Annotated in this window: 70 protein-coding genes (1 of these 70 running past the window's edge); 46 read left to right on the top strand and 24 right to left on the bottom strand. The window is 60.8% G+C overall.

All coding sequences use genetic code 11. The features are described 5' to 3' along the window. Positions 1 to 1,669, bottom strand: the 5' portion of a protein-coding gene (gene ilvD, locus HKK80_RS10110) for a dihydroxy-acid dehydratase (RefSeq protein ID WP_411799475.1). Its footprint begins 77 nt before the window's first position; 1,669 of the gene's 1,746 nt are visible here — the first part of the coding sequence; it begins with the start codon at positions 1,667 to 1,669; its stop codon lies beyond the left edge, outside the window. Positions 1,670 to 1,761: 92 nt separating this feature from the next. On the opposite strand from ilvD, the gene HKK80_RS10105 reads away from it, so the two are divergent. The 4 genes from HKK80_RS10105 (at position 1,762) to HKK80_RS10090 (ending at position 4,103) form a co-directional block, all read left to right on the top strand. Continuing rightward, positions 1,762 to 2,106, top strand: coding sequence for a hypothetical protein (locus tag HKK80_RS10105; RefSeq protein WP_411799474.1), 345 nt, complete (start codon positions 1,762 to 1,764; stop codon positions 2,104 to 2,106). Between the two features lie 94 nt (positions 2,107 to 2,200). After that, positions 2,201 to 2,689: a hypothetical protein gene (locus HKK80_RS10100; protein ID WP_411799473.1), complete on the top strand. Its 489-nt coding sequence runs from the start codon at positions 2,201 to 2,203 to the stop codon at positions 2,687 to 2,689. Positions 2,690 to 2,745: 56 nt separating this feature from the next. Next, positions 2,746 to 3,702, top strand: a complete 957-nt coding sequence (locus HKK80_RS10095) for an alpha/beta fold hydrolase (RefSeq protein ID WP_411799472.1) — start codon at positions 2,746 to 2,748, stop codon at positions 3,700 to 3,702. Between the two features lie 62 nt (positions 3,703 to 3,764). After that, complete coding sequence (locus HKK80_RS10090) at positions 3,765 to 4,103, top strand: hypothetical protein (protein WP_411799471.1); 339 nt, start codon at positions 3,765 to 3,767, stop codon at positions 4,101 to 4,103. Here HKK80_RS10090 and HKK80_RS10085 read toward each other — a convergent pair. Continuing rightward, complete coding sequence (locus HKK80_RS10085; RefSeq protein WP_411799470.1) at positions 4,100 to 5,383, bottom strand: DNA double-strand break repair nuclease NurA; 1,284 nt, start codon at positions 5,381 to 5,383, stop codon at positions 4,100 to 4,102. The genes HKK80_RS10090 and HKK80_RS10085 overlap by 4 nt on opposite strands. A gap of 87 nt (positions 5,384 to 5,470) precedes the next feature. Between HKK80_RS10085 and HKK80_RS10080 the strand changes: the two genes are divergently transcribed. Further along, positions 5,471 to 6,130, top strand: coding sequence for an HAD family hydrolase (locus HKK80_RS10080; protein WP_411799469.1), 660 nt, complete (start codon positions 5,471 to 5,473; stop codon positions 6,128 to 6,130). A 206-nt stretch (positions 6,131 to 6,336) separates the two neighbouring features. Here the strand turns inward: HKK80_RS10080 and HKK80_RS10075 are convergent, their stop codons facing one another. From HKK80_RS10075 to HKK80_RS10065, 3 genes are all read right to left on the bottom strand, one after another. After that, entirely contained in the window at positions 6,337 to 6,561 is a 225-nt protein-coding gene (locus HKK80_RS10075) for a hypothetical protein (RefSeq protein ID WP_411799468.1), read from the bottom strand. A 95-nt stretch (positions 6,562 to 6,656) separates the two neighbouring features. Then, positions 6,657 to 7,121, bottom strand: a complete 465-nt coding sequence (locus HKK80_RS10070) for a hypothetical protein (RefSeq protein ID WP_411799467.1) — start codon at positions 7,119 to 7,121, stop codon at positions 6,657 to 6,659. A 54-nt stretch (positions 7,122 to 7,175) separates the two neighbouring features. Further along, a complete protein-coding gene (locus tag HKK80_RS10065) occupies positions 7,176 to 7,631 on the bottom strand; it encodes a DUF2240 family protein (protein ID WP_411799466.1) in 456 nt (151 codons plus the stop codon). A gap of 89 nt (positions 7,632 to 7,720) precedes the next feature. Here HKK80_RS10065 and HKK80_RS10060 point away from each other — a divergent pair, with 89 nt between their 5' ends. The 7 genes from HKK80_RS10060 to HKK80_RS10030 all read left to right on the top strand — a co-directional run bounded on the left by HKK80_RS10060 (position 7,721) and on the right by HKK80_RS10030 (position 12,234). Then, on the top strand, positions 7,721 to 8,092 hold the full coding sequence (locus HKK80_RS10060) for a 30S ribosomal protein S8e (RefSeq protein ID WP_411799465.1): 372 nt from the start codon (positions 7,721 to 7,723) through the stop codon (positions 8,090 to 8,092). Between the two features lie 55 nt (positions 8,093 to 8,147). Further along, complete coding sequence (locus HKK80_RS10055) at positions 8,148 to 8,909, top strand: Nif3-like dinuclear metal center hexameric protein (RefSeq protein WP_411799464.1); 762 nt, start codon at positions 8,148 to 8,150, stop codon at positions 8,907 to 8,909. A 5-nt stretch (positions 8,910 to 8,914) separates the two neighbouring features. Further along, positions 8,915 to 9,340 carry a hypothetical protein gene (locus HKK80_RS10050; protein ID WP_411799463.1) on the top strand — a complete coding sequence of 142 codons (426 nt, stop codon included), beginning with the start codon at positions 8,915 to 8,917 and terminating at the stop codon, positions 9,338 to 9,340. A gap of 214 nt (positions 9,341 to 9,554) precedes the next feature. Then, on the top strand, positions 9,555 to 10,052 hold the full coding sequence (locus tag HKK80_RS10045) for a hypothetical protein (RefSeq protein WP_411799462.1): 498 nt from the start codon (positions 9,555 to 9,557) through the stop codon (positions 10,050 to 10,052). Positions 10,053 to 10,150: 98 nt separating this feature from the next. After that, a complete protein-coding gene (locus HKK80_RS10040) occupies positions 10,151 to 10,567 on the top strand; it encodes a universal stress protein (RefSeq protein WP_411799461.1) in 417 nt (138 codons plus the stop codon). A 294-nt stretch (positions 10,568 to 10,861) separates the two neighbouring features. Beyond that, the gene (locus HKK80_RS10035) at positions 10,862 to 11,536 is read left to right on the top strand and encodes a helix-turn-helix domain-containing protein (RefSeq protein ID WP_411799460.1); all 675 of its coding nucleotides are present in this window, start codon (positions 10,862 to 10,864) and stop codon (positions 11,534 to 11,536) included. After that, positions 11,533 to 12,234 carry a hypothetical protein gene (locus tag HKK80_RS10030; RefSeq protein WP_411799459.1) on the top strand — a complete coding sequence of 234 codons (702 nt, stop codon included), beginning with the start codon at positions 11,533 to 11,535 and terminating at the stop codon, positions 12,232 to 12,234. The genes HKK80_RS10035 and HKK80_RS10030 overlap by 4 nt, the downstream gene beginning before the upstream one ends. Before the next feature lie 501 nt (positions 12,235 to 12,735). Here HKK80_RS10030 and HKK80_RS10025 read toward each other — a convergent pair. Continuing rightward, positions 12,736 to 13,413 carry an HAD family hydrolase gene (locus HKK80_RS10025; RefSeq protein ID WP_411799458.1) on the bottom strand — a complete coding sequence of 226 codons (678 nt, stop codon included), beginning with the start codon at positions 13,411 to 13,413 and terminating at the stop codon, positions 12,736 to 12,738. A gap of 109 nt (positions 13,414 to 13,522) precedes the next feature. Between HKK80_RS10025 and HKK80_RS10020 the strand changes: the two genes are divergently transcribed. Continuing rightward, complete coding sequence (locus HKK80_RS10020; protein ID WP_411799457.1) at positions 13,523 to 14,053, top strand: type 1 glutamine amidotransferase domain-containing protein; 531 nt, start codon at positions 13,523 to 13,525, stop codon at positions 14,051 to 14,053. Positions 14,054 to 14,143: 90 nt separating this feature from the next. On the opposite strand, the gene lwrS is transcribed toward HKK80_RS10020, so the two are convergent. The 5 genes from lwrS to HKK80_RS09995 all read right to left on the bottom strand — a co-directional run bounded on the left by lwrS (position 14,144) and on the right by HKK80_RS09995 (position 18,536). After that, positions 14,144 to 14,533, bottom strand: a complete 390-nt coding sequence (lwrS, locus tag HKK80_RS10015) for an LWR-salt protein (protein WP_411799456.1) — start codon at positions 14,531 to 14,533, stop codon at positions 14,144 to 14,146. A gap of 12 nt (positions 14,534 to 14,545) precedes the next feature. Further along, positions 14,546 to 15,991: a glutamyl-tRNA reductase gene (hemA, locus tag HKK80_RS10010; protein WP_411799455.1), complete on the bottom strand. Its 1,446-nt coding sequence runs from the start codon at positions 15,989 to 15,991 to the stop codon at positions 14,546 to 14,548. Continuing rightward, on the bottom strand, positions 15,988 to 16,647 hold the full coding sequence (locus HKK80_RS10005; protein WP_411799536.1) for a bifunctional precorrin-2 dehydrogenase/sirohydrochlorin ferrochelatase: 660 nt from the start codon (positions 16,645 to 16,647) through the stop codon (positions 15,988 to 15,990). Before HKK80_RS10005 ends, hemA begins: the two co-directional genes overlap by 4 nt. A gap of 139 nt (positions 16,648 to 16,786) precedes the next feature. Continuing rightward, complete coding sequence (locus HKK80_RS10000) at positions 16,787 to 17,710, bottom strand: manganese-dependent inorganic pyrophosphatase (protein WP_411799454.1); 924 nt, start codon at positions 17,708 to 17,710, stop codon at positions 16,787 to 16,789. Between the two features lie 115 nt (positions 17,711 to 17,825). Further along, positions 17,826 to 18,536 carry a DUF47 domain-containing protein gene (locus HKK80_RS09995; RefSeq protein WP_411799453.1) on the bottom strand — a complete coding sequence of 237 codons (711 nt, stop codon included), beginning with the start codon at positions 18,534 to 18,536 and terminating at the stop codon, positions 17,826 to 17,828. Between the two features lie 265 nt (positions 18,537 to 18,801). Here HKK80_RS09995 and HKK80_RS09990 point away from each other — a divergent pair, with 265 nt between their 5' ends. The 6 genes from HKK80_RS09990 (at position 18,802) to HKK80_RS09965 (ending at position 24,097) form a co-directional block, all read left to right on the top strand. After that, positions 18,802 to 20,070: a TIGR00341 family protein gene (locus HKK80_RS09990; RefSeq protein WP_411799452.1), complete on the top strand. Its 1,269-nt coding sequence runs from the start codon at positions 18,802 to 18,804 to the stop codon at positions 20,068 to 20,070. A 51-nt stretch (positions 20,071 to 20,121) separates the two neighbouring features. Continuing rightward, the gene (locus tag HKK80_RS09985) at positions 20,122 to 22,068 is read left to right on the top strand and encodes a DEAD/DEAH box helicase (protein ID WP_411799451.1); all 1,947 of its coding nucleotides are present in this window, start codon (positions 20,122 to 20,124) and stop codon (positions 22,066 to 22,068) included. Between the two features lie 137 nt (positions 22,069 to 22,205). Continuing rightward, the gene (locus tag HKK80_RS09980; RefSeq protein ID WP_411799450.1) at positions 22,206 to 22,721 is read left to right on the top strand and encodes a hypothetical protein; all 516 of its coding nucleotides are present in this window, start codon (positions 22,206 to 22,208) and stop codon (positions 22,719 to 22,721) included. A gap of 112 nt (positions 22,722 to 22,833) precedes the next feature. Continuing rightward, positions 22,834 to 23,331, top strand: a complete 498-nt coding sequence (locus tag HKK80_RS09975) for an NYN domain-containing protein (RefSeq protein WP_411799449.1) — start codon at positions 22,834 to 22,836, stop codon at positions 23,329 to 23,331. 1 nt (position 23,332) lies between these two features. Then, a complete protein-coding gene (locus HKK80_RS09970; RefSeq protein ID WP_411799448.1) occupies positions 23,333 to 23,500 on the top strand; it encodes a hypothetical protein in 168 nt (55 codons plus the stop codon). Between the two features lie 63 nt (positions 23,501 to 23,563). After that, complete coding sequence (locus tag HKK80_RS09965; protein ID WP_411799447.1) at positions 23,564 to 24,097, top strand: PUA domain-containing protein; 534 nt, start codon at positions 23,564 to 23,566, stop codon at positions 24,095 to 24,097. A gap of 23 nt (positions 24,098 to 24,120) precedes the next feature. Here HKK80_RS09965 and HKK80_RS09960 read toward each other — a convergent pair whose 3' ends face one another. Further along, positions 24,121 to 25,149 (bottom strand): presenilin family intramembrane aspartyl protease PSH, encoded by a 1,029-nt coding sequence (locus tag HKK80_RS09960; RefSeq protein ID WP_411799535.1) that lies wholly within the window; start codon positions 25,147 to 25,149, stop codon positions 24,121 to 24,123. A gap of 124 nt (positions 25,150 to 25,273) precedes the next feature. On the opposite strand from HKK80_RS09960, the gene HKK80_RS09955 reads away from it, so the two are divergent. Then, positions 25,274 to 25,642, top strand: a complete 369-nt coding sequence (locus tag HKK80_RS09955; RefSeq protein ID WP_411799446.1) for a MarR family transcriptional regulator — start codon at positions 25,274 to 25,276, stop codon at positions 25,640 to 25,642. Between the two features lies 1 nt (position 25,643). After that, complete coding sequence (locus HKK80_RS09950) at positions 25,644 to 25,970, top strand: hypothetical protein (protein WP_411799445.1); 327 nt, start codon at positions 25,644 to 25,646, stop codon at positions 25,968 to 25,970. A 29-nt stretch (positions 25,971 to 25,999) separates the two neighbouring features. Here the strand turns inward: HKK80_RS09950 and HKK80_RS09945 are convergent, their stop codons facing one another. The 4 genes from HKK80_RS09945 to HKK80_RS09930 form a co-directional block, all read right to left on the bottom strand. Then, positions 26,000 to 26,227, bottom strand: a complete 228-nt coding sequence (locus tag HKK80_RS09945; RefSeq protein ID WP_411799444.1) for an H/ACA ribonucleoprotein complex subunit GAR1 — start codon at positions 26,225 to 26,227, stop codon at positions 26,000 to 26,002. Between the two features lies 1 nt (position 26,228). After that, positions 26,229 to 26,504, bottom strand: a complete 276-nt coding sequence (gene srp19, locus HKK80_RS09940; protein WP_411799443.1) for a signal recognition particle subunit SRP19 — start codon at positions 26,502 to 26,504, stop codon at positions 26,229 to 26,231. Between the two features lie 168 nt (positions 26,505 to 26,672). Then, positions 26,673 to 26,840, bottom strand: a complete 168-nt coding sequence (locus tag HKK80_RS09935; RefSeq protein ID WP_411799442.1) for a hypothetical protein — start codon at positions 26,838 to 26,840, stop codon at positions 26,673 to 26,675. A 100-nt stretch (positions 26,841 to 26,940) separates the two neighbouring features. Next, on the bottom strand, positions 26,941 to 27,387 hold the full coding sequence (locus tag HKK80_RS09930; RefSeq protein WP_411799441.1) for a CBS domain-containing protein: 447 nt from the start codon (positions 27,385 to 27,387) through the stop codon (positions 26,941 to 26,943). Positions 27,388 to 27,513: 126 nt separating this feature from the next. Between HKK80_RS09930 and HKK80_RS09925 the strand changes: the two genes are divergently transcribed. From HKK80_RS09925 to HKK80_RS09915, 3 genes are all read left to right on the top strand, one after another. Next, entirely contained in the window at positions 27,514 to 28,473 is a 960-nt protein-coding gene (locus HKK80_RS09925) for an acyltransferase (RefSeq protein ID WP_411799440.1), read from the top strand. A 5-nt stretch (positions 28,474 to 28,478) separates the two neighbouring features. Beyond that, positions 28,479 to 29,252, top strand: a complete 774-nt coding sequence (locus tag HKK80_RS09920; protein WP_411799439.1) for a hypothetical protein — start codon at positions 28,479 to 28,481, stop codon at positions 29,250 to 29,252. Between the two features lie 82 nt (positions 29,253 to 29,334). After that, complete coding sequence (locus tag HKK80_RS09915; protein ID WP_411799438.1) at positions 29,335 to 30,300, top strand: NDP-sugar synthase; 966 nt, start codon at positions 29,335 to 29,337, stop codon at positions 30,298 to 30,300. A gap of 98 nt (positions 30,301 to 30,398) precedes the next feature. Here HKK80_RS09915 and HKK80_RS09910 read toward each other — a convergent pair whose 3' ends face one another. Continuing rightward, positions 30,399 to 31,550, bottom strand: a complete 1,152-nt coding sequence (locus HKK80_RS09910; protein ID WP_411799437.1) for a pyridoxal phosphate-dependent aminotransferase — start codon at positions 31,548 to 31,550, stop codon at positions 30,399 to 30,401. After that, positions 31,547 to 31,951 carry a 6,7-dimethyl-8-ribityllumazine synthase gene (gene ribH, locus HKK80_RS09905; protein WP_411799436.1) on the bottom strand — a complete coding sequence of 135 codons (405 nt, stop codon included), beginning with the start codon at positions 31,949 to 31,951 and terminating at the stop codon, positions 31,547 to 31,549. The genes HKK80_RS09910 and ribH overlap by 4 nt, the downstream gene beginning before the upstream one ends. A 150-nt stretch (positions 31,952 to 32,101) precedes the next feature. Between ribH and HKK80_RS09900 the strand changes: the two genes are divergently transcribed. Then, the gene (locus tag HKK80_RS09900; RefSeq protein ID WP_411799534.1) at positions 32,102 to 33,238 is read left to right on the top strand and encodes an MFS transporter; all 1,137 of its coding nucleotides are present in this window, start codon (positions 32,102 to 32,104) and stop codon (positions 33,236 to 33,238) included. Here the strand turns inward: HKK80_RS09900 and HKK80_RS09895 are convergent. Beyond that, positions 33,231 to 33,488, bottom strand: coding sequence for a DUF4870 domain-containing protein (locus HKK80_RS09895; protein ID WP_411799435.1), 258 nt, complete (start codon positions 33,486 to 33,488; stop codon positions 33,231 to 33,233). The genes HKK80_RS09900 and HKK80_RS09895 overlap by 8 nt on opposite strands. A gap of 137 nt (positions 33,489 to 33,625) precedes the next feature. Between HKK80_RS09895 and HKK80_RS09890 the strand changes: the two genes are divergently transcribed. The 4 genes from HKK80_RS09890 (at position 33,626) to HKK80_RS09875 (ending at position 35,608) form a co-directional block, all read left to right on the top strand. Then, the gene (locus tag HKK80_RS09890; RefSeq protein ID WP_411799434.1) at positions 33,626 to 33,859 is read left to right on the top strand and encodes a HalOD1 output domain-containing protein; all 234 of its coding nucleotides are present in this window, start codon (positions 33,626 to 33,628) and stop codon (positions 33,857 to 33,859) included. A 173-nt stretch (positions 33,860 to 34,032) separates the two neighbouring features. After that, positions 34,033 to 34,329, top strand: coding sequence for a hypothetical protein (locus tag HKK80_RS09885; RefSeq protein WP_411799433.1), 297 nt, complete (start codon positions 34,033 to 34,035; stop codon positions 34,327 to 34,329). Positions 34,330 to 34,467: 138 nt separating this feature from the next. After that, positions 34,468 to 34,914 carry a hypothetical protein gene (locus tag HKK80_RS09880; RefSeq protein ID WP_411799432.1) on the top strand — a complete coding sequence of 149 codons (447 nt, stop codon included), beginning with the start codon at positions 34,468 to 34,470 and terminating at the stop codon, positions 34,912 to 34,914. Positions 34,915 to 34,924: 10 nt separating this feature from the next. Beyond that, the gene (locus tag HKK80_RS09875) at positions 34,925 to 35,608 is read left to right on the top strand and encodes a hypothetical protein (RefSeq protein ID WP_411799431.1); all 684 of its coding nucleotides are present in this window, start codon (positions 34,925 to 34,927) and stop codon (positions 35,606 to 35,608) included. A gap of 170 nt (positions 35,609 to 35,778) precedes the next feature. Here the strand turns inward: HKK80_RS09875 and HKK80_RS09870 are convergent, their stop codons facing one another. Continuing rightward, on the bottom strand, positions 35,779 to 36,933 hold the full coding sequence (locus HKK80_RS09870) for a DoxX family protein (RefSeq protein ID WP_411799430.1): 1,155 nt from the start codon (positions 36,931 to 36,933) through the stop codon (positions 35,779 to 35,781). A 239-nt stretch (positions 36,934 to 37,172) separates the two neighbouring features. Between HKK80_RS09870 and HKK80_RS09865 the strand changes: the two genes are divergently transcribed. The 9 genes from HKK80_RS09865 to HKK80_RS09825 all read left to right on the top strand — a co-directional run bounded on the left by HKK80_RS09865 (position 37,173) and on the right by HKK80_RS09825 (position 43,744). Beyond that, the gene (locus HKK80_RS09865; protein WP_411799429.1) at positions 37,173 to 37,649 is read left to right on the top strand and encodes a GNAT family N-acetyltransferase; all 477 of its coding nucleotides are present in this window, start codon (positions 37,173 to 37,175) and stop codon (positions 37,647 to 37,649) included. A 115-nt stretch (positions 37,650 to 37,764) separates the two neighbouring features. After that, complete coding sequence (locus HKK80_RS09860) at positions 37,765 to 38,058, top strand: 50S ribosomal protein L21e (protein WP_411799428.1); 294 nt, start codon at positions 37,765 to 37,767, stop codon at positions 38,056 to 38,058. Then, the gene (locus HKK80_RS09855; RefSeq protein WP_411799427.1) at positions 38,055 to 38,411 is read left to right on the top strand and encodes an RNA polymerase Rpb4 family protein; all 357 of its coding nucleotides are present in this window, start codon (positions 38,055 to 38,057) and stop codon (positions 38,409 to 38,411) included. The genes HKK80_RS09860 and HKK80_RS09855 overlap by 4 nt, the downstream gene beginning before the upstream one ends. Positions 38,412 to 38,482: 71 nt before the next feature. Beyond that, entirely contained in the window at positions 38,483 to 39,079 is a 597-nt protein-coding gene (locus HKK80_RS09850; protein WP_411799426.1) for a DUF655 domain-containing protein, read from the top strand. Positions 39,080 to 39,181: 102 nt separating this feature from the next. After that, on the top strand, positions 39,182 to 40,051 hold the full coding sequence (locus HKK80_RS09845) for a 16S ribosomal RNA methyltransferase A (RefSeq protein WP_411799425.1): 870 nt from the start codon (positions 39,182 to 39,184) through the stop codon (positions 40,049 to 40,051). Continuing rightward, positions 40,032 to 40,673, top strand: a complete 642-nt coding sequence (locus HKK80_RS09840; protein WP_411799424.1) for a HemK2/MTQ2 family protein methyltransferase — start codon at positions 40,032 to 40,034, stop codon at positions 40,671 to 40,673. Before HKK80_RS09845 ends, HKK80_RS09840 begins: the two co-directional genes overlap by 20 nt. A 74-nt stretch (positions 40,674 to 40,747) precedes the next feature. After that, positions 40,748 to 41,764 carry a 5-methyltetrahydropteroyltriglutamate--homocysteine methyltransferase gene (locus HKK80_RS09835; protein ID WP_411799423.1) on the top strand — a complete coding sequence of 339 codons (1,017 nt, stop codon included), beginning with the start codon at positions 40,748 to 40,750 and terminating at the stop codon, positions 41,762 to 41,764. Then, a complete protein-coding gene (locus tag HKK80_RS09830) occupies positions 41,761 to 42,834 on the top strand; it encodes a methionine synthase (protein ID WP_411799422.1) in 1,074 nt (357 codons plus the stop codon). The genes HKK80_RS09835 and HKK80_RS09830 overlap by 4 nt, the downstream gene beginning before the upstream one ends. Before the next feature lie 256 nt (positions 42,835 to 43,090). Further along, the gene (locus HKK80_RS09825; RefSeq protein WP_411799421.1) at positions 43,091 to 43,744 is read left to right on the top strand and encodes a potassium channel family protein; all 654 of its coding nucleotides are present in this window, start codon (positions 43,091 to 43,093) and stop codon (positions 43,742 to 43,744) included. A 446-nt stretch (positions 43,745 to 44,190) separates the two neighbouring features. Here HKK80_RS09825 and HKK80_RS09820 read toward each other — a convergent pair whose 3' ends face one another. Together HKK80_RS09820 and HKK80_RS09815 are read right to left on the bottom strand one after the other, a co-directional pair. Then, positions 44,191 to 44,625 (bottom strand): low molecular weight phosphatase family protein, encoded by a 435-nt coding sequence (locus tag HKK80_RS09820; protein ID WP_411799420.1) that lies wholly within the window; start codon positions 44,623 to 44,625, stop codon positions 44,191 to 44,193. Between the two features lie 116 nt (positions 44,626 to 44,741). Beyond that, positions 44,742 to 45,140: an ArsR/SmtB family transcription factor gene (locus HKK80_RS09815; RefSeq protein ID WP_411799419.1), complete on the bottom strand. Its 399-nt coding sequence runs from the start codon at positions 45,138 to 45,140 to the stop codon at positions 44,742 to 44,744. A 689-nt stretch (positions 45,141 to 45,829) separates the two neighbouring features. On the opposite strand from HKK80_RS09815, the gene arsD reads away from it, so the two are divergent. The 5 genes from arsD to HKK80_RS09790 are packed head-to-tail and all read left to right on the top strand — an operon-like array spanning position 45,830 to position 48,999. Next, positions 45,830 to 46,156: an arsenite efflux transporter metallochaperone ArsD gene (arsD, locus tag HKK80_RS09810; protein ID WP_411799418.1), complete on the top strand. Its 327-nt coding sequence runs from the start codon at positions 45,830 to 45,832 to the stop codon at positions 46,154 to 46,156. A 3-nt stretch (positions 46,157 to 46,159) separates the two neighbouring features. Beyond that, entirely contained in the window at positions 46,160 to 48,100 is a 1,941-nt protein-coding gene (gene arsA, locus HKK80_RS09805; RefSeq protein ID WP_411799417.1) for an arsenical pump-driving ATPase, read from the top strand. Beyond that, entirely contained in the window at positions 48,097 to 48,462 is a 366-nt protein-coding gene (gene hcsL / locus HKK80_RS09800) for a halo-CC-star protein HcsL (protein ID WP_411799416.1), read from the top strand. The genes arsA and hcsL overlap by 4 nt, the downstream gene beginning before the upstream one ends. Then, positions 48,453 to 48,644 carry a halo-CC-star protein HcsS gene (hcsS, locus tag HKK80_RS09795; protein ID WP_411799415.1) on the top strand — a complete coding sequence of 64 codons (192 nt, stop codon included), beginning with the start codon at positions 48,453 to 48,455 and terminating at the stop codon, positions 48,642 to 48,644. The genes hcsL and hcsS overlap by 10 nt, the downstream gene beginning before the upstream one ends. 52 nt (positions 48,645 to 48,696) lie before the next feature. Then, positions 48,697 to 48,999: a hypothetical protein gene (locus HKK80_RS09790; RefSeq protein WP_411799414.1), complete on the top strand. Its 303-nt coding sequence runs from the start codon at positions 48,697 to 48,699 to the stop codon at positions 48,997 to 48,999. A gap of 162 nt (positions 49,000 to 49,161) precedes the next feature. Here the strand turns inward: HKK80_RS09790 and HKK80_RS09785 are convergent, their stop codons facing one another. Together HKK80_RS09785 and HKK80_RS09780 are read right to left on the bottom strand one after the other, a co-directional pair. Then, positions 49,162 to 49,413, bottom strand: a complete 252-nt coding sequence (locus HKK80_RS09785; RefSeq protein ID WP_411799413.1) for a hypothetical protein — start codon at positions 49,411 to 49,413, stop codon at positions 49,162 to 49,164. 513 nt (positions 49,414 to 49,926) lie between these two features. Further along, on the bottom strand, positions 49,927 to 50,220 hold the full coding sequence (locus tag HKK80_RS09780) for a CDGSH iron-sulfur domain-containing protein (RefSeq protein ID WP_411799412.1): 294 nt from the start codon (positions 50,218 to 50,220) through the stop codon (positions 49,927 to 49,929). 478 nt (positions 50,221 to 50,698) lie between these two features. On the opposite strand from HKK80_RS09780, the gene HKK80_RS09775 reads away from it, so the two are divergent. The 3 genes from HKK80_RS09775 (at position 50,699) to HKK80_RS09765 (ending at position 52,350) form a co-directional block, all read left to right on the top strand. After that, positions 50,699 to 50,941, top strand: coding sequence for a thioredoxin family protein (locus HKK80_RS09775; RefSeq protein WP_411799411.1), 243 nt, complete (start codon positions 50,699 to 50,701; stop codon positions 50,939 to 50,941). 6 nt (positions 50,942 to 50,947) lie between these two features. After that, positions 50,948 to 51,877: a permease gene (locus HKK80_RS09770; RefSeq protein ID WP_411799410.1), complete on the top strand. Its 930-nt coding sequence runs from the start codon at positions 50,948 to 50,950 to the stop codon at positions 51,875 to 51,877. A 101-nt stretch (positions 51,878 to 51,978) separates the two neighbouring features. Then, positions 51,979 to 52,350, top strand: a complete 372-nt coding sequence (locus HKK80_RS09765; RefSeq protein WP_411799409.1) for an ArsR/SmtB family transcription factor — start codon at positions 51,979 to 51,981, stop codon at positions 52,348 to 52,350. Positions 52,351 to 52,742: the final 392 nt, after the last annotated feature.

The raw sequence follows: 52,742 nt of genomic DNA, 5'->3' as shown, positions 1-52,742 counted from the left end.
GGACACCGCTGGTGTAGTTCGGCTCGCGCGGTTCCCACGCCTCGCGGCGGGCGTCAAGTTCGTCATCCGAGAGATCAACCGACAGTTCGCGTGCAGGGATGTCGACGGTGACGGTATCGCCGTCTTCGAGCAGCCCGATCGGGCCGCCAGCCTTGGCCTCGGGGGCGACATGGCCGATCATCGGGCCGCGCGTGGCTCCCGAGAAGCGACCGTCGGTCAGCAGTGCCACGTCGTCCTCGTGGCCCGCGCCGACGACCGCGGCGGTGACGCCAAGCATCTCCCGCATGCCGGGGCCGCCGCGTGGCCCCTCGTTGCGGATGACGAGCACGTCGCCGGATTCGATGTGGCCCTCCTGGACGTAGGCCATCGCGTCCTCCTCGTTTTCGAAGACGCGGGCGGGGCCCTCGTGGTGGAACTTGTCGTCGCCGGTCACCTTGAGGACGCCGCCGTCGGGCGCGAGGTTGCCGGTGAGGATCTTGATCGCCCCCTCCGCCTGGTAGGGGTCGTCGACCGTATAGAAGTAGTCGGCATCGACCGCCTCGTCGTCGGGGAGCAGCCCCTCGCGTTCGAGGTGGTCGAGTTCCTCGGCGATGGTGCGGCCGGTGACGGTCATCGCGTCGCCGTGGATCAGATCGGCTTCAAGCAGCCGTCGGAGGACGACCGGGACACCGCCGATCTCGAAGAGGTCGTTCATCACGCGGGTGCCGCCGGGCTGGAGGTTGGCGATCTTCGGGGTACGGCGGGAGATCTCGTCGAACTCCTCGATATCGAGGTCGATCCCGGCTTCGGCGGCCATCGCAAGCAGGTGGAGCACGGCGTTGGTCGAGCCGCCGGTGGCGACCTGCATGGCGATGGCGTTCTCGAAGGATTTCTTCGAGAGGATATCCGAGGGCCGGCGGTCGTTTGCGATCACGTCGACGGCGATCTCGCCGGATCGCTCGGCGATCTCGTAGCGTTCCTCGTGTTCGGCGGGCGCGGCAGCCGAGCCCAGCGGCGCGAGGCCGAGCGTCTCGGCGATCGACGCCATCGTGTTGGCGGTGAACATCCCGCCACAGGAGCCCGCGCCGGGACAGGCGTGGCGTTCCATCTCGTCGAGTTCCTCCTCGTCCATCTCGCCCTGTGCGACCGCACCGACACCCTCGAAAACGTTCTGGATCGTGATCTCCCGGCCGTCGTGCTCGCCGGGCATGATCGAGCCGCCGTAGAGGAAGACACTCGGCAGATCCGTCCGGATCATCGCCATCATCATCCCCGGCATGTTCTTGTCGCAGCCGCCGATCGTCACGAGGCCGTCCATCCGCTCGCCGAAGGAGACGAGTTCGACGCTGTCGGCGATGACCTCCCGGCTGATCAGTGAGGCCTTCATCCCCTCGGTACCCATCGAGATCGCATCCGAGATCGTGATCGTGTTGAACTCGATCGGCATTCCGCCGTTGGCGTCGACACCCTCGTAGGCGGCCTCGGCGACATCGTCGAGGTGGACGTTACACGGGGTGATATCCGCGGCACAATTGGCGATACCGACCATCGGCGACGAGAGATCCTCGTCGTCGTACCCCATCGCGCGGAACATCGCCCGCGAGGGGGCCTGATCGGTTCCTTCGGTGACCTCGTTGCTCCGTAGCTCCGGGTCTTTCCCCGACTTCGCTTGGGGTTCCTGTTTGCTCATGTGCTCTCGTAGCCACCGGATGCGTTAAAACTGCTCGCATGCGGTGTCTTCGAACCGTGAGTGCTTTGCCACGCCAGCGGGAACTGTTACCAGTGAGTTCCGACCGAACAAAAAGCGAGGGTACGGGTGACGACAACTACGTCCACGAGCCCGGCGGTCTCGACAGCGATGATGCCGCTGCGGGTGGTGACGCCGACATCGCCGCCGGAGCTTCGACCGACAACGACGCTGCCGACGAGGGGTTCGGTCAACAGGGGTGGCTGCTCGTCGCCGGCGTCGTCGGCTGTTTTCTGGTGATCCCGGGCGTGATCTACCTCCGGCCGGCCGTGCCTGCGGCCGCCGGGCTTCCGTTTTTTGCGACGTTTCTGGTGTTGCCGCTGATCCCCGCGGTCATTCTCGGGGCCTTGGCTGTCTGGTCGATGCGAGCGGCTGCCTGAAGACGCCGTCTGAGCCGCGGGAAACGAGAGGACGGTCAGGTGATCCACACTCGGATACCGAATAACATATACAACGACCCGCAGAGTACGTCACATGGACAGCAACGAGTATCGTGATCACGTCGAAACGCAGGTGTTGGATCACGAGTACGACCCACTGCCGCCGGAAGAAGCGAACCCGTTCGATCCGGTGTGGTATAAGGAAGACGAGGATCCGACGATCGGCCGGACGAAGGTCTTTATCACGATCAACGACGACCTCGATCTCGACACCGAGACGCTAAAGACAACGACCGAATCCTTCCGGACGCTTGTCGGATCGGCCTCGCCGCCAACCGATGGCTCCTTCCAGAATCTCTTTGGCTACATCGTCTACCCGCGGGCAGGATTCGACGAGGCGTTGATCGAGTTTGCGACCGAGGAGTTCACCGTCGCCAACCGGCGCACAAACGTGTTTCCGCTGCTGTATGATCTTGACGCCGAGACGCTCCACACCCACACCATCCCGCGGCTGAAGGGTCGAGGGTTCTATGAGAAACAGAAGTTCGACGCCGAGGAGCTGTTGACGCCGCACTCGGAGTGAGGTCGCCGACCGTCCGTCGGCAGCAGCTATTACGCCGTCCAGCCCGTTGGTATCGTATGAACGCTTCTGGCTCGCCGAACGCAGCATCCGCCACAGCTGACGATCGGCCGGGCGAATCCGGTGACGATCGATCAACCGAATCGGATGACGACCGGCCGGGCGAATCGCTCGTCGTCGAAACAAACGGGATCAGCCTCCACACACGACAGGCTGGCCCCGAGGATGGCCCACTCGTGATCTTACTGCATGGGTTTCCGGAGTTTTGGGACGGCTGGCACCGCCAGATCGAGCCGCTGGCGGCGGCCGGCTACCGCGTCGTTGTTCCCGACCAGCGCGGCTACAACCGCAGCGACAAACCCGACGGTGTCGCCAGCTACCACATCGAGGAGCTGGTCGCCGACGTGGTCGGCCTCATCGACGCCGCCGATCGGGAGACCGCGGCGGTCGCGGGCCACGACTGGGGGGCGGTTGTCGCGTGGTGGCTCGCGCTCAGCCATCCCGACCGGGTCAAGTCACTGACCGCGGTCAACGTGCCGCATCCGACGGTGATGGAGGACACACTTCGGCGCAGTCTCTCGCAACTGCGGAAAAGCTGGTATATGTTTGCGTTTCAGGTACCGGCCCTGCCGGAGGCGATCTCGACGGCCAACAACTGTCGGGTGTTGTCGCGGGGATTGACGAACAGCAGTCGCCCCGGAACGTTCTCGGCGGCTGATCTCCGGCGATACCGCGCGGCGTGGACACAGCCGGGGGCGGTGACCGCGATGATCAACTGGTATCGGGCGATGGGTCGGTATCGACCGCGACCGCCACAGCAACAGGTGTCGGTGCCGACGCTCGTTATGTGGGGCCAGCAAGACGAGTTTCTGGAATCGACGATGGCCGAGGAGAGTCTGGACTACTGCGACGATGGGCGGTTGGTGACGTTTCCGTCGGCGACGCATTGGGTGCTGCATGAGCGGCCCGAGGAGACGGCCGAGGAGTTGCTGGCGCATCTCGACGCGACGGTGTAGCGGCCGGTGTGAACACAGTCGCCGACGGCCTGCTTTTTACAGTTGAGCCCCTACCACCGCGTATGCTACTCGTGCGCGGTCACGGCGGCGGGACGGATCTCACGGGCACGGTCTTCGAGCGCGGCGAGGAGCCACCGAGCTACAAGGGCACCCCCGACGCGGACGCCCCCTACGTCTGGGTTTGTGATTCCTTCTATGCGGTCGAAAGCGGCGGCTCGCCGATCGAGGTCGACGGCGAGGAGGTGCGCATCGCCTTCGAGTCGCCGATGCCGCAGGGCTTCGAGACAAAAAAACAGGCCGTCGAGGCAGCCAAGGAACACGTCGTCACGCAGTTTGTCCGCATCGGCGTCGACAGCGACACCGTCGATGTCGAGGTCGAATCAGCCGAACCGACCGCTTAGCCGTCCTCCCAGCGAATCACGTCGTAGGTTTTCTGTCGCTCACTGTGGAGTTCACCCTCGAACTTTCGGCGGAGGGCCGCCTTTTCGGCCGCGCTGATCTTGGCGAGTTCGTCGGCTTTGTCGACCGCCCGTGGCGGCCCGCGTTCGGCGGCGACCTCCGAGAGAATCTGCGTTTGGAGTTGCTCGCGCATGGCCGGATCGCGGGTGATCGCATACGGGGCTTCGACCTTGTAGCAGAGGTCGTTTCGCGGATCGTAGATGACGAAAAACGTGACCTCATAACAGTCGGGATCGAGCTTGCGATCGACGCCAAGCGCGTCGCCGTCGGCCGCCATCGCGCCATCCGGCCCCCCACGAGAGATGAACCACGAGGTGACGGTGAGTTCGTCGGTGCGGCGATTTTCACCCGGTGCGGCCGCGACACCGGCTCCGGTGTCGCCGTCGTCGGACTGCTGTTCAAGCAGTCGCGTAAAAAAGCCGGTGTCGTCGGGCCACGGCGCGTCGAAGCCGGTGTCGCTGTCGGCGAGCGCGCCGGTGATCACCCGCGCCGAGGGGTTTTTCACGAAGCCGGCGATCGGCGTCTCCTCCTCAACGAAGCGTTCGACCAGCCGGACGTAGTTTTCGAGAACATTCGTCGGCCGCGCCTCGTAGGTCAGCGCGTCGAGTTCGGGGTTGCGATCCCGCCATGTCAGGATCTCCTTCGGATAGAGTGGCCCATCAAGCAGGAGTAGATCCTCGACCGTGTGGGCGTGCTCGCGGGCGTGGTGGCCCTCCGCGAGATACAGCGACAGCGCGTGGACGACGGCCTCGGCGTACCGGTTGACCGGCGGCGAGCTGATGACGCGGTGTTGGCTGTGGCCCTCGTCGTGGCGCACCCAATCAGTCTCCAGCGACCGGGTGCGATCGGTGGCGTGCACCGTCGCCACGATCGTCCGGGCGCGATGGACTGAGAGCTCGGAGGGATCGACCGCCATCGCGGCGTGGGCAAGATCGAGGACGACCCCATTTTTGAACGAGGTGGGGTTGATCGTCCCCGAGTCGATGCCGTGGACGGTCGGAAACGGTCGCTCCGCCAGTGCGATATCGTCGATATCGACACGGGCACGCGCTTGCTCGCCGAGCGGTTCGACGACAGTGCGGCCACGACCGTCGGTCAGTGGATCAAGCCACTCCGCCCAGACGGTCTCGGCGAAGTCGTCATGATCGCTGTCGTCGACCGAGTCGGCGACCGATCCCGCAAGCCGGGCGATGGCGTCAACGTGGATCGGATCGAGTGTCATACCCCTACCGGAGGCACCGATCGTAAAAAGAACCGTGGTGCCCGCGGTGTCGCTAGCCTCATACCGCTGGAGCCTGAATGGTCATCTATGTCGATACGCGGGGTCGCCTTCGACCTCGATTATACGCTTGCCGTTCCCGACCGCGACCGGGAAACCCTTCTGGCGGAGGCTGTCGACCAGGCCGATGCCCCACCGATCTCCCGCAGCGAGTACATCCAGGCCCACCGGAACCATCTCACAACCGAGAGCCGCGCGCCGATCTTCGCCGAACTGCTCGACGACGACACCACCGACACTGACCCCGACCAGCTAGCGACGGCCTACCGCGAAGCTGTCACCACCGCCCTCGTGCCGATCCCCGATGCCGAACAGCTGCTGCGAGAGCTGCGTGCCGACTACCGCGTCGGTCTCCTGACGAACGGCCCGGTTCGTGCCCAGCGGTCGAAGATCGAGTATCTCGGCTGGGAACCGCTGTTCGATACGACACTGGTGACCGGCGAACTCGCTGCTGGCAAACCTGACGCCGCCGCCTTCGACGCGCTGTTGACCGCGCTTGGCACAGCCCCCGAGGAGACGGTCTTTATCGGCGATACACCCGACGAAGATATCTCCGGTGCCGATGCGGCCGGTATCCATACCATCCAGGTGGTGTTTGATGGTGGCCCCGGGAAGGATCCGCGTGCGGATGCCTACATCGAGCGTGATCGGCTTGCGACCGACCTTGCAGGGCGTCTCGCCGCCTTCTGAGCGACGCTAGCGGTGTGGCGAGCGGGGTCAACGGTGGCAATTTGTGTCGTGGTCGACGAGAACTATATATTCGTTTAGTATTACTTCGAGTGTCGTCCTCCGCGCCCGAGGGACGACCCACCATCGGCACCGCCGAGGGAACCATAATCCATTTCCGGGCGATTTCATCCGGTGAACAGACGCGTCCGAAACACCCAGCACCGCCGCTAGGCGTCAACGAATACCTTGCCAATGGTCTCGGATTCGATCCCCCAGCCATCCTCTGGCTCGGCGGCTTCCGGCTTGTAGTAGCGGATCGCCTTGTGGCCGTCTGGAGCGGCATCGCTGAGATACGCTAGCTCGCTGATCTCGATCCAGTCGTCGCCGTCCGGTTGTTCTGCGCGAACCTCGGTGATACGACCGTCCTCGTCGGTGCGAATGTATCGTGTCATAACTCACACTCGTGGGCAAGCCACTGCGCTATCGATGCGACGCATCGATCTTGTATGTGCTGCGGTTGGGGGCGAAACGCGCACAGCCGTCGACCTTACGCGGTGGCCACCGGTAGCTCGTCGACAACGGCCTCGAAGACCGGCAGGACGCGCTTTGCCTCGACGCCGTCTGTGACGAGGAGCGTGGCGGCGTCTGTGTCTGTCGAACGCGTCCGAACGTCCGTCTCGGCGGCGGCCTCGACAGCGCGAGCCGACGCGACAGAAAATGTCACATGGGCGCGGTCGGGCCGGACGGAGACGGTGGCGATCTCGGTCGTCGCTGCGTCGACATCGCCTGCGGAGTCGGCGGCAAGCGTCGGTCGGCCGCGGTCGTCGGTCGTGAGGGCGTCGCTGTCGGCGACGTGAACCACCCGATAGGCGAACGCGCCATCGGCGGTCGGCTCGACATCAGGGTCGGCGTCGGCGACAACGACGTGGGCGAGGGCGGCCTGATCGCCGGTGAGTTCGCTGGCCAGCAGCTGGGCGATCCGTTTCCCATCGCTGAGTCGATCCTGTACCATACCTTGGTTCCCGGTTCCCAGACGCAAATCGGTTCGTGTTTGCCAGCCGATCGCTCACTCGCCGTCGCCGGCCAGCTCCCCCCGAACCGCATCGGCTGCGGTGTCGACAGCGATGCCTTCACGGGTGGCAACGAGGACGGCCGCCGCCTCCAGGGTGATCCCGAGTCGTCGCTGGGTTTCGTTGGCGGCGGCGACGGCCGCCTGTTTTTCCATCCCGGCGTCGGTCATCCGATCTAACAGCTGCTCGAAGGTCGACTGTTCGCGGAGGATGTCAGTGTCAGGCGTGTAGTTCGATGGAATGTCGACGGCATCGAGGTCGAAGGCCGCCACGAGGTCACCATCAGCCTTCTCCAGGAGGCCGCGGCCGACCGCCACATCGACCAGCCGCTTGGCCTGATCCGGCGAGAACCACTCTCTGTCGAGCGAGAGCGCGACGACAAACGCCCCTTCGCCCAGCCGGTCGGTGCCCTGCTGGCGGAAGGGGACGGCGACGGCGACCTTCAGGCTCATAGGAGAGGGAGACAACGAGGGCAACCTAACAGTTGCGACTTCCGGGGCGTTCCGAGCGATTCAAGTAGCTGCTGGTGGTTCTGGTGGGTATGAAAGATCAGGGACGCTCGGCGCGGAAACGCACCGGCGGCCGGCTCAAACACGCCAGCAAGAAGAAGCGACACGAACTCGGACGCGAACCCGCCGAAACGACCGTCGGCGAGCCGCGGTTCCAGATCATCGACTCCCGCGGCACCGAAGACAAACTTCGAGCGCTGTCGACAAACGTCGCCCAGCTCGCCGACGGCGGCGAGACGACCGAGGTCGAGATCGAGGATGTCGTCGAAAACCCCGCAAACGTCAACTACGCCCGCCGAAACATCATCACCAAGGGCGCGATCATCGAGACCAGCGAAGGCCAAGCCCGCGTCACCTCCCGACCCGGCCAGGTCGGCCAGGTCAACGCCGTCGCGCTGGAGTAACGAACCTCATCCGCTTTTTCGTCGCTTACAAACCGATCCCCACAGAACCCCTGGTATGAAACTCACCGATTTCGTCAGCCGGCTTGATGACCGTCTCGACACCGACGCCTACAACGATGTCGACGCCAGCGCAAACGGGCTGCAGGTCGGCCCCCCTGAAGCCACCATCGAGCACGCGGCCTTCGCTGTCGACGCCGCCACCGCAACCATCGGCGCAGCCGCCGACAGCGATGCGGATGTGCTGATCACCCACCACGGGCTCTCGTGGGGCGGGATCGAGCGCGTCACCGACCGCCAATACGACCGGATCGCCGCCCTCATTGACAACGACATCGCGCTGTACGTCTCCCATCTCCCGCTTGACGGCCACCAGACGCTTGGCAACGCGGCCGTCCTCGCCGATCAGCTTGGCCTCACCGACACCGAACCCTTTGGAACGATGGGGCCGGTGACTGTCGGCCAGCAGGGCACCGCGCCGGCATCGTTGACGCGCGGCGAATTGACGGCAACGCTCGACGCGGAGCTCGAAGCCGACGACGTACAGGTACTCGATTTCGGGCCAGAGGATATCGAGCAGGTCGCTATCGTCACCGGCAGCGGGACAGACTGGCTGGATGAGGCCCGCGAGATCGGCGCGGACACGCTGATCACCGGCGAGGGCAAACAGCAGGTCTACCACCGCGCGCGTGAGGCCGGGCTGAACGTCGTCTTGGCCGGCCACTACGCGACCGAAACCGGGGGTGTCCAACGCCTCCAAGCACTCGCCGACGACTGGGGGCTCTCGACAAGCTATCACAGCCACCCGACGGGGCTCTAAGAGCGATGTCAGACGACAGCGAGACAGCGCGGGTCACGCTCGCCTTTTCGCTGTCGGCGATCGAGCGGCTCGACGATCCGAGCGCGGTGTTTGCGGACGCCGAAACGTGGAGCCGATCGATCGGAATCGTTGACGGCGACACCGAGCGAATCCAGCAGGTCGTCGCCGACTATGGGCTACGCCAGGATTTCGACATGGCGGGTCGCGACAAGTGGTTCGCCCTCGAAGAGATCTGTGAGACGACGGAGACACCCCGGCATGTCTACATCGGCGCGAGTGATGAGGATATGCGGGTGTCGACACTGTTTTGCTGGGAGTACGTTCGCGTCACCGCGGCGGCCGAAAAGGCCGGCTGGGCGCTCGCCGAGCCGCGATCCGAGTCGGGAATCGTCGCTCGGCTGTTGGCATCGATTCGTTCCAGGCTTGAGTAGGGTACGCTCGTTGGACGCTGGCCTCATCTGGTCAAACCCATCTGAACTGTGATATGGGAGTATTCGAGGTGGTGCAGATAGCGGATATCCGTAGCAACATGTGTGCAAGTTGCATTGCAACACGCAACAGATCAAACTGAGTGCGTATCTGAATCGCTCAAACGTTCTTTGCAGTCTCCAGTAGGACATTATACTGATAGCGATAAACTCGCGTATGAAGCGTCGAGCACTGGTGGCCACTGTTCCTGCCGCATTGGTCGGAGTTGCCGGTTGTGTCGGCGGGCAACGCACTAATCCATCTGGTGAGCAAGCGCAGAGTGGTAACTCATCCACTGAGTCGCACTTTGAGATCACCAATCAACGCGACAATAAAATAGAAGTATCCGTACGACTCAAAGTTGGGCAGGACGCGCAAGCCGACTCTGAAGTGAATATCACAGATGAACGCGACAACGACTTAGAGGTATCCACGCGGACGAGGGATGGAAACCGTTCATTCGCCGTGGGGGATTTCGTGCTCGATGAAGGGGAGACAACGGAGTTTACAGCGCGGTTTGTCAATATGCAAGATGTTCTTGGGATGTCTATCGCTGTGACGGTTCTCAGTCCACAGACAACCACCTATGAGCAAAAAGAGGTTCCCGTAGGCGTTCCAGGGTATGCTATCAGAATCGAGTCGGATGGTATTGATGTAATATGGGCCGAAAATTAGGTGTAGATTACAGACAGTAAATACGGAGGATAGGTGTAGCAGATTCCCGTTTGCGAGATAGAATAGGGATTTATCTTGACACAGTGACGAGTGTTCGTATGGCAATTCTGGTGGCCTACGATGGTTCCGACCCGGCGCAGAAAGCCGTAAAGCGTGCGGTCAAAGCCGCAAACGACGAGGAGATCATTCTCTTACGTGTGATCGAAACGGCTGACGGAATGATCGAAGCAGGGTTAGACATCGTTCAGGATCGGCTCAAAGAACTGCAAGACAAAAAGACGAGTGAGTTGTCTGAGGAGATCAAAACACTCCTAGAGACAGAGGACGCGGAGTTTCGGATCGAAACTGTCGTCGGCAAGCCCTCTAGAGAGATTATCTCGTTCGCCGAGGAAAACGACGTGTCGGAGATTGTCATCGGGAGTCACGGCCGGGAAGGCATCTCCCGGGTTTTACTGGGGAACGTCGCCGAGAACGTCGTTCGACGATCCCCGTTCACGGTTATCGTCGTTCGCTGAGTGAGATCCGGGTTTCCTGTCTCACATCCCGTGGTGCCCCCTCCGATTTGAGGCTCTTGCCAAATTTGATGAAACAACTGTTTGCAGTGTGATATAGGAATGTGCGTGTTGATGAATATAGAGGTTCTACCCAGCAGTTGCTCCTCGGTGATCTCACACAGATTCAGCGAATTAGCCGGTCGTAGAACTGCTAATCGAACGCATATCAGCGAACACCGATACCTGAACTGGACAGTGTCCCTATCCCCTTCAGGTAAGATTTTTAAGTATTCCCAATATATTGGTAATCATAAGATGTATGAGGTGCTCGACAAAACGGCGGCTCAAGTCATCCTCGCTATCGAGAGTGGTGACTCAATCCGCAGCGTCGCCCAACACCTCCAGACACCGTACGAGACGGTGAGACAAAGTGTAAACCGTCTCGAAGACGCAGGGTACATTCACTACGACGACGGCCTCTTCGTCACTGATGATGACGTGAGAGACACGGCACGCGAATTCGTCGCTGCCAGTGCTGGCGTTAGTCCGCCCTCGATAGAGGAGGGATACGTTCTCCCACAGTTCGGTGACTGGCCGTTCGCGTTCACGCGGATCGACGCCGTCTACGTCTGGACGCAGGGGGGTTATCAAGTCGGTCGTGGCCCCGAGGACTATCCACTGTTTATCGCTGTTTGTGAGCAAGACGTTGACGCTTGGGAGGCGTTTTTCGAGTCGTTCGATCTTCCCACCGCATTCGACCGACAGCCACGAGACGAGTTCACAGGACCTCTACAGATCGTCCTCGAACCACGTTCGTCACTTACCATCGAGCACGTCGAGGGACACCCAGTCATCCCACGAGCCGAGACCATCGAATATATGCGCGAGCACTACGCCCAGTTCCAGTCGGCACTCGCAATGCTCGACCGGATGTACGAAGACCTCAACCTCGGCGTCACGTATCGAGAGACGGAACGGGCTCAGCCATGAGCTTCCACAACCGAAGTGACGCACTTATCGAACTGCTTGAGGAGATCACGCAAGCGGGACACGAGTACGTCCTAGTTGGCGGATACGCTGTCTCAGCGTTCAATGCTCGTTTCTCCACGGATCTCGATATCGTTGTCGCACCGGACTCCAAGGCTGAATGCGCCGAGTTCCTCGAACGTCAGGACTTCGAAGAAACCGACAGTCATGCCAAAGAGTGGTTGTACGACACCGAAGTGATCGAATACGAGAAGCGACTCACGCCACAGCAGCCGATCGGCTTCGATCTGCTAGTGAACGGACTTGGGTGTCGCCAGACGGAGGCGCAGTGGTCTTTCGATTACCTCTACGATCATAGCCACCAACAGCAAGTAAGTGGTGGAACAGTGACTACTACAGCTAGAGTCATCGATGGGGCCGTTCTCGTAGCTGCAAAGCTCCACAGCGGGCGTGAAACAGATATTCGGGATGTCTTGGCGGTTGCAGAAGAGATCGACCTCGACACGGTTACAACCCACCTGCTCCGAGGAGATGACAATGCGCTGCGGGAGCAGCTTGCGGAAGGACTAGAGATCTTGGAGAGCGACGAACTCAAGCACGGTTATCGGAGTGATTTCGGGGCCTCAGCTGTCTCAGAAGGAACGGTCTCCGCTCTGCAAGAGTTTCTGAACGAACAAATAAATGCACTTGCTGGGTCGTAATCTTCCCGACTAGCGTTCGATTATGACTCTTGCCTAATCTGATGAAAACAGCTGTCTGAAGTGTGATATAGGAATGTGCATGTTGATGAATATAGAGGTTCTATCTATCACCAACGCACGAGATCACGGTTGCGTTTTAGTATTGGAAATTATACACGCATCACTCGGTCGAAACATCCTGCCATGATGACTCACCAAAGAATGACTGAAGTGCCATGAGAACACCCACGTACGTTCCAAAGACAACGATTACGAACGGAACTACAAGTGCCAGCACTAAACTGCCGAGTGGGTTTGCTCCAAACATTTGGAGGGGCATCATGCCATGCAATGAGATCTGCTCTAGAATAATATTGTCGAATTAGGGCACAACTAACCTACGTTTGTTGCTTTTGAAAATGGTCAATTCGCGCCCGCCATCTTGTACTGCAACCCCTGACAAAATCAGATGAGATCGGTTTGCTATAGAACAACTCCTCGTCGAACAGCACCAACAGCGAGTTACGCGTCGTCGACACCGCCATCGGTCGCCGGCGCGGCCAACAAGGCGTCGAGTGTGTTGACGCGATAATCGCCGAGCACGCACCGCCCCCGGGTGTCGTGACCGTGGCGTTCGACGTGGACGCTATCAAGGCCGGCGTTCCACGCAGCCCCGATATCAACAGCCGCGTCGCCGACGAGCGCGCCGTGATGGTCGGTGTCGACGCCCAATCCGTTCATCGCCTGCCGCACCGGCTGAGGATCGGGTTTCCAGCCGAGTTCGTCGGTACAGCAGACGACGGTATCAAACCAATCGTCGATATCGAGATGGCGCAACACGGGATCGGTCAAAAACTCCTGGCAGTGGGTGACGAGGCCGACCGGCGTTGATCGGTCGGTGATTGTCCGGAGGAACGTCGCGGCGTCATCGTGGAGATAGGTCGCTTCCGCGCGCTGTTGGGGCTCCTCGATCTCGTGGAAGGCATCCCAGAACGGATCGGGGTCGATCCCCCACTCCTGCAGTGTCGCGTTTCGCGGGCCACCGAGGCCATGCCAGAGGATCTCGGCTTCCCGGTCGGTGAACCGACGGCCAAGTCGCTGACCGACGCGGTCGAAGACGCCACGGATGTAGGCCCACTCCGCGTCGATCACCGTCCCGTCGAGATCGAACAGCCAAAAGTCGTAGGCGTCGGCGACCATCGGCCGAAAGCTACGGCGGGCAGCTATATGTGTGTTATGCCGGCTCGGAGGCCGAATCGGGACAAACCATTATGCCGAGATGGGAGCTATACCGAGACAGTGGTCACAGATGAAACTTGCAGACACACGGATCGCCATGTTGGTCGGCCCAGGATTCGAGGATCTGGAGTTCTGGGCGGTCTACATGCGCTTGAAGGAGGAAGGAGCACAGATCGATATCGTCGGCATGAGCGCAGGCGTGGAGTATACGGGCAAAAGCGGCGGGCTCACAGCCGAAACCGAGGTCGCTGCCGCGGATGTCGACCCCGCGACCGTTGACGCGGTGTTGGTACCCGGCGGCTGGACGCCCGATAAGATCCGCCGCGACGAGACGGTACTCGATCTCGTCCGGGAGGCCCACGAGGCCGGCACGATCATCGGGCTGATCTGTCACGCTGGACTGGTCGGAATCTCCGCCGGGATCGTCGAGGGCTCGGACGCCACAGGGTCGAAAGGCATCAAAGACGATCTCATCAACGCCGGAGCGAACTGGGTTGACGAGCCGGCGTTTCGGGACGGCAACATCGTCTGGGGCCGCGTCGTCGCGGATATCCCCGATTACAACCGCGTGCTGGTGGACACGCTGGCCGAGCATTCATAGCCGCTGTCGGCGGGAACGGCAAGCCCATCGCGCGGCGAAATATCGGTCGATGGGGCCGCTCCGCCACGCTTCGCCCGATGGACGACTCGCTCACTCGTCGCCGCTAATCGCCTCGCTGCCCCGGATGTGGATCGAACTGCCGAGATGTTGGTGGAGTACCGCCTCGACCGAGTCGGCGTTGAACCGCGAGAGATCCGTCTCGATTTCGCTTTCGAGTGCTGCCCGGTAGGCCGCGTCGGTTTCGAGCTCGCTGAAGCTGGCCTCGATAACCTCAGCGCCGAGTGTGTCAGTCAAGAGCGCTCGCATGTGGTCGGCGTCGGCGACATCGCCGCGCCAGAGGTTGTGCTGGAAAAACAGCCAGCCATCGGCACCCGGGGTCGCAGCCGGCAGGCGACAGATCGTCTCGAAGGTGTTGGGATCGAGGCGGACCTCTGATGGATCGATCCGGATCGTCACCCGAAACACGTAGTTCGCCTGCATACCGGCGAAGGGTCAGTTATCGGAAAGCTGTTCGAGGACGTGCTGGGGGATCTCCTCGGGGTCGACGCCGTCAGGAAGTCCCGCGGGCGACTCCGGTGGGCCGGCTGGTGTATCGCTGTCACTGCCGGCTGCTGTGCCGTCGCTATCGGCCGTCTCGGCGTCGGTAGCGTCGTCAACGTCGAAGCCGTCGACAGCGTCGTCGGTCGGGATCGGGCCGTCGAACTCCGGATTAAACAGCTGCATCGCCGTCTGGATCGTCGTCCAATCGTCCTCGGCGGCGGCCTCACGCAGGCTCTTTGTCGGGGCGGCCAAAAGCTGGCTGACCAGCGAATCTGCCAGCGATTCGATAACCTCCCGGTGGGTGTCGGTCAGCTCGGCGTTGGCATCGAGCTTGGCCATCGCGGTGCCGACCTCCCGGTTTTTGACGCGTTCGGCGCTCTCATACATCGTACTGATCGCCTCGTCGGCGCGCTTGCGTTTGAACAGCGCGAGCAGGCGATCAAACTCTTCGTCGATCATCGCCTCAACCTCGGCGGCGGCGTCCTCTCGGCGGGCGTGGGTTTCGGCGGTAATCGCCTCCAGTGCGTCGATATCGTGGATCGTGACCCCGGCCTCGTCGGCAGCGGCGGGGTCGACATCCCGCGGCTGGGCGAGATCGATACAGAGCGTCTCGCCAGCGGTCGCCAGTTCATCGGCATCAAGGACGTGCTCCGGACTCCCGGTTGCGGCGATCACCACATCCGCTCGGTCGGCGGCGGCCCCGGCTGCCGACAGCCCGATCGCACTCGCGTCGGTCGGCACGGTGTCGGCGACGTGGGTTGCATGCGGGATCGTTCGGTTGGCGATCAGCAGCCGCTCAACCCCGGTTTCGGCGATCGATTCGGCGGCGATCGTCCCCATCTCGCCGGCCCCGAGAATCAGCGCGGTCGCGCCGTCAAGATCGATTTCGCGGTCGGCGAGCGTCACGGCTGCCGAGCCAAGCGAGACGACGCCCTCGTTGATCGCGGTTTCGGTGCGGGCGCGCTCGCCGACGTGAACGGCCTTCATCAGCGCGTCCTCTAACATCGGCCCGAGCCCCTCGGCGCGGCGGGCGATCTCGATAGCGTCTTTCAGCTGGCCGATGATCTGATCCTCGCCGAGGACGAGCGATTCGAGCCCGGCGGCCAGCCGCATCAGGTGGCGCAGGCTCTCCTCGTGGGCCATCGTGACGACCGCCCCGGAGCGAACCGGGTCGGCGACCTCGGTGAGGGCGTCCCGGCCCTCATCGGCGCGGTCGGTGACGACGTAGGCCTCCGCGCGGTTACACGTCTGGATCACGAATGCCTCCCGGACGCCCGGCGTCGCCAACAGGGCGGCGATCCGATCGGCACTATCGTCCGCACTGGCGGCCTCGATCTCGTCGACGGTCGCCGTATCGTGGGCGACGCGGACGCCGGTGATGACGCCGTTGCGTATCATGTATCCTCCCCTGTGCGGTGATCCTGCATTACGCGTGCTGCCTCTTTTTCAGCGTTGGCGACTCCCGTATGTAAAGCCTTCCAAACCGCGGGCGAGCGGACGACCGCACGGAGTATCGCCCGGCGTGTCTCGGGGGACTCCGTCTCCTTCAACTCAGCCCGAAGCCGACCCGTGAGCTCGGCCATTTTGCCTGCATCGTCGATCTCACCTTCGACCTGTTCGCGGAGATACCGAGCGAGCGCCGGACTCTGCCCGCCGGTCGAGATGGCGACCGAGACCGGCCCATCATCGATGGTTGCGGGAACGACGACGCTACCCACCGACCGCTCGCCCGCACGATCGGTGCGATTGACGAGCACGTCGCGGTCGGCAGCTGTCTCGGCGACAGCGGCGTTGAGCTCGCTATCGTCGGTGGCGGCGACGACCAACGCGGGGTCGACGCGGTCGAACCAGTCGGCGACCGTCGCCGGCGTTGGGGCGGCCCGAATCCGCTCAACTGTCGGGCATTCGGACTCCTCGAACCGATCGTCGAAGGTTGGGCTGACAACGACCACGTCGGCCTCGGCGGCGAACCGCTTGGCCTTCCGTGCGCCGACGCTGCCGCCGCCGAAGATGAGCACCGTCGCATCGGTGAAATCGTGATAGAGTGGGATCATTGTTCGCTGGCGTGGGGGCGTCGACACCCCAGAGGGTGCTGTCAGCCCGTTGATCGGCTGCCGTGCGGTCTGGCTCACAACTGGCCACAACTCGGCGACGACAGCCGATTAGTACTCTGGTATCCGCGTCGAAATCCACCTATTTCAGGGCGTCTTCGACCGGCGGAACGACCTGTTTTTTCCGGGACATCACGCCCGGCAGGAACGCCTCCCGGTCGGTGAATGTCGCATCGAGGGCGTCGCCGACAGCCTCGGTGTGATCGCCAGCGATGAAGGCCGTCGACTCCTCTTCGAGCAGATCGGTCACGAGCACGAGCAACACGGCGTAGCCGCGTTCGGCGACAACCTCGTCCATCGCCTCAATGACCGCATCGCGCTGGTCGAGAACGGTTTCGGGTTCGACGGTCTCGATCTGCCCGATGCCCAGCACGTCGTCGCCGATGTCGTACTCCTTGAAATCCCCAAGCACCATCTCGCGGGGACTCTTCTCGCCGAGCTTGCTCTTTTGCGCCAACAGCTCCTTGCCATACTCCTCGTAGTCGACGCCGGCGATGTCGGCCAGTCGCTCGGCGACCTCACGATCGGTGTCGGTCGTCGTCGGCGACCGGAGCACGACAGTGTCGCTGAGGAGGCCACTGAGCAGTAGTCCGGCGGTTTCTTCGTCGATGTCGACGCCGGCCTCATCGTAGAGCCCGGTGAGGATCGTTCCCGTCGAGCCGACCGGTTCGGCGCGGAAAGAGATCGGATCGCCGGTCGTCACATCGCCGATGCGGTGATGGTCGACGACCTGGCTGATCGTCGCCTCGCGTGCGCCCGCGACAGTTTGGCTGTACTCGTTGTGGTCGACGAGCAGCAGTTCCTCGTTGGTTGCGTCTTCCAGCAGCGTCGGCGACTCGACGCCCCACCGATCAAGCACGAATGCGGTTTCGGGGTTGAGTTCGCCGGCGCGGGCGGCAACGACATCGCCGCCCTGGGCTTGTTTCAGGCGGGCGAGAGCGATCGCGGAGATCACCGTGTCGGTGTCGGGCTGTTGGTGACCGATGGCGTAGGCGGATTGTGACATGCCTGAGAGACAGCACTACTGTTGTAAGAACGTTCCCAAACACGGCGGACGCAGTCGGCGACAGGGGTGGTCTCGAAGCCGCTGTAGCACACCCCGCCGACGGAGCGACTCGTTGTTAGCTGGACGACGTTGGATCGCCTTCGGTGACAAGCCCGGGTTCCGCACTTGAGATGATGGTGATTCGGTCGGTGAGATCCTCGATCGTGTTTGCGAGTTCGTCGAGCAACACCGCAAGCTCACGGTACACAAGCGGCTGGGCAAGATCGCTCTCAAAGGCCGTTGCGATAACCGCGTTGCGGGCGGTATCGCACCTGCTTTCGAGTGTCCGGATCTGTTCGATCTCATCGACGAGTGTCTCGGTGGATTCGTTGCGAGCCAGCCCGGCGATAAATCGCGTCACAACATCATCAAGTATCTCCGTCATCTCGACGATCAACGCCGCCATCTCCTGGAGTTTGTCGTAGCTGTCGTTTGCGGGTTCCGGCTGTAGCATCCCGATCTCCTGGGCGATGCGCTCGGTGTGATTGGCAACGACATCAAGCTGCTTGTAGAAATCGAGCAACGCCGACTGGTTGAGGTTGATCGGGGTGTTGAGCAGCCCGATCTCTCGGGAGTCGGCGTTTGCGATCGAGGCGGTGATATCGCGTCGGAGCTGGTCACACTCGCTTTCGATCTCCTCGATCTGTGTGGTGGTCGCTGCATACGCCTCGCCGTCGGCATACGCGGTGAGGGCGGTTGGCAGGAGATCGGTACAGGAAGCGAGTTTCGCAAGATAGGTCTCGGTTTGTGACTCAAGCGTGGCACCGAACGCTGTACTGTTGGGCATACCGAAACAAGCCACCCGAAAGTGAAAAAGGGGCTGATTGCTGTCAGTGGCTGCACATAAATACGAACGAACCACCGTCAAACCGTGTGTTTGTCACCGTGTTCCCGGTGAGATGATGTGTGCTGCGACTTCGTCTCGATCACCAGCGGTGGGTGCAGCCGTTCCGACCGCGACGGTAAACAAAACGACCCACGGGTGTTTTATCCTCGGCTTCGAAAGCCAGCCATAGCGTTCGCGTTGGGCAGTGCGCGGGCCAGCATCCACCATGCGTCTGATCCAAACGCTCGTTCCCGAGGGCAAACGGCAGCTCGTTATCGATCTCTTGGAGGACGCGGAGATCGAGTACGCGATGACGAGCGAAACCTCTCACAGCGATTACAGCGACATCATCTACATCCCGACCGATGTCGACAGCGTCGAGGAGATCCTTGATTCGCTCCGGGATGTCGGCGTCGAACGCGACGGCTACATGATCGTCTCCGATGTCGAAACCATCGTCTCCGATCGCTTCGAACAGCAGCAGGCCGACGACGAGAACGACGAGGAGACAAACGGCGTCGCCGAGGAGGAACGCATCTCCAGAGAGGAGCTCCAGACGAAGGCACGAAACCTCTCGCGGAGCACCACCAACTACATCGCGTTGACGCTGATCAGCGCGATCGTCGCCACCGCCGGCCTCCTGCAGGACAGCGCGGCGGTCGTCGTCGGCTCGATGGTGATCGCACCGCTGATCGGACCCGCGATGGCCTCCTGTGTCGGCACGGTCACCAGCGACGACGCGCTGTTCTGGGAGGGGATGCGCTCGCAGGCGATCGGCCTCGCGGTCGCGGTCGGCAGCGCGACGCTGTTTGCCGCCGGCTATCGGGCCGCCCTCGCGCCGGAGCTCGAACTACTTCTTATTCAGCAGGTCGCCGAGCGCGCCCATCCCGGCTTGCTCTCGTTGGCGATCGCGCTTGGTGCGGGTGTCGCCGGCGCGCTGTCGCTGACCTCCGGGGCCGACGAGGCGTTGGTCGGCGTCATGATCGCCGTCGCGTTGATGCCGCCGGCGGCCGCGGTCGGGCTGGGGATCGCCTACGTCGACCCGACGCTTGCGGTCGGGGCGGGCGTGTTGGTGTTGGTGAATCTGCTCTCGATCAACGTTGCCGGCGTAACGACGATCTGGCTCAGGCGGTATACGCCGACCCACTGGTATGACGCCAAGGAGGCCCGCCGGCTGACCGGCCGACGACTGCTGATCTTTGGGATCTCGATCCTGGTTCTCACGTCGTTTCTGGCGACCAGTTCGCTGGCAGCCCGCGAAAACGCGCAGTTCGAAACTGAGGTTGAGACGATCGCCGACGACGCGACCGAAAATCTGCTCGACGTGGAGTTTAGCTACGAAGCAAACCTGCTGACCCAGCAACCAGAGACCGTGACGGTGCGCGTCTACGGCGAGGATCCACCGTCAGCCGCCGCGCTCCGAGAACGGATCCAGCAACAGACCGGTGTTGATGTCGGCGTGCGCGTCGTCACCGAACAGATCAGCCGCGCGTGAGCCGGTTGGCCCGCATAGGCTTTTAGGCCAGTAGGCCGCAGAGGTCGGTAGATGCAGGTTGATGGGTTGCCGCTTGCGACGCCACATGTCGCCCACTTCCAGCGACAGGGGATCACGGAGCTGTATCCTCCCCAAGCCGAGACGGTTGAGGCCGGGATCTGCGAGGGGCAAAACGTCATGGCGGCGATCCCGACCGCCAGCGGCAAAACACTGATCGCCCAACTGGCCATGCTGACCGCCGACGGGCCGGGGCTGTATATCGTTCCACTGCGCGCCCTGGCGACCGAAAAACACGCCACGTTCAGCGAGCTACCGGGCGTCGATGTCGGCATCGCCACCGGCGACTACGACTCGCCAGCCGCGGAGCTGGCCGACCACGATATCGTCGTCGCCACAAGCGAGAAGGTCGACTCCGCGATCCGCAACGGCGCGTCGTGGGTCGACGACATCGGCTGTGTCGTCGTCGACGAGGTACACCTCCTCGGTCAGGCAGATCGCGGGCCAACACTGGAGGTCACCCTTGCGCACCTCCGGCGGCTCACCCCGGGCGTCCAACTGGTCGCGCTGTCGGCGACCGTCGCCAACGCCGACGAGATCGCCGACTGGCTCGGCGCGGAACTCGTCGAATCCGACTGGCGACCCGTCAATCTCCGTACCGGTGTCGCCGACGCCGAGACCGTCACATACGACGATGAGACAACCGATCCGCTCGGGATCGACGCCGCGGAGCTCCCACCAAGTGCGGATCTCGACACCGAAACGACAGCCCGCCTTGTCGATGGTGCTCTCGCCGACGGCGGCCAGTCGCTGGCGTTCGTTCGCTCCCGGCGGGAGGCCGAATCGCTCGCCGAGCGACTGCGCGGCGATACAGAAGGCGCGACAACTGAGGAGCGCGAGGCCGTCGCAAGCGAGATCGAAACCCTCGACGGCACCGTCACCGGGGGGCGACTCGCCGACTGCGTGCGGGATGGCGTCGCCTTCCACCACGCCGGGCTCCGAAGCGGCCACCGCGCGCTCGTCGAGTCGGCGTTCCGGGAGCGCACGCTGGACGCCATCTGTGCGACGCCGACACTGGCCGCCGGCGTCAACGTTCCCGCCCGCCGGGTCGTCGTCCGCGACCAGCAACGCTACACCGGGTCGGGAACCGAGTGGCTGCCTGTCCTCGAAATCCACCAGATGTGTGGGCGGGCGGGCCGGCCGCATCTCGACCCCTACGGCGAGGCGATCCTCGTCGACACCGACGACCCCGAGACACTGGCTGAGCGGTATCTCGACGCCGCCCCCGAGGCCGTCGAATCGAAGCTGGCCAGCGAGGCCGCGCTGCGAACCCACGTGCTGTCGATTATCGCCTCCGATTTTGCGGAAACTGAAGCCGGGATCTTGGATCTGTTGGCGGCGACGTTTTACGCCCACCAAACCCCCGTCGACGACCTCGCCGGAATCGTTGCCGCCGTCATCGAGGAGCTGATCGAGATGGGGCTGGTCGTCCGCAACGCGGCTGATGGCACCGACGAGGACAGTCGCGTCCTGGCGGCAACCGAGATCGGCGCGACCGTCTCGACGCAGTATATCACCCCCGAAACCGGGGTGCAGATCGTTGAGGGACTACGGACAGCCGGAGAGATGACCGAGCCGACCGCGCTCACCGCCTTGGAGATCATCTGTGACACGCCGGATATGCACGATACCTACCTCGGCAACGAGGAGCGGGCCGCGATCTACGAGTACGCCCGCCAACACGCCGACGAGCTCACGACCGCGATGGGCGAGACCGAGGAGTTCGAGCGGTGGCTTGAGGCGGTCAAAACCGCCCGTATCCTTGCGGAGTGGAGCGAAGGCGCAACGATCGAAACGCTCGTCGAACGGTATCGCCTCGGCCCCGGTGATCTCGATTCGCGGATCGAGCGCGCCGACTGGCTGTTGAGCGCGGCCGACGCCGTCGCCGACGTGCTTGGGGTTTCGTTGCCGGCGATCGATCGGGTTCGTTCCCGGCTTTGAGGCCGCTGTCGCCGATTTGCGGGCGCGTAGGTGAACCAGACAGCTATCCACCATGTTTTGGCGGATGTGGATGATGACGGGATGATCGATCCGATCTTGCTAACTTATTTATGCGTTCCGCGGCAGCTATCGGTATCGTGTCGGAGAACCACTCGGTCGCCACACCGGTCGGTGGGGCATCACCCCCACCCCGCAAGCAGCCCCTGGAGGTCATCGAGATCGAACAGGGGTACGTCTGTCGGGAGTTCCGGCGCAACCCCGAGCAAGCAGCGGTGTTTTCGGTGCACGACCGGCGCATGGAGGCGATGGCGGCCGCCTCGGATCGGCTTGAGGCCGACCGCCACCCCTGTACGCTGCGGTGGGATTCGGAGTCAAGCGTCGGCGACATCTACTGGAACGACCTCTTTAGCACGCTGCGAGTGACCTACAGCCCGCTGTTGAAGAAGTGGGTCGTCGTCCCCGAGGACGAACGCTATGTCTTCGGCTCCGCAAGCGCGGTTCAGCAGGCCTACGAGTACGGCAAACAGGCCCAAGAGGGGTTTAATTTCAAGAATCTGGAGGTACACGGGCGGGACGGAACGGTCGAAAAAACGGTCGACCACCCGTTTATCAGCAACTCGATCACGGATCCGAACGTGAAATTCAACCGGTAACCCACACCGACGGCCGCAGCCGACAGCGGCCGGCAACAACCGACAGGAGCCGACAGCGATCGGTTCAGGATGGGTGCGACAGGCTCAACAGGCCGGCAGCTCGTGGATCGGTATGACCGATATTCATCCCGATCAGCGGGTGGCCGTGCTGGCCGACTCCCAGAACCTCTATCACACGGCCCACAGCGACTACTCACGCAACATCGACTACGAAGGGTTGTTGACCGAGGCGGTCGCCGGCCGGGAGCTGACCCGGGCGATCGCCTACGTGATCCGGGCGGACGCACCCAACGAGGAGGATTTTTTCGACGCGCTCGTCGACATCGGCTTCGAGACAAAGATCAAGGCGATCAAAACATTTGGTGACGGCAGCAAGAAAGCCGACTGGGACGTTGGGATGAGTCTCGATGCGGTCACGCTGGCCGACCACGTCGACACAGTCGTTCTCTGTACCGGCGACGGCGACTTCTCGCGGCTCTGTTCGCACCTTCGCCACGAGGGCGTCCGCGTCGAGGTGATGGCCTTCGGCTCCTCGACGGCCGAGGAGTTGATCGACGCGACCGACGAGTTCACCGATCTCGCCGAGGACAAAGAGCAGTTCCTTCTGTAGGATGGCCACGAGCAAACAGATCGAGGGGCTGGCGCTGCCGTTTACCTTCGGGGTGGCGATCGGCCTCGCACTTGGGCGGACGCTGCTCCAGAGCACGCTCGCCGGCGTCGCTATCGGACTTGTTCTGTTCGCGCTGCTTGCGTGGGTTCGCCAACGGCTGGTGTCGTAGCGATCATCGATCTCCTCACCACAGACACGTCCTGTTTTTGTACGCCCGACGAGAGACGACTGTATGAGCGATGAGGGAGCCAGTCGGGGGGAGACCCCTCCGGGCGACGAGACGGGCGACACCGCCAGCAGCCACGACCGCGGCCTTGATGAACTCCGGACGATCGCCGACTACCAGTTCGGAGCCGGCGCGGGCGCGGCACTGTTCCCACCCGGCGAGGCCATCGAGATCCGCCGCTCCAGCAGCGGTCGCCCACGGCAGCTCGTCGCCGACGGCAACCGATTGGTCTCCTACGGTGTCGACGGGCGATTTACCCTCGGTGTCGCCGGCGGCCGGCGGCTGGCAGCGGCGTTCGACGCCCCACGCGTTCGCGTCGTCGTCGGGGACGACTCCGAGCCGTTTGTTCGGGAGGGGAAAAACGCCTTCGCCAAGTTCGTCAGCGCGGTCGATCCCGAAATCCGACCCGGCGACGAGGTGCTTGTCGTCCACGACCGCGGCGACCTGCTGGCGGTCGGTCGCGCCGAACTCTCGGCCGAGGCGATGGCTGATTTCGACAGCGGGATGGCCGTCAAAGTGCGGGAAGGCGTCGACGACTGATCGCGCGGTTCGACGACGGCTGCTTAGAGAATGCCAGCAATCCCGACCGCTTCAGCAAGCGGAATCCCGACCCACAGCGCGCCGACCAGGTAGCCGCCGATCGCGCCGCCGTTGAGCAGCGGCAGACCGGCATGGGGTTTGCCTTTCATCACCATCGACATGAGCACGAGCAGGCCGGCAAGCGTACCAACGAGCGAGAACAACGCGGGCGTGTTGAGTTCGATAACAGGCACGGCGTACTGCGGGGCCGACGAGAAGAAGGCCGCGCTGGCGACCATCACACCCGGAATCACGGCGTCGCCGAGGCCGATAAAGAAGGCCTCGCGCTCGTCGTCGCCGGGGGCGATGTCGTCGCTCGGATCGGTGTCTGCGTCGGCTGCCTCGTCAGTCTCGGTGGCATCATTCTCGCCGGCTTCGTCGCTGTCACTGCCCTCATCGTCTCCGTCGTCGCTATCGCTGCCGCCATCGTCGCCAACGTCGTCCAGCAGCGAGTACGACCACGACAGCGGGATCACCAGAATGACCGGAATCCGGAGATCCATGACGCCGTCGGCGAGATCCAGCATGTGTTCAGTTTTGTAGACGCTGATCGCATCGTAGACCGCCAACACCGACAGCAGGACGATCGCCGGCAGCAACCCGAAGGTGATCCCGAATAAACCCGCTGCGCCCGCACCCATCAACACCCCGGCGGTGTCGACAACGTACCACTCGGGGTAGACCCACAGCCCGACGGAGATGCCGGCACCGAGAAGCGCGGCGACGCCGGAGGGCGCGACCGCGCTAAAGACATACCACGAGAGCATCCCGCTGGTGGCGACGATGACGACGCGGACGACCCAGTCGAGATCGTATTTGAACGCCGCCAGAAAGAATACTGTGGCGACCAACACCGCACCGATATACAGCAGGCTGTTGGTCGGATCGCTGGGGTCGTCAACGGCTTGGTAGCCCTGATCGAAAAACGTCTGCACCAACGCGAGCGCGCCGAGTTGGACGAGGAGGAACAACACGACGGCGACGGCGACGCCGCGATACTCCCGGGGGAACATGGTCGCCTTTGGACGGTAGGGGGTTTGGCCGTTGTGTTTGGCGACGATCGTTGCTACGGCAGCCGAGGAGGGGTGCATTTTCGCGTCCCCAACCCCTAATACAGCTTGAATACAATTATCGTATATGCCGGTCGATTTCGAAACCCACGAGCCCGGAACTCCACGCGTTGATCTCTCAGAGGGCACAAACGCACGACAGCTCCTTGAAGTGCTGTTGGCGACACCGACAGTCGGATACACCCCAGCCGAGCTGGCAACAGAAACCGAGGTTCCGCGCGGGAGTGTCGGGCCAACGCTGAATCGGCTCGAAGCCGCCGGCCTCGTTCGGCACAAGGAACCGTACTGGGCCGCTGCCGACGATGACCGACTCGCAGCGGCGACAGCTGCCTTCATCGGGATTGAAACAGCAGCATCCTCATACAGTGACGACTGGTACGCACAAAACGAGGGCTGGGCTGATGAGCTCCCCGATCTGAGCGGCGAGGAGACATAGGATGGCCTACCCACAGGGTGCCATCGTCATCGCGGATGATCCGTTTGGGAACAATCCGGAGCGGCCATATCTCCTCCTTTCAAACGAGCAGGTTCCGTTCCACGGCGAGGAGTATCTCGCGGCCGTCATCACGTCGACAACCCGCTCCGCAGCTATCGAGCTAACAGACACCAGATTCTCACAGGGACACCTCCCCCGAACCTCATACGTCTCTCCGTGGTCGATACTTACACTCAAAGACTGGATGATAACAAAACAGCCCGCGACGGTGACCGGCACAACGGTCGACGAGGTGCGGCAGGAGCTGAATCGATATCTGCAGACCTAATCGGCGACAGTTCGACCTCGCAGGCAAGGTTACTCAGCGTACAGCGTCGTCCCAACCAGATCCGTCAGCGACGCGCCATCGGTCGGCGTGATCGCCGCATATGGGCTGGCAACCGGGCCAAAGATGTCGACGATCCGGCCGACCGTCGACAGCGACTCGTCGATGACCATGCGGCCGATATCGGGTGTCTCGTCGGTATCGATGGCGACGATCCCGAGCCCCTGGGCGGTTTTGTCGACGGTGCCGATCCGCTGCATCTTACTCCCGGAGGACGCCGAGATACGCTCCGACGGCCTGGACAAGATCGTTTTTCGTATCCTCCGCGCCCGTCACGAGCACGCGCCCGCGTGGCTCAAACGCTCGGGGATACGTCTTGTCGCGTTCGATCACAGCGTCGTAGCCGATCTGCTGGACGGCGGTGGCGATCTCGTCGACAGCGGGGTCGGCGACCGCGAGATCGGTTGCGACCCGCCGCCCCTCGGATCGCGTCAGGTCGGCGTCGAAATACGCCGGCCAAAGTACGTTTTCGACCATACCCAACCAAGACGGGGCCGAGGGTAATACCGTTACGACTGTGCGATCGGTGTCTGACGGCGCGGTGAAAGTGGTTGTGGGTTTCTGTGTCGGTATCACTGCGTGCGATTTCGAACCGAAGATGGGGGGTGGCGGTCGTGGGTGGAGACGGTGCAACCGCCGGCTGTATTACCGGCTCCACAGGTAGCCGGCGACGCCGATGAGACCGAACAGCAGCGTTGCCGGGAGCCAGTAGCCGGGGTCGCGGTTGGTGCGGCGGCCATGAAGAAACACGCCGACCGCGAGCACCGCGTGGGCGACGACCGTGACGGCGAGAACCGGAACGAGCGGTGTCATCGATTGTCTCCGAAAACGACGCCGTGTGTGGTGGCTGATTGGGAGTGCATGGCTACTCGATAGCGATCAGGACAGTTAGCCAACCGGTTTCGTCACGAACCTACTCCTTGGAGCGCCGCCAATCGTCAGGGTCGTGTAGACCGCGCCCCTGTTCGATCTGTCGTGCCTCGTTGACCAGATCGCTGTGGGAGCGGACGATATCGGTCATCGTGAGAATACCGTGGAGCTCCAGATCCGACATCACGGGGAGCTTCTTGACCTCGTCGTCGACCATCCGGTTGGTGGCGGTTCGAACCGTCGCTGTCGGCTCGATCGTCACAAGCGGGTGGCTCATCGCCGCCTGCACCGGCACCTCCGAAAAGGGTCTGTCGGCGGCGTAGCCGACCGTCAGCGCGTCAGATTCGGTGACGATCCCGGTTGGGGTGCCGTCAGTCGTGATGATAATACTCCCAACACGGGCACTCAGCATGCGCTTGGCCGCCTGCTGCATGGTAGTCTCGGCCGGAGCGGTCACGAGATCGGTCGTCATCAGCTCCCGAACGAGCATTGGTTGGTATTATGTCGCAAGATAGAAAAACCTGTTTGCTGGCTAACCAATCGAACGGCTCCTGTCGGTGGCCGGTTACACTCACACAACCGAATCCATTTATCCGCTCGTAGGCAACGCATGCCAATGACCAAGCGACACGTCTCCCTGCCGGCCGACGCGGCCGATGGGGTCGATCGCTTCATCGAGTCGGTGGATGCACGGCTCTCAAGCGATGAAGACACCTGCGAGGTAGTAACCGACATCCTTGTCGACCTCTTTGGGGATCGGGAGGCCTACGAGGCATGGCAGGCCGGCGAGACGGTCTCACCAGCAACCCGGGTTCGGTTGCAGGGGTACGACCCCTGTAACGCGACACTGGAGTCGGAGTACTACGCCGAGAAAGATGCGGATCGATTCGAGGAATCAAAACATCTCCAGTGGCTCTGGCGGCAGTTCGACGCGACGCCGATGGCCGACAACGTCGCCTTCGCCCTCCAGTTTCGCCAGATGCTCGCAAACCACCTTTTCGATGAGTGCGGCGACAACTGCCGGTTTTTTAAGGGGATCACGTTCACCTACGGCCACAACATCTCGGTCGGCGACAACGTCGTCGTCCACGACGATGTCCACCTCGACGACCGCGGGAAACTGACCGTCGGCGACCGCGTCTCGATCTCCGACGGGGCGCACATCTACAGCCACGATCACGATCTGGTCGACCAGACACATGTTGACAACTACCACACGATCATCGACGACGACGCCCGCGTTACCTACGATGCGATGGTGCGGGCCGGCTGTCGGATCGGCGAAAACGCGCTTGTCGGCGCGCGATCGGTCGTGCAGGGTGACGTGCCTGCCCACCACGTCGTCGTCGGCTCCCCCGCCAACAGCGTCAAGATCAAACCTGGCTGGGAAGAGGCCGCCGAGCCGATCGGTGACGGCCGCCTCCAGCGGCGACAGGCCGACCGCAAGATTCACCACGAGATCGACGACGAGATCGAGATCTTCGATGAGTTCCAGCGGACGCTGTCGCCGCCGGACGCGCCACCAACGCCGCCGAAGGCGACGGGGGATGCGAACCCGCCATCGACCAGCGAGTGAGTAGCGTGGCCCGCGCACTCGCCATCAACGTCGCCGCCAACACGAACCTCCCGGGGGTTCGCGGCCCCGTATACCCGGACGGCAGTTTTGTCTACCTCCCGATTCCCGAACGCGAGCCGGTTGCTCCCGCGGCCGAGGTACCAACCTACGCCGACCTGCTGGCCGAACTCCCGACCCTGCCGTGTGCGTTGCCGGCCGACACCCCCACACAGGCCGTCCATCTCGACCCCGAGTTTGCGGGGTACCCCTGCTGTGAAAGCTATACCTACGGCGATGAACACGCGGTCAAGGCCGGCCCGATCAGCGAGTTGCAGCCGGGCGATTCGCTGTACTTCTATGCGACGCTGACGCGCCACGAGCCGCCCGCCGAGGTCGACACTGAACCTGCCGTTGAGTGGGTCGCCCCGGAGTGGGGGGCGTACCTGATCGGCGAGTTTCGGATCGACCGGGTTCTCGATAGCGACGCCTGTCAGTCGCTGTCGCCAGCCGACAGAGCGGCGTTCGCCAGCAACGCCCACTGCAAGCGTGCCGAGTTCGACGCGAAGGTGTTGGTTCGCGGCGGTGAGGGCTCCAAGCTGTTTCAGCGGGCGGTGCCGCTGAGCACGCCCGACGCCGGGGCAACGGCCAATCGGATCGTTACCGCGCTCTCAAACGACTCCGGAAAGGGCCCGTGGTGGCGACGCCGGCTATGGTTCGATGCCGAGTCGACCGCGACGCTGCGATCGATCGTGGCCACAGACAACGACAGTCGACCGATCGCCGACCGGTTCGACCGCTGAGACGAACAGCCGGCAGCCGAGAGTGTTACGGCATACCATGCCAATAACAGAGTATAAGTCACCGGCGGTAGCTTGTCCGTCCATGGATGCAATTGTTCTTGCCGGTGGCTATGCAACGCGAATGTGGCCGATCACGCGGAACCGACCGAAGATGCTGCTCCCGGTCGGCGACACCACGGTGATCGACAAAACGCTCGCCCAACTCGACGACAACGACGATGTCGAGGACGTCTACATCAGCACCAACGAGCGGTTCGCCGCGGACTTCGAGAACTACGTCAACGAGCAGGGCTACGACAAACCCGAACTCTCCGTCGAGGACACCAGCGACGAGGACGAGAAGTTCGGCGTCGTCGGCGCGCTCGCCCAACTGATCGACCGCGAAGGGCTGGACGACGACCTGCTGATCATCGCCGGCGACAACATGGTCGGCTTCGATATCGAGGACTTCGTCGGCTTCTTTGAGGACAAGGAGTCTCCGGTGCTGGCCGCCTACGACGTGGGCGACCGCGAACGCGCGAAATCCTACGGGCTGGTCGAACTCGACGGCGACGAGGTCGTCAACTTCCAGGAGAAGCCCGACGAACCGAACACGACGCTGGCGTCGATCGCGTGTTACGCCTTCCCGGCGGAGGTGCTGCCGAAGTTCGATACCTACCTCGCAAACGACGAGAACCCCGACGAGCCCGGCTGGTTCCTTCAGTGGCTCCAGGATCGGCAGTCGGTCTACGCCTTCACCTTCGAGGATGTCTGGTTCGACATCGGCGAGGCCGACGCCTACCTCGATGCCGTCGACTGGAAGCTCGGTGGCGAGCCGAAGATTGCTGAGGGCGCGACCGTCGAAAACAGCGATCTCAACGGCTCGACGCACGTCATGGACGGCGCGACCGTCAAGAACGCGACGCTGACGGACACGCTCGTCTTCCCCGATGCCCACGTCGAGGACGCCGAACTCACCGACACGGTCTTCGATGAGAAGGCGACCGTCGAGGGGATCGACCTCACCGAGAGCCTGATCGGCTCCTACAGCGTCGTCTCCGACGAGTAAGGCGGCTCCCGTTTTCTGATTTTTTCGAGGCGAGAAGAGAAACGTAGCGAGCAGAAAGAAGCGACAACCGCTGGCGGTGATCGTGATACGAGCCCGGCTTACAGGAAGCCGCCCTCGACGAGGCGGTCGACCGCTTCGCGGAGCCGATCTTCGCTGGCAGCGTAGGAGATTCGCGCGTAGCCGGGCGCGCCGAAGGCACTGCCCGGGACGGTGGCGACGTGGGCCTCCTGGATCGCCTCCTCGCACCACGTCTGATCGTCGTCATCGACGGGGAGCATCATGTAGAACGCGCCGTCGCCGACCGGGACATCGACGCCGTGCTCGGCGAAAAGGTCGGCCAGCATGTCGCGTCGCTCGCGGAAGGCCTCCCGCATCTCGACGACCGAATCGTCGGTGCGCTCCGAGAGTGCTTCGATCCCGGCGCGCTGGACGAAGTTGACCGCACAGGAGACAGAATGGGAGTGAAGTTTGCCGGCCTGATCGATGAGGTCTTGGGGCGCGTGGATGTAGCCGAGCCGCCACCCGGTCATCGAGAACGCCTTCGAGAAGCCGTTGAGCGTGATCGTCCGGTCTTCCATCCCATCGAGCGAGCCGAGTGAGGTCGGCTCGACACCGTAGGTGATCCGCTCGTAGATCTCATCGGAGATGACCGCAAAGTCGTGTTCGACTGCGAGGTCGCGGACGCCTTCGAGGGCTTCGTCGGAGTACACAGCTCCAGTCGGGTTCGACGGCGAGTTGACGACGAGGAGCTCGGTTTCGTCGGAGACAGCCGCAGCGAGGTCGTCGAGACCGGGTTCGAGTTGGAAGTCGTACGGTGAGAGGTCGACACGATTGAGCGAGCCGCCGGAGAGTTTCACCATCGCCTCGTAGGAGACCCAGGCCGGATCAAGCAAGACGACCTCGTCGCCGTCGTCGATCAGCGTGTTGATCCCCTCGTAGAGCCCCTGTTTCCCGCCGGGGGTGACGATGATCTCGTCGCCGTCGGCGTCGATCCCCTGTCCGGTGAGTTTCTCGGCGAGTGCCTCCCGGAGTTCGGGGATGCCGTTCGAAGAGGTGTAGCCCGTATGGCCGGCGTCCATCGCTTCCTTGCCGGCCTCGACGATATTTTCGGGGGTTGGGAAGTCAGGCTCGCCAACCGAGAGATCGACGACATCGATCCCCTCGGCTTCAAGTTCACTGGAGAGGTTGCTGATCGCCAGCGTCGCGCTCGGTTCGACCCGCTGGACGCGGTCTGCGAACTCCATGTTCATGGTAGTACCTTGACCATGTCCACGGCGGCGTTTACCGCTTCCGCTCCTTTCTCGGCGCGCTCACGGGCCTCCGCCCCGCTCATCCCGGGGCCGCTGACGCCGAAGGTCACCGGCGTATCCCGATCGAGGCTCACATCCGTGAGCCCCTGTGCAGCGGCATCGGCGATCACCTGATCGTGGTCGGTGTCGCCGGTGACGATCGCGCCGATGACGGCGACGGCGTCGATCTCGTCGCGGCGGGCGAGGCGATCGGCTGCCAGCGGCGCGTCGTAGGCCCCGGGTATCTCCAGTAGTTCGCTGATCTCGGCGTCGCACTCAGCGGCGGCATCCTCGGCGGCCGCCTGCATCTCGGTGGTGACCGCGCTGTTGAATCGAGCGACCACCAGTCCCAAACTGGTCATGGCGGAGGGTCGTGGGGTCGGCCAAAAGAACTACCGTTCGACGGCGACCGCGGGCCCTTTTGGGCACCGGGAAGTAGCTCATCCGTGTCGCTCGACGCAGGCCCTGACAGTCGCTACAGCTGGCTGGTCGCTACTGTCGGCGCGGTGGCGATGATCTTCACCTTCGGGACGCCGCTCTCGTATGGGATCTTTCGGGAGCCCTTCAGCAACGCCTTCGGGATCGCGCCGGTCGCGCTGTCGACGGTGTTTTCGGTCATGTTGTTTACGTTCTTTATCGGTTCAGGGATCGTCGGCGTGCTGTCGGTGCGGTGGCCCGCGCGGGCGGTGTTGCTTGCCGCGGCGGCCGCGACCGGGCTGACCGCCCCCGCGCTGTACGTCCTTGATTCGTATCTCGGCTTGCTCGTCGTCTTTGCCGTCCTCGGGTTGGCGCTCGGCACGCAGTTCGTCGTCGTCGCCTCGGTCGTCCCCCGGTGGTTTGAGCGGCGACGCGGCGCGGCGACCGGGCTGATCTTCGTCGGCAACGGGCTCGGGCTGTTCGTGTTGCCGCCGATCTGGCAGGTCGCCATCGCCGACTTCGGCGTTCGACAGGGGTTTCTGGCGATCATGTCGGTGACGACGCTCACCTTTCTGGCAGCCGGCCTGCTGTGTCGACGCCCGCCGTGGGTCGAGGAGGCGTCGACGACGATCGGCGACCTGCTCGGCTGGGTTGGCGGGCTGGCCCGAACCCGGCAGTTCCAGTATCTCTTTGTTGGCATCGGGTTGGCCTTCGCGTGGTACCAGCTGCTGGCGGCGTTCGCCGTCGATCTCTTTGCGTCCCGCGGGCTGACCGAGACCGCGGCGTCGACAGCGTTCGGGCTCATCGGCGGGGTGAGCATCATCTCCCGGATCGGCGGCGGCTACCTCGGCGACCGGCTGGGCTCGCGGCGGGCGTTTTTGCTCTCGCTTGGGTGTGCCACCGCCGGGCTTACGCTGCTGGCCGCGCCGTCGCCAGTGCTGTTGATCGGCAGCGTCGGCCTCATCGGCCTCGGGCTGGGCGGCTGTGCGACACTGTACATTCCGGTGTTGTTGACGGTCTACCCGCCAGAGAAGGATACCGCCGTCATCGGTGTGTTCAACGTCGCCGCCGGGGTCGGCTCGCTGGTGATGCCGCCGCTCGGCACCGCCAGCGTCGCCGCCACCGACGGCTACACCGTGGCGGTTCTCCTGACGGCGGTGTTGACGCTAATCGCCTTCGTGCTGATCGTCGCGGGGACGGAGCGACCACAGGCCGGGGAGCGGCTCAGATGATGTCGGGTGTCAACGGGTAGGTGTAGATCTCGCCGTTGCTGGCTTTGACCGTCCCGATGAGCACGAAGATGAGATCGATTATGCCGAGGATCGGGAGCAACAGAATGCCGATGAACGCAAACACCAAGATAGCCGCGATCACCGTAGCGATGAAGAGCACGATCTGGAAGTTCAGCTTCGCGTGGTTCTTAGCGAAGACAGTGAAACAGCGGTGTCTGTCCAGAAGTTGGTAGTTGGGGCGGTGCAACATACAGAGGTTGAATCTACAATATATTATTTATTTTACCATATTATAAAATTACAATAGAAAGATATAATTTCTGCTATACCATACAATAAATATATAACTTCTAATAATTATTAGAAAATGCGACCTCGGAAGGAGAATTGGCAGTAAGAATTGTTTCAGCCGTTGCCGACAGAAACTCCTTGCCGGTAGATTCACTTCCTCCGTTGTACGAGTCTATTGAGCCAGATGCACTTGAGGAACTGGTTGGTCACGCAGCGACAATACACGACACTGAATTGGTTGTACAGTTTTCCTACGCAGGATGCATAGTCACGATTCGCGGCTCAAAAGAGATTAGTGTTGAAAATGAGGCTCTCCACCGAATGCCATGACGGGGAAAGTTGAGTAACCGACTCGCGCGTTCAGCACGGTAACAAGTGTCAATATAAAACAGTGAAAACTGCTCCACCAAGTCATGCAAGAGCCAACATAGTAATAGATTGCAGACGTGTAAATATTCGGCATAACACAGAATTTAACTTGACAGGTTACACTGTCAAAATGTATGTCAAATACACAAACACAAGAATTGAATTCAACCGTATCAGCCGTACTATCATTCTTAATCCTTGGAGTGGGGCATATTGTTATCAATGGACAAACAGGCCGTGGGGCACTTTGGCTTCTTGGTGGCGGTGCAACTGTATTTATCTTAGCTTTCTTCATCATCCCTATCGTTGCCACATTGACCCTTGGAGTTGGCCTAGTTTTCTATCCACTTCTTCTTGTAGTTCCAGCTGGGGCAGCTTACGATGCATATAATCAAGCTGAAAAAATCAACGCTGGTAAAGTGACCGTCTAACACCACATCTGAAGTTTAACAGCGTGTCATAGGAAGGATCACATACGAGGTAGCAGGGTACCGAAGACAACGAAACAGCCATTTCTATCAATAAATTGTTACTTGGGTTTTATTATGCTCAGCATATATGCGTGATATATGAGCGATACAGATAATACTCCAGAGTCCGCTCCCAACGATGGGTCAGGGGATGCTGAAACGCCGGGAGCTGACGAGGCATATTGTGCAGATTGTGGTGAAGTAATTAAGAAAGAAGCTGAGATTTGTCCGGAATGCGGGGTACGACAGAAACCATCTGATACCCCGACTGACCAACAGCAACAACCAACACAGCAAGCGACAGTCGGTCACCGACAGCGTGAATTGGAAAAGATCGCAAATGAAAATAAGACGGCTGTAATGCTAATGTCGTTCTTCCTAACACCGGTTGGCTACTGGATGATCGGGAAGACAGGTCTAGCACTGATTAATTTCTTTACATTCAATTACTTCCTTCTTGGCCCGCTCATCGTCCCGTTCCACTGCCACAAAATCATGGAAGATGCGAAAGATGAACTCCGGCGGTCGGGTGTAGAAGGCTACTGAGTGATAATGCATGGGACGAAAAAAAGGCGCAGATGAGGTCTTTTGTCGATCTTGTGGTGAGGTAATCAAAAAGAAGGCAGAGGTATGTCCCGAATGCGGTGTTCGAAATCATAAACAGAAGAATTCTCCAACACCATCCTCAGCTCAGTCAACACAACAACAGCCACAGCAAACGGCAGTAGAGAAACCACATGACCCGAATAAGATCACAACCACTGTTTCAGAAAAATGGTATTACGGTGTTAGTGCTGCCATAGGGGTTGGGCTCCTCGGAATGGCCATTCCTGAAGAATTCGGAGGCGGTCTTTTTTTGATCGTTGCATGGGTATTGATGCCAGTATCAGTATATTACGACCTGCAATATATCCGAGCAACCACAAATTGGGATCCAGAGACGGCACTATGGGTTGGAATGACTGCCTTCCCAGTACTGAATATCTTCCCAGGGGCATTCTATCTATTCAGAAGGGTTAATGTGGAGAAAGTATCACAGCCCGATTCGACCAGCTACACCACATCGGGCGATAGGCACAGTCATGCGACTACACCTGGCTCCGAAGATGAAGCAATTGCCAAATTGCGAGAACAGTATGCAACAGGCAAATTATCTGATGAAGAATTTGAGCGCCGACTAGAGAAAGTCGTTGAAACCGAAGACCCAGAAGCTGACAAACAAAATATCAAAAAAGACTGAAGTTTCTCTGTATCTTGCACCAATTTACCTGCCAACTCTTGGACAGATACTGCTGTTTCACTATTTTCGGCAAGAGCCAGACAATATTTACGTTCTAATCACAAAGTAAACAACTGTCACATTTAGTTATTCCAACAGAGTTCTCGTGCCAACGTACTTTGATATTAAGCTCAGTCGCCGCCGACTGAGTCCTCTGCTGTCGGCGGCTCACGGTGCTCGCTGTCGTCAGGGCCGACAAAATCGGCGGCAGCCCCAAACTTCGATTTGAGCCACTCGTCAACCGAGTACGGGCCAGCCCCGGTGATCAAAAGCGCCGAGACCAGCCCGAACAGCGAGATGTGGGCGACGACCGGGTCGTCCGGCAGCCCGAACAGCGTCGTCACAAACAGCCCGAAGGCGACAAGCGAGAAGCCACGCGTGAACGCCCCAAGGAGGAACATCACGCCGACGAGGGCTTCGGTCAGCCCGGCACCGATCACCCAGAGTTCCGGCTCGACGGGGACGACAGCCGTCAGATTGTATTTTTCGACGACAGCCAGCGACGCACCAGGCCGCAGCAGCTTCTGGCTGATCCCAAGGTAGATGAACGCAACGCCGATCCCGCCCCGCAGCAGCGTCGGCACCAACGCGGTGTAGGGCTCGATCCGCTCGGCGAACGGCACCGCAACCCGGCGGTAGAAGGGATCGAAATCGGAGTAGACGGTGCGGTCGTCGTCGGCCATCCGGGCGATCAGCGCGTCAGCACTCGGTCGGCCGCCGCCGAGCAAGGCGATCGCAAGCAGGCCGGGGATATACTCGAAGGCCAACAGCAGCCCCGGCTCCGATGGCAACACAGCCAGATAGACCAACAGGGTGCCAACAGCGACGACCCGCGTCGCCAACCCGAACAGCAGGAGGAAGCCGACACTGATCCCGAACAGCCGGAGGGCGGTCGGATACGGTAGCTCAACCGCGGGGCTGAAGAAGTAGCCGCCGAACCCCGCCCCGATCATCGGCATCCCCATACTCAGCCGGAACAGCCACGGCAGCAGATCCTTGTAGTCGTCCATGATCGCCCGAAAGGCGGCGATGTCAGCCGGAAACGGCCGGACGTAGAGATAGACGGCCAGGCCAGCGACGATGACGAGAAAGCCACCGAGCAACACGGCGAGGATGAACGGCGTCGTCAGCGCGTCGGTCAGGAAGGCGACGACATCCTGTGGCTCGCCGCCGGGGGTGACGTACTCGATGTGGGCGGTCGCCGACCCAACGAGAACCTGGGCGGCGACAAGGAGGGCGGTCAAAGCTCCAACCACGCGACGCAAGCGGTAGTGCATACCCTGCATATGGGCGTGAACCTCCTAATACCACCGGTCGGTGGCGTGGGATGTGTAAACGTCCAATCGATGCGTATCGTCGGCTGGGTCGTTCCCGGCACCCAATGGGTCTCGCCGTCGGCGATCGATATCGTGGAACCCCCTCCGTTCCACAGCGTCACGACCCGTTCCGAGACCATCAAAAGAGCAACCCCTCATCGACTGCCGGGACGGTGGAATTAATACTCTCGTGGTGCATACCACGGGTAGTGAGTGTCAATATCGAACGGCGGCGTGACGGGCCGGGTGAGACAGATCACGTCGACCGCGCGTGGCAACTCAAAGAGCGCATCCACCGCCAGGAGGGCGTCCTCAAACAGCGGCGTGGCTTCTTTACCGATGCCTACCGGCGGGCGGCAACGCTGCTGTATTTCGAGGATGACACACTCGTCGCCTTCGGCTCGGTACGGCGTGACGGCTACATCCTGTTTTTGGCTGTCGCCCCCGAAGCCCGCGGACAGGGGTACGGCGAACGGTTGGTCGCCGAGATCGCCGAGGAGCACACGACGATCACCTGCCATGCCCGCACGAGCAACGAATCGGCGTTGGGGTTCTATCAACATCTCGGCTTCGAGATTGACCGCCGGATCGACGGCTACTACGAGGATAACGGCGACGCCTACTATCTCAAGCTTGGCGACAAAGACGGGATTCGCAAGCGACTCTCGGAGTTTTTGCGACGGTAAGGCGGCTGTCGACGCTCCGACACCGGAGATTTGGCGACCGCGCATGTGAGGAGGTCACGCGGGGGCGACGGAACGCACCATTTATACCCCGACGCGGACAACCGCCGGTACTACTATGCCAAGCTCCAACGGGCCTCTCAACACGACACGTGGCAAGCTCTCGAATTCACCCCGCGAAAGCGGCACCTCCCCGCCGCAGCGCGCGATCCAGGAGTTCGATGTCGGCCAGAGCGTCCACCTGACGCTCGATCCAAGCGTTCCCGAGGGCCGGTTCCACCCGCGATTTAACGGCCACACCGGTGAGGTTACCGGCACCCAGGGCAGTGCCTACACCGTGTCGATCACCGACGGCGGCAAAGAGAAGACGATCATCGCCCGCCCGGCCCACCTGCGCGCCCAAGAGGAATGAGCATATTCAAGGAGAAGCTCGACGAGGAGTATATCACCATCTCCGAGGCGAAATCACTCCTCAACGAGGTCGAAGACGAGCGCGCCGACGACGAGGAGCGGGATCTGCGGTATGAGCTCGCCCGCGCGATCGAACACGTCAACCGCCACGCGGTTTTGGAGGCCGAGGAGTCCCGCGAACTCGTCGATGATCTCCGTGAGCTCGATAAGGTCTCCGCGGAGATCGCCCACCGGATCGCCGATCTGCTCCCCGAGGATCGCACCGAGCTGCGGGCGATCTACGCCAACGAACGGTTTTCGCTCGACGGCGAGGAGCTCGACGACATCCTCGACGTTGTCGCCAAATACGTCTGAGTCGCTCACCGCAGGCACCGACCGCGCCGCGGAGGCGATTTTTTAAATAGCTCGTTTGCGTACGTGTCGCTATGTCCAACACCGAGGACGATGCTAGCGAGCCCGAGGCTTCGAGCCGCGAGGCCGTGATCGTCGATTACCTCCCCCACGGCCGGCCCGACGACACCCGCCCACAGTACCAGAAGGCGTCGCTGGCCTACGCCCTCGAAACCGAGCACTTCGAGCTGTTGGAGTTGACCCTCACCGAGGACGCCGACGTGAACATCGTCGACCGCATTCCCATCGACGACGGGGCTGAGGACTCGGTCATCGAGGAGGCCACAACCATCGAGTACGACGACCTCTCGAACTCCGCGGTCTCGGAGCTGGAATACGCCATCGAAGCGATCATCGACGCCGACGAACAGCGGTTCATCGATTTCTACAACGACGCCCAGCCGATCAGTCTCCGGCTCCACCAGCTGAATCTGCTCCCCGGCATCGGCAAAAAGCTCCGCAACAAGATCATCGATAAGCGAAAACGCCAGCCCTTCGAGAGCTTCGAAGATCTCGCCGACCGCGTCGGCGGGCTCCACAATCCCAAGGAGATCATCGCCGAGCGGATCCTCGAAGAGCTCCGCGACGAGGATCTGAAATACAAGATCTTCGTCCGCGACGACGAGACATAGCGATAGCGCGGCGATACCGACGCCGACAAGCCCCCAACATACGATCACTCCACAGCGACAGCAAAACGGGATGTTTAGGCCGGCGGCGGCGAACCCTGTGGCATGACTCGCTCCGAACCGCCCGCGGGGAGCCGCGATCCCGACGCGTTGATCCGGCGGGCCGGCGACCGCGGCAACCCGTATTTCGACCAGCATTTTCTCGTTGATGACCGCGTCGTCGACCGAATCCCTGACTACCTTCCCGAGACGGCCGACCGAAGCCACGTCCTCGAAATCGGCGGCGGGCCGGGCGTCCTCACCGACCGCCTGCTCGCGGCCGCCGACCGCGTGACCGTCATCGAGCGCGACCCAACCTTCGCCGCGCATCTCCGCGAGGAGTTCGCCGACGCCATCGACGCCGACCGCCTGACCGTGATCGAGGGGGACGCGCTCGACGTTGAGCTGCCCGATGCGACCGCCTGCGTGTCGAACCTGCCGTACGGCGCGTCCAGCGAGATCGCGTTTCGGTTGCTGCCGCTCGATATTCCGCTTGTTCTCATGTTCCAACAGGAGTTCGCCGAGCGCATGGTCGCCGCCGTTGGCGACGAGGACTACGGCCGGCTGTCGGTGAGCGCCCAACACTACGCCGACTGCGAGATCGTCGAATCCGTCCCGAACACCGCCTTCGACCCCCAGCCAGCCGTCCAAAGCGCGCTCGTTCGGTTGACGCCGCGTGAGCCGGAGTACAGCGTCGCCGACGAGGCATTCTTCCTCCGGTTCGTGAAGGCGATCTTTACCCAGCGGCGGAAAACGATCCGCAACGCGATCCGCAACACAGCGCATATCTCTGGGCTCGACGACGCCGACGCCGTGGTTGAGGCAGCCGACGAGGAACTGCTCGGGCGGCGAGCCGGCAACGTCGCGCCAGCCGAGTTCGCCGCGCTCGCACAGACAGCAGTCGACCACGGCTTCGATGCCTCCGACGATGGGTGACGGCGACAGCGACACCGATAGCGACGAGGCGAGCGACGACGCCGACCGCCCGTCGCTCGCCGAGCAGCGCGGCGTTGACGGCCACGTCTATCAGCCCGCCGAGGATTCCGCGCTGTTGGCGAAGGCAGCGATTGGTGACATGACTGACCCTGATCGCGTGCTGGAAGTCGGCACCGGTTCGGGGTGGGTCGCCGAACAGGTCGCCGGCGAGACCGACGCCCGCGTTGTCGGCAGCGACCTGAATCCCCACGCCTGCCGGCAGGCCCGCGAGCGCGGGATCGAAGCTGTTCGCGCCGATCTGGTCGCGCCGTTCGCCGCCGAGAGCTTTGATGCCGTGCTGTTCAATCCGCCATATCTCCCGACCGACCCGGACAACGAGTGGGGCGACTGGATGGAACACGCGCTGTCGGGCGGCACCGATGGCCGGCGGCTGATCGTGCCGTTTCTCGATGACGTAGGCCGCGTGTTGACGGAGGGCGGCGCGGTCTATCTGCTGGTCAGCAGTCTCACCGGCTATGAGATCGTCGTCGATCTCGCCGAGGACGCCGGTTTTGAAACTACAGAGATCACACAGGAATCCTACCCGTTCGAAGTGCTGTCGGTACTCCGGCTGAGACGGTGATCAGCCATAAAATTACTTTAGGACATATTCAGACTTAGTAAATATTAAGCAGCCGAATCACCAACGCTGAAGGGATGACTGAACGCGTTGCGACGACGACGGGGCTACTGCCCCTTCCTGACCCGGCTAAAGAGGAGCTCTCCGACCTCAAAGGCCACCAAAAGCACGACCTGATCTCCGGCAGCGAAGGCGAGGAGATCGCCAGTGCCTACGCCGAGTATCGCCGCGAAGTAATCGACGACCAGCAATCCGCTGGTCTCGACCGCATCACTGAGGGCCAACTCCGCTGGGATGACATGCTCGCCCATCCGCTGACGACCCACGAGAACGTCGACCCCAACGGGATCGTCCGCTACTACGACAACAACAACTTCTACCGTGACCCACAGGTTCGCGGCGAACTCGACTTCTCGGGGGATGTGGCCGCGGAACTGGAGGCAGCCAGCGAGACCATCGACGACCCCGCGGAGTCGCTGCAGGCTGTCCTCCCGGGCCCGTACTCGCTGTTCGATCTCGCCAGCGACGAACACTACGGCGACGACGCCGAGTTCTTCGGTGCGATTGCCGACTTCCTCGCCGGCGAGGTCGAGGCCTTCCCGGCCCACAAGACGCTCACGCTGCACGAGCCCTCTCTTGTCGAGAACCCGCCGAACGAAGACCTCGTCGAGCGGCTTGCTGGGGCTGTCGACACCGTCGCAAGCGAGACCGACGCCGACGTGGTCGTGCATACCTACTTCGGCGCGCTCGATGAGACGACCTACGCGCACCTGATGGACGCCGACGTGGAGGCACTCGGCTTCGATCTCGTCGCCGGCGACCGCGAGGAGACGCTGTCGAACATCACCGAGTTCGGCACGAAGGACGCCGCCGCCCTCGGGGTTGCCGACGGCCAGAACACCCTCGTCGAATCCGCCGACACGCTCGAAGAGCGCGTCGAGTGGTTCGAGGATCAGATTCCGGTCCAAGAGTTCGACCGCCTGTATCTGTCGACGAACACGGAGCCGTTCTACCTGCCGGTGAACAAACACCTCGCCAAGCTGGAGGCGATTGCCGCTGCGGCCGGTAATGTTGACCAGGAGGTGACAGCATGAGCCGCCCCGCCGACAACCGCGCGCAGTTCCGCCCCGAGGATCACCCCAACGACCATTTCCTGCTGACGACCGTCGTCGGCTCCTACCCCAAGCCAAAGTGGCTGAACCGGGCTGACGACCTCGTCGACGACCCCGATTCGAAGTTCAGCGAGGAGAACCTCCAGGAGGCCCACGACGACGCCGCTCGCGTCATCACCCACGAACACGAACGCTGCGGGCTCGACACCGTCGTCGACGGCGAAGTCAGGAGGAATGAGATGGTCGAGTACTTCGCCGAGCGGATCGACGGCTACGAGTTCAACGGCCCGGTCAAGGTCTGGGGCCACAACTACTTCGACAAACCCTCCGTCTCCGCGGCGGTCGCCTACGACGAACCGTGGCTCGTCGACGAGTTCGAGTTCACGAACAACGTCGCCAGCAAGCCGGTCAAGGTGCCGATTACGGGGCCCTATACGCTCGGCAACTGGGCGTTCAACGAGGCCTACGACACCGAGGAGGAACTCGTCTACGAGCTCGCCGACCTCGTCAACATCGAGATCGAACGCCTCGTCGACGCCGGCGCGCAGTACATCCAGATCGACGAGCCCGCCCTCGCCACGACGCCGGACGATCACGCCATCGTCGGCGAAGCCCTCGACCGGATCGTCAGCGGGATCGACGAGGACGTGCGCATCGGCCTGCACGTCTGTTACGGCGACTATTCTCGCATTTACCCCGAACTCAACGACTACCCGGTCGACGAGGTTGATCTCGAACTCTGCAACGGCGGCTACGAGCAGATCGACGTGTTCACCGAGCCGGAGTTCGTGCCGGATCTCGCACTCGGCGTCGTCGACGTGCACACCGCCGAGGTCGAACCCGTCGACGAGATCAAGGCAAACATCAAACAGGGCCTGAAGGTCGTGCCGCCGGAACGGCTCACGATCAGCCCCGACTGCGGCCTGAAACTCCTCCCGCGGGATGTCGCCTACGGCAAGATGGCAAACATGGTCGAGGCGACCCGACAGGTCGAAGCCGAACTCGACAGCGGCGAGATCGACCTCGAAGAGCCGGTGCCGACGGCTGACTGATCGGCTGGACAGCGGTTTTCTTGTTCTGTCGCGGTTTCGGTGATCGCTTTTGTCTGCTACAGCGAAATAGCGCGTTTCAGATAACTGGTGGGTCGGTCGGTGATGAATACAACACGCATATCCAGCACTCCGGATATACCCATATCACACGTCAGATAGTTGTTTCACCAGATTAGGAACAAGTCTTGGCGGCTCGCATTCCCTGTACAATGGAATCAGCGGGACATTGAAGATGACACGCTACCAATATCAAATGATGACCCGGACAAAGCGATTCGTCATCGCCGGTGGCGGCCGCATCGGGAAACAGACCGCCGAGAACCTCGCTGACCAGGGTCACGATGTCCTCTTAATCGAGTCCGACGAGAATCGCGTTGAGGCATTGTCTGACGCCTACATCGGGCCAGTCATTCATGGCGACGCCACTCGCCCGTCGATTCTCGAACAGGCCGACCTGGCAGACGCAGACGCTATCGCCGCACTCACCGACGAACCGGGCACGAACCTTGCAATCTGCATGGAAGCTCAGCAGTATGCCCCGTCAATTCGAACGATTGCAAGAGCGAGGACGGGAACCGAACAGGAGTATGATGAGGTAATTGACGCAACGCTCCTACCCGAGTATCTCGGTGGCGACCATGCTGCAGATATGCTCACCGGCGAGGATATCCGGACACTCGTCTATCCGACTGCCGAGCTTGATATCATAGAGGTCAGCGTGGCATCGTCGGCCCCCGTTGCAGGCCGGCGTCTTGATGAAATCGCCCTTCCAGACGGGAGTCTCCTGATTTCGACAGCGGATAGAAAAGAACTCGCAGATGCTGAGATGATCTTAGAGCCTGATGAGCGTTATATCCTCGCTGTCGAAACCGATGTTGTTGATGAAGTCTTGAATCTCATGCGCGGGTGAAATAGTTGATACAGAATCATCTAACTAAATGCCAAAATCAGTTCAATCGTCGGAGTAACCCTGGTTCGTAGCAGCGCGCCTCCGCCACCGAGAGTCACAAATCCACACGACATAGCGAATTGTGCTTTCTCATCCTCTGCTCCCATCATCATATGCTTCTCTGTATCGGTTCCTTGATTGTCTATCAGCTATCGAATAAAAGAAAGCTGTAAGTGCTGAATACATAGCGCGTATCTTCCAAGAGATGACGCAGGCCAATAGATCGGTATGGAATTCGTATATTAGATCACAGGTTGATCTCTAATCATGGATATTCCCCTCTCCGGATTCGAGTTTGAGTCTCAAACATTGTACTAAGAAATTTTGTCACAAGTGTGCCCCGAAGGGAAAATGTTCAAATGTGACGGTATACTCTGCAACTGAAACTCTGCTAAACCTCCGGAAACTTACTGCGAACCGTTCGTGTCGACTTCGTCGAACAAATCTGTGACCCGCTGTTCGATATCATCTCGGATCACACGAACTTGATCGAGTTCTTGACCATCAGGATCATCCAGTGCCCAGTCACGAACCTCAACATCGTCAGCATCCAGTTCGAGTGTTGAACAGCCCATCGTGGCGACGATATCACACGATTCGAGCTCATCAGTCGAGACTTCCCGTGGGACTCGATCCGAGAGATCGATATCGTGATCTTGCATAACCGTCACGACCGCTTCGTGGACGCTATCGGCAGGATGAGTACCACCGGTAATGATCTCAACACTGTCTTCGAGGCCACGACGCTCACGTTCGCGTTCAGCAAACGCTGTCGACATCTGGCTGCGACCGGCGTTCTGTACACAAACGAACCCGAGAGTGAGCATTGAGTCGTCTTCCATACCGTCTCTAATCGTTGCTACCGAATTAACAACTCCTATGTGTTGTATATATATCTCAATAGATACTGCGCGACAGGATGGATAGACCACGGTTCGACAGACTGCAGCTCAACAGATTACGGCTCAACGGATCGGGAGCCGTCAAGTGCGACTAACACGGCGGTTGCACGGTTCGTCGTGTTATATTTGCGCCACTTGCCATCTTTTCGACGTGTGAGAAGACCGGCCTCTGTGAGCTGGGATAGTGCATGACTAATTGCACTGTCACTCACCTCAAGCAGTGGGGAGAACTCACAGACACACAGCTCCTCGCCGGCTGTGTGTATGATTCGAAGGATTTTATACCGTGTTTCGTTAGCTATTGCTGACAGTAAGTCGACATCCGATTCGAGATCAGGCCCCCCGACGACCGCATCCAACTCCTCAAGTTCCTCAAGTCGCTCTTGAAGCGCGTCGTTCGTACAACTCCCTCGTTCGTCAGTGAGATACCGTTGGAGTCGGTCACTTGCTGACATACGGATAATTGACCAACAAATAAATTAACTCTTTTGCAGTTGCTATTTATTCGATAGTCACACAATCAATAGAACAATTTAGTAATTGCTAATATAAATCTGCATATATCATCCGTACGGTACAGCGAGAGATGACGCAATCGTCGTCGCAAATAAGAAACCTGAGGCAGATAGAGCAAGTGGCACACTCAGACTCACTTAGGGGGTACTGATGTCGTACGCGCGAGTCAACTACACGGACATCGAACCTATTTCTGGCGCGATGCACATTTTGAGCGATCCTCTTCGTAGCAAGGAGCTCGGCGTGACAATCGTCCACTGTGAACCGGACTGGCGGAACCGTCCGCACGATCACGCTGAATACGATCCGTATACCGTCTGAGTCACCCCGTCAGATCAGAAACGATGAGATCAAAAGCGTGTTCGTGCCTGTCAGTGTGCCTCTAGCTGTACCGCTACTGCTGAAATGATCGACGACGATAGTTTGTGGGCTCTAGACGGTTTCATTGGGTAATTTCGCGGTCGACCGTCGCTACCTCGGCCCGGTTGCCACTCGATTTAACGATCATCGAAACGTTTAGATGTATAGTTCACTTTTTCCTCAAATAAAAACGAGACAAGATGACTCAAAACGACGATTGAATTATCCAACCAGTTGAGATTCGTTTGACCACCACCCAAACAAACCCATGACCGAAATCCAACTCTACGAAGAAGCGATGTGTTGTTCCACAGGTGTCTGTGGACCTGACCCCGACGACGAACTCGTTGAACTGAGTGCCGCACTTGACCAACTCGAAGACGAATTCGAGGACGCCGAGATCTCGCGTGCCAATATGCAGCACAACATCGATCAGTTCCTTAACACCGAGGAAATCTACGATCTCGTTCAGGAGAACGGCCCTGAGATCCTCCCGATCACGACCGTCGACGGCGAGATCGTTGCCAAAGAGGAGTATCTCTCCTACGACGAACTGGCAGCCGAGCTGCGTGCCAACCAACCACAGGAGGCTTAATAAATGGCAACAACGCAACCGACAACTGACGCCAGAGAGATCGTTGAACCGAGCGGCGAGGATACCGAATTCGTCTTTTTCAGCGGGAAGGGCGGCGTTGGCAAGAGCACTGTCAGCTGTGCGACGGCGACGTGGCTCGCAGATAATGACTACAACACCCTACTGGTGACAACCGACCCCGCGCCGAACCTCTCAGACATCTTCGGCCAAGAGATTGGCCATGAGGTCACCACAATCGACGACATCGACAACCTCTCTGCCATCGAGATTGATCCCGATGAGGCCGCTGAGGAGTATCGCCAAGAGACCATTGAACCGATGCGCGAGTTACTCGATGACGAGCAGATCCAAGCCGTCGAAGAACAGCTCAACAGTCCGTGTGTCGAGGAGATCGCGGCTTTCGACAACTTCGTCGACTTCATGGATTCTCCAGAGTACGATGTGGTCGTCTTCGATACCGCGCCCACAGGCCACACCATCCGACTGATGGAACTCCCCTCCGACTGGAACGCCGAACTCGAAAAGGGTGGCTCAACCTGTATCGGTCCCGCCGCCTCAATGGAGGAGCGCAAGCAGGATTACGAGCGCGCTATCGACACGCTCCAGGACAGCGAGAAAACGTCGTTTGCCTTCGTTGGTAAGCCAGAGGACTCCTCAGTCGACGAAATCCACCGAAGTGCATCAGACCTCGGCGAACTCGGCATCGAGTCCCAGCTCCTGATCATCAACGGCTATCTGCCCGAGTCGGTCTGTGAAGACCCATTCTTCAATGGAAAACGTGAGGACGAACAGGCGGTCATCGAACGCGCCACCTCGGAGTTCGACGCCGACGCGATGGCAACCTATCCGCTCCAACCCGGCGAGATCGCCGGGCTCGATCTGCTGGCCGACGTAGGTGGTGTCCTCTACGATGGCGACGAGGCCACCGTCGACGTGGGATCAGCAACCAACGTCGACACTGACGAAGCGGTCGACTTCGACTCGCTGACCGATCCCGACGCAGTCGCCGAGAAACTCCAGCCGGTCGACGACGAGACGCGCTATCTGTTCTTCACCGGGAAAGGTGGCGTCGGCAAGAGTACGATCGCCGCAACGTCGGCGACCAAACTCGCCGAGGCGGGCTACGAGACGCTCGTCGTGACGACCGATCCCGCCGCCCATCTCGAAGACATCTTCGGCGAACCCGTCGGCCACGACCCGACATCGGTGAGCCAAGCAAACCTCGATGCGGCCCGCATCGACCAGGAGAAGGCCCTTGAAGAGTACCGCCAGCAGGTTCTCGATCACGTCACCGAGATGTACGAGGACAAGGAAGACACCGAGATCGACGTTGACGCTGCTATCGCCAATGTCGAGGAAGAATTGGAGTCGCCGTGTGCCGAGGAGATGGCCGCTCTCGAAAAATTCGTGGCCTACTTCGACGAAGATGGCTACGACATCGTCGTCTTCGATACCGCGCCGACCGGCCACACCTTGCGACTGCTCGAACTGCCGTCGGACTGGAAGGGCTTCATGGATCTCGGCTCGCTGACGAAGGGTGCCGCGCCCGCGAAGGGCGACCAGTACGACAACGTCATCGAGACGATGCAGAATCCTGACAAAAGCTCGTTCGCCTTCGTCATGTACCCCGAGTATACGCCGATGATGGAGGCCCATCGGGCGGCCGAAGACCTGAAGGATCAGGTTGGCATCGAGACCGCCTTCGTCGTCGCTAACTACCTCCTCCCCGAGGAGTACGGCGATAACGCCTTCTTCGCCAACCGGCGAGCCCAACAGCAGCAGTATCTCGGCGAAATAAAGGATCGCTTCGAGACGCCGATGATGTGCGCGCCGCTGCGAGGGGACGAGCCCATCGGCCTCGACGGGCTCAGCGCGTTCGGCGACGTGGTGACCGGACTGGCTGAACTCACCGACAACCAAACCGCAGGGGTGCCACAACAATGAGCGAAACCCAACCTGTCGAAGACGCGGTCGAAGGGAAGCTTCAGGCGTTTATTGACGCCATCGAGGACAGCGAAACCTACCAGAAGTTCATGGCTGCGAACGAACGGATGGAAAACGACGACGAGGCAATGGCACTGCTCGATGAGTACCGACAGAAACAGCAACAGTTGCAGACGAGCTTCGATCAGGATCTTATGGCCGAACTCCAAGAGATCCAAGAGGAGTTGGAGCAAAACGAGACGATCCAACAGCACAGGCAGGCACAGACAGCGTTGATCGAACTGCTCCAGCAGACCAACGACGTGATCAGCGAGCCGATCGGCATGGAGTTCGCCCAGTCGTCAGGGGGTGGGTGCTGTTGAGCACCACTGACGACGAGGTTCTGGCGGCCGCTGAGGAACTCGGTGAGGAACTTCGCACCGCCCAGCAGGAACAGAGCCAATTCGAGTTCAATTCGCTGCTGATGCGGTGTAATGACGCCATCGGCCGGGAGATCGGCATCGACTACGGCAGCGCCTGCGGTGCTGGCGACGACTGCTGTTAAGTAGTTACACTACACTCCGTTTTCCTCTCGACCCCTCTCAGCGACACCGATTATGACCCAGTGCTACCCACATCGAACTGACAGGGCCCGCCGCCAGCGACTCGTCGAGTTGACGTTCGGTCTCTTGGCGTTCGACACGCAGAACCTGCCGGACGAAACCGTCGAGCTACCGGCGTGGATCGAGGGGGTCATTTTTGAGTGGGGCGTCGACACCGAGCGGATCGACGCCTGTCTCGGGGCGAAGGCAGATACACTGATCCCGCTGCACCGTTCGTTGACCGGGTCGTCGAGGTCGGCGAGGAGGTCGGTGACCATCGCGTCTTCCGGCGGTATGCGACCGGTGGCGGCGACGTGAAGAAATTGCGGGCTGCCGGGATCCCCGCGGTTGAGGCGGCTATCGGCAGCGACACCGCCCGTCGGGTCGACGAGTACGTCCCACTCGACGCGCTCGAAGCGATCGCCGAGTGGTATTGTTTGCTCCCCCCAAATGCTCGATCTCGAGTAACGTACCCCGGTTTTAGTTTGTCTTGTTGACAGTGACCAGCGTGGTCGGAACAATGATCGCGATCGTCAGTATTGCCCCGCTGATAACTGCGAAGGGCGCAACCGCCTCGGTAGGGTACGCTAAGAGACCGATGGCCGCCCAGTCGACGACGCCCAAGATAACCGTATAGGCGATTGCCACAAGCAGTACCACGACGCTGAATGCACTGACGACGACACCTGCGAGCGGTGGCGATGAATTATCTGTATTCGAATCGGAATTCATAGATATGTTTAATAGTAGTATAGTGAGAAGTACACACGGTTAAACGAATCGAAGCATGGCAGATTCGGCCAGCAGATCGTGGATTGGGTAGAGAATAATGGGTAAAAGAGTTTCTTTATGGAGCCTTTCCGACTACTTCTACTTGCGTCTTCGGCCGGTTGGGTTTAGTCGTCGACCGTCATAAATATGTATAATATTCACAATACTACAATACGAACGGTTTATTTATACTCTTTTTTGTAATATCTCGATATGGAATGCTGCGGAACAGCTATCGACCACCTGCGGGGAGTGACCAATCGAGGGACTCCGCCGACACGTTGGCGGGGTGTTCCGCTGTCTCACGGGAGACTACGACGGCGAGATCGTCGATAACGGCACGACACCGCCAGCCGACCGCATCGAATCGATCCTTACCGAGCATATCAAGTGCTAACGCGGCGACTCGGGTCGAGCATCCGGGCTCGGTTCCTACCCGCCAGTCTCCGAGCCGCCGTCGTCCGTGCTGTCGACTCAGTCTGACGCTTCCTCGCCTTCCGTCTCGATTGTATCGTCGCCTCCGTCGTCGAAGCGCACATGGTCGACACGGCGTCGCTGTCGGTCGCCGTCAGCGTCGTCCTCGGTGTCGAGATACCGATAACAGACGTTTTCAGCCTCGTCTTTTGTCTCCCGGTGGGAACCGTCGCAAAAGGGGAACTCCGCCGAGAGTCCACACTGACAGACGGCGATATCGCCCTTTTCGGGGTCAAGATCCGATGCATCGAGGATTCGCGGTTCGGTTCCGTCGAGTTCGACGAGGCGGCTCATACCTGCGGTCGCCCGCGGACAGATTTAAACGTGGCTCAGTGCTCGAACCCCGCGATCCTCGTTACTCTCAGGAGTGCAATTGTGTGCCTTTTTCGAGGCCAGCTATGTTGGAGTCTACCCATTGGTTACGGTATTGAACTTGCTGGTTCCCCGTATCGCTGTCCAAGATCGAATCGATATATCTCAATACAATGAGAAAGATATCCGTGACAGACACGTTAGACAGACAGCAATGAGGGCGCAACAGTCGGCGTCTCTGGCGGTATAGACGGCATAGATACGTTTTATCACGAGTTTCCACAATAGGAGGCCAGCGGCAAATGTGAGACGATCAGTTTCTCCCCCAACCACGAATCGTATTTCTTCGGAACGTATTTATATCATACCGTGTTTTGTCGATACGTATGAGAGATATTGCAGCCGACACGACCGGTACAGAGCGATTAACAGCTACCGACACCAACACAGGAGAAACCCAATGAATATCACGGTCTATGGCCCGTCAGGCTGCAGTAACTGTACGGAACTCAAAGAGACAACGCAGGCGGTCGTCGACCGCAACGGCATCGACGCCAACGTAACGAAAGAGACTGATATGACCGAACTGGCCGCCAAGGGTGTCATGTCGACGCCGGGCTTCGAGATCGACGACGAAATGGTCTTCAGCGGCACAACGCCGTCAGAAACTGAACTCGAAGAGATCATTACGGAGCGACTGTAGCTCGGGATGGTCTTCGAACAGTTCGCAACGTGGGTTGTCGACACCATCGGGCTCACCGGGGCTCCCAGAGCGAGTGCTCACTTCTTCGTGTACGATACGCTGAAGATCCTCGCCATTCTGACGGCCGTGATCTTCGGGGTTACCTACCTGCGCACCTACTTCCCGCCGGAAAAGATCCGGGACTATCTCGACGGGAAGACAGCCTTCACCGGATACGTGCTGGCCGCGCTCATGGGGATCGTCTCACCGTTTTGCTCGTGTTCGACGATCCCGATCTTTCTGGGGATGGTTGGGGCGGGCATCCCCTTCGGCATCACGATCACGTTTCTGGCGGTGTCGCCGATGATCAACGAGGCTGCCCTCGTCGTGTTGCCGGGGGTTGTCGGCTTCAAATTAACCGCGCTGTATGCGGTCAGCGGCATCACCATCGGGATGACAAGCGGTTACACGCTCAACAAACTCGGCTTCGACCGCTACGTCGACGAGTTTGAGTTTGGCGATTCGGGTGTCGAGATCGACGAGCCAACCAGACGCGAGCGGCTCGAAGAGGCCTACGTCGAGGCCAAAGAAATCATCGTCGAGATCATCCCGTATGTCATCGTCGGTGTCGGGGTCGGCGCGCTCATCCACGGCTACCTTCCCGAACGGCTGGTCGAGACCTACCTCTCGGGACAGTGGGGCGTCTTCGGTGCGGTCGCCGTCGGTGTGCCGATGTACACCGATATTCTCGGTGTCATTCCAGTTGTCGAGTCACTGCTCGGTAAGGGGCTCCCGGTTGGCACCGGCCTCGCGTTTATGATGTCGGTGGCCGCGCTCTCGCTACCGCAGTTCATGATCCTCAAGAAAGTGATGCAGAAGGAGTTGATCGCAGCTTATGCCGGGACACTTGGATCGGGAATCCTCCTGATTGGGCTGCTATTCAACTTCGTCCTCTGAGGTCGGCGTTGACGACTACTGGTCGGCGGAGCCGAACTCTTTTGCGCCGACCCAAACAATATCGATTCGAGTGTCGACATACTCGTCGACAGTCTCTGACCATGACCGATACAGTCCCGGAATCTGCACGACAGACTCTCGAACGCCTCTATGAGAATCCTGAAGCACGGATCACGTCGTTGTTTGAACTCGAAGGCGACGACCAACAGATAGACGCCCAACTAGCCGTGTTCAAAGCGTTGGCCAACGAGTCCCGGATTCGGATCCTCAATGCGTTGCGTGATGGCGAGCTGTGTGCCTGTGAACTACAGGTCGTCCTTGACGCGCCACAGTCGACCGTTGCTAGTCACCTTCGAGAGCTTACCGACGCTGATATCATCAAAAAACGTCGACAGGGTAAATGGACGTATTATCGGATCGGCGATACGGCTGCCCTCCAACTCCTCGATATCGCCGCGGCACTCGACAGCTGAGCACGTCGCAGCAGTCGCGCCATCGAAAAACAGAATCATGTCATTTCCGCCGTGGCGTATTCCGAAAACCACGGAAAGGAAGATTTCAAAACTATCCTATAACTCACAAAGATTTGCGCTACAAGCCCGTTTATAAACATCGAGGGGCAGTAGGCAGGGACACCGACCAGGTGGTTCATCCGGACTACTAAAAAATCGACGCGTACCGACTGCTGAGTAGAACCGTTACACTCAGTAGCAACTAATGTTATCCGTCAGCGATATGCTGTCTTTCACTTCGCTAGATTGCCATTTCAACTGTGGATGACGGACGATTATCGCTAGTTGTCCGTTCTCCTGATAACGGTAGCAGCAAGATCGCAGTCTGACATGGTGAGGATGCCGATACGAGA

This window comes from Halonotius sp. F2-221B (assembly GCF_046719765.1).
Classification (GTDB): Archaea; Halobacteriota; Halobacteria; order Halobacteriales; family Haloferacaceae; genus Halonotius.
Note: the sequence above shows the minus strand (reverse complement) of the source record. Positions and strands in the feature narration are given on the sequence as shown.

Coding starts and splice junctions, on each gene's coding strand:
- HKK80_RS10065 (WP_411799466.1), bottom strand. CDS start 7,631: ATGAGCCTGAAGGTCGCCGTCGCCGTCCCCTTCCGCCAGCAGGGCACC.
- HKK80_RS09970 (WP_411799448.1), top strand. CDS start 23,333: ATGGCCACGAGCAAACAGATCGAGGGGCTGGCGCTGCCGTTTACCTTC.
- hemA (WP_411799455.1), bottom strand. CDS start 15,991: ATGATACGCAACGGCGTCATCACCGGCGTCCGCGTCGCCCACGATACG.
- HKK80_RS10100 (WP_411799473.1), top strand. CDS start 2,201: ATGGACAGCAACGAGTATCGTGATCACGTCGAAACGCAGGTGTTGGAT.
- HKK80_RS09960 (WP_411799535.1), bottom strand. CDS start 25,149: ATGTTCCCCCGGGAGTATCGCGGCGTCGCCGTCGCCGTCGTGTTGTTC.
- HKK80_RS09990 (WP_411799452.1), top strand. CDS start 18,802: ATGCGTCTGATCCAAACGCTCGTTCCCGAGGGCAAACGGCAGCTCGTT.
- HKK80_RS09765 (WP_411799409.1), top strand. CDS start 51,979: ATGACCGATACAGTCCCGGAATCTGCACGACAGACTCTCGAACGCCTC.
- hcsL (WP_411799416.1), top strand. CDS start 48,097: ATGAGCGAAACCCAACCTGTCGAAGACGCGGTCGAAGGGAAGCTTCAG.
- HKK80_RS10025 (WP_411799458.1), bottom strand. CDS start 13,413: ATGGTCGCCGACGCCTACGACTTTTGGCTGTTCGATCTCGACGGGACG.
- HKK80_RS09985 (WP_411799451.1), top strand. CDS start 20,122: ATGCAGGTTGATGGGTTGCCGCTTGCGACGCCACATGTCGCCCACTTC.
- arsD (WP_411799418.1), top strand. CDS start 45,830: ATGACCGAAATCCAACTCTACGAAGAAGCGATGTGTTGTTCCACAGGT.
- HKK80_RS10045 (WP_411799462.1), top strand. CDS start 9,555: ATGAAGCGTCGAGCACTGGTGGCCACTGTTCCTGCCGCATTGGTCGGA.
- HKK80_RS09825 (WP_411799421.1), top strand. CDS start 43,091: ATGACCCGGACAAAGCGATTCGTCATCGCCGGTGGCGGCCGCATCGGG.
- HKK80_RS10005 (WP_411799536.1), bottom strand. CDS start 16,647: ATGATCCCACTCTATCACGATTTCACCGATGCGACGGTGCTCATCTTC.
- HKK80_RS10040 (WP_411799461.1), top strand. CDS start 10,151: ATGGCAATTCTGGTGGCCTACGATGGTTCCGACCCGGCGCAGAAAGCC.
- HKK80_RS09830 (WP_411799422.1), top strand. CDS start 41,761: ATGAGCCGCCCCGCCGACAACCGCGCGCAGTTCCGCCCCGAGGATCAC.
- HKK80_RS09880 (WP_411799432.1), top strand. CDS start 34,468: ATGAGCGATACAGATAATACTCCAGAGTCCGCTCCCAACGATGGGTCA.
- HKK80_RS10000 (WP_411799454.1), bottom strand. CDS start 17,710: ATGTCACAATCCGCCTACGCCATCGGTCACCAACAGCCCGACACCGAC.
- HKK80_RS10080 (WP_411799469.1), top strand. CDS start 5,471: ATGTCGATACGCGGGGTCGCCTTCGACCTCGATTATACGCTTGCCGTT.
- HKK80_RS10095 (WP_411799472.1), top strand. CDS start 2,746: ATGAACGCTTCTGGCTCGCCGAACGCAGCATCCGCCACAGCTGACGAT.
- HKK80_RS10085 (WP_411799470.1), bottom strand. CDS start 5,383: ATGACACTCGATCCGATCCACGTTGACGCCATCGCCCGGCTTGCGGGA.
- HKK80_RS10060 (WP_411799465.1), top strand. CDS start 7,721: ATGAAAGATCAGGGACGCTCGGCGCGGAAACGCACCGGCGGCCGGCTC.
- HKK80_RS09815 (WP_411799419.1), bottom strand. CDS start 45,140: ATGTCAGCAAGTGACCGACTCCAACGGTATCTCACTGACGAACGAGGG.
- HKK80_RS09995 (WP_411799453.1), bottom strand. CDS start 18,536: ATGCCCAACAGTACAGCGTTCGGTGCCACGCTTGAGTCACAAACCGAG.
- HKK80_RS09790 (WP_411799414.1), top strand. CDS start 48,697: ATGACCCAGTGCTACCCACATCGAACTGACAGGGCCCGCCGCCAGCGA.
- arsA (WP_411799417.1), top strand. CDS start 46,160: ATGGCAACAACGCAACCGACAACTGACGCCAGAGAGATCGTTGAACCG.
- HKK80_RS09955 (WP_411799446.1), top strand. CDS start 25,274: ATGCCGGTCGATTTCGAAACCCACGAGCCCGGAACTCCACGCGTTGAT.
- HKK80_RS10090 (WP_411799471.1), top strand. CDS start 3,765: ATGCTACTCGTGCGCGGTCACGGCGGCGGGACGGATCTCACGGGCACG.
- HKK80_RS09835 (WP_411799423.1), top strand. CDS start 40,748: ATGACTGAACGCGTTGCGACGACGACGGGGCTACTGCCCCTTCCTGAC.
- HKK80_RS10050 (WP_411799463.1), top strand. CDS start 8,915: ATGTCAGACGACAGCGAGACAGCGCGGGTCACGCTCGCCTTTTCGCTG.
- HKK80_RS10035 (WP_411799460.1), top strand. CDS start 10,862: ATGTATGAGGTGCTCGACAAAACGGCGGCTCAAGTCATCCTCGCTATC.
- HKK80_RS09885 (WP_411799433.1), top strand. CDS start 34,033: ATGTCAAATACACAAACACAAGAATTGAATTCAACCGTATCAGCCGTA.
- HKK80_RS09910 (WP_411799437.1), bottom strand. CDS start 31,550: ATGAACATGGAGTTCGCAGACCGCGTCCAGCGGGTCGAACCGAGCGCG.
- HKK80_RS09875 (WP_411799431.1), top strand. CDS start 34,925: ATGGGACGAAAAAAAGGCGCAGATGAGGTCTTTTGTCGATCTTGTGGT.
- lwrS (WP_411799456.1), bottom strand. CDS start 14,533: ATGCAGGCGAACTACGTGTTTCGGGTGACGATCCGGATCGATCCATCA.
- HKK80_RS09840 (WP_411799424.1), top strand. CDS start 40,032: ATGCCTCCGACGATGGGTGACGGCGACAGCGACACCGATAGCGACGAG.
- HKK80_RS10020 (WP_411799457.1), top strand. CDS start 13,523: ATGAAACTTGCAGACACACGGATCGCCATGTTGGTCGGCCCAGGATTC.
- HKK80_RS09935 (WP_411799442.1), bottom strand. CDS start 26,840: ATGACACCGCTCGTTCCGGTTCTCGCCGTCACGGTCGTCGCCCACGCG.
- HKK80_RS09930 (WP_411799441.1), bottom strand. CDS start 27,387: ATGCTCGTTCGGGAGCTGATGACGACCGATCTCGTGACCGCTCCGGCC.
- HKK80_RS10075 (WP_411799468.1), bottom strand. CDS start 6,561: ATGACACGATACATTCGCACCGACGAGGACGGTCGTATCACCGAGGTT.
- HKK80_RS09785 (WP_411799413.1), bottom strand. CDS start 49,413: ATGAATTCCGATTCGAATACAGATAATTCATCGCCACCGCTCGCAGGT.
- HKK80_RS10055 (WP_411799464.1), top strand. CDS start 8,148: ATGAAACTCACCGATTTCGTCAGCCGGCTTGATGACCGTCTCGACACC.
- HKK80_RS10030 (WP_411799459.1), top strand. CDS start 11,533: ATGAGCTTCCACAACCGAAGTGACGCACTTATCGAACTGCTTGAGGAG.
- HKK80_RS09775 (WP_411799411.1), top strand. CDS start 50,699: ATGAATATCACGGTCTATGGCCCGTCAGGCTGCAGTAACTGTACGGAA.
- HKK80_RS09860 (WP_411799428.1), top strand. CDS start 37,765: ATGCCAAGCTCCAACGGGCCTCTCAACACGACACGTGGCAAGCTCTCG.
- HKK80_RS09780 (WP_411799412.1), bottom strand. CDS start 50,220: ATGAGCCGCCTCGTCGAACTCGACGGAACCGAACCGCGAATCCTCGAT.
- HKK80_RS09845 (WP_411799425.1), top strand. CDS start 39,182: ATGACTCGCTCCGAACCGCCCGCGGGGAGCCGCGATCCCGACGCGTTG.
- HKK80_RS09965 (WP_411799447.1), top strand. CDS start 23,564: ATGAGCGATGAGGGAGCCAGTCGGGGGGAGACCCCTCCGGGCGACGAG.
- HKK80_RS09820 (WP_411799420.1), bottom strand. CDS start 44,625: ATGGAAGACGACTCAATGCTCACTCTCGGGTTCGTTTGTGTACAGAAC.
- HKK80_RS09850 (WP_411799426.1), top strand. CDS start 38,483: ATGTCCAACACCGAGGACGATGCTAGCGAGCCCGAGGCTTCGAGCCGC.
- HKK80_RS09895 (WP_411799435.1), bottom strand. CDS start 33,488: ATGTTGCACCGCCCCAACTACCAACTTCTGGACAGACACCGCTGTTTC.
- HKK80_RS09925 (WP_411799440.1), top strand. CDS start 27,514: ATGACCAAGCGACACGTCTCCCTGCCGGCCGACGCGGCCGATGGGGTC.
- HKK80_RS09950 (WP_411799445.1), top strand. CDS start 25,644: ATGGCCTACCCACAGGGTGCCATCGTCATCGCGGATGATCCGTTTGGG.
- HKK80_RS09770 (WP_411799410.1), top strand. CDS start 50,948: ATGGTCTTCGAACAGTTCGCAACGTGGGTTGTCGACACCATCGGGCTC.
- HKK80_RS09975 (WP_411799449.1), top strand. CDS start 22,834: ATGACCGATATTCATCCCGATCAGCGGGTGGCCGTGCTGGCCGACTCC.
- ribH (WP_411799436.1), bottom strand. CDS start 31,951: ATGACCAGTTTGGGACTGGTGGTCGCTCGATTCAACAGCGCGGTCACC.
- HKK80_RS09915 (WP_411799438.1), top strand. CDS start 29,335: ATGGATGCAATTGTTCTTGCCGGTGGCTATGCAACGCGAATGTGGCCG.
- HKK80_RS09855 (WP_411799427.1), top strand. CDS start 38,055: ATGAGCATATTCAAGGAGAAGCTCGACGAGGAGTATATCACCATCTCC.
- HKK80_RS09900 (WP_411799534.1), top strand. CDS start 32,102: ATGATCTTCACCTTCGGGACGCCGCTCTCGTATGGGATCTTTCGGGAG.
- HKK80_RS10070 (WP_411799467.1), bottom strand. CDS start 7,121: ATGGTACAGGATCGACTCAGCGATGGGAAACGGATCGCCCAGCTGCTG.
- HKK80_RS09945 (WP_411799444.1), bottom strand. CDS start 26,227: ATGCAGCGGATCGGCACCGTCGACAAAACCGCCCAGGGGCTCGGGATC.
- srp19 (WP_411799443.1), bottom strand. CDS start 26,504: ATGGTCGAAAACGTACTTTGGCCGGCGTATTTCGACGCCGACCTGACG.
- HKK80_RS09870 (WP_411799430.1), bottom strand. CDS start 36,933: ATGCAGGGTATGCACTACCGCTTGCGTCGCGTGGTTGGAGCTTTGACC.